56 protein-coding genes, 1 tRNA gene and 2 pseudogenes (2 of these 59 running past the window's edge) are annotated in these 57,384 nt (G+C 51.2%); 37 read left to right on the top strand and 22 right to left on the bottom strand.

Annotated elements, in window-relative coordinates; all coding sequences use genetic code 11:
• A protein-coding gene (herA, locus tag RT197_RS12675; RefSeq protein ID WP_247176595.1) for an anti-phage-associated helicase HerA crosses the window boundary here: on the bottom strand, positions 1-1,254 show its 5' portion. It extends 462 nt beyond the left edge of the window; the window shows 1,254 of its 1,716 coding nt (coding positions 1-1,254); its start codon is at positions 1,252-1,254; its stop codon lies beyond the left edge, outside the window.
• Positions 1,254-2,438: a DUF4297 family anti-phage-associated protein gene (locus RT197_RS12670; protein WP_247176594.1), complete on the bottom strand. Its 1,185-nt coding sequence runs from the start codon at positions 2,436-2,438 to the stop codon at positions 1,254-1,256. Before RT197_RS12670 ends, herA begins: the two co-directional genes overlap by 1 nt.
• A 407-nt stretch (positions 2,439-2,845) precedes the next feature.
• Between RT197_RS12670 and hxsD the strand changes: the two genes are divergently transcribed.
• From hxsD to RT197_RS12645, 5 genes are read left to right on the top strand one after another with little or no spacing between them, the layout of a single operon-like run.
• A complete protein-coding gene (hxsD, locus tag RT197_RS12665; RefSeq protein WP_136784042.1) occupies positions 2,846-3,118 on the top strand; it encodes a His-Xaa-Ser system protein HxsD in 273 nt (90 codons plus the stop codon).
• Positions 3,118-4,506 (top strand): His-Xaa-Ser system radical SAM maturase HxsB, encoded by a 1,389-nt coding sequence (hxsB, locus tag RT197_RS12660; protein WP_247176593.1) that lies wholly within the window; start codon positions 3,118-3,120, stop codon positions 4,504-4,506. Before hxsD ends, hxsB begins: the two co-directional genes overlap by 1 nt.
• The gene (hxsC, locus tag RT197_RS12655; RefSeq protein ID WP_312951131.1) at positions 4,499-5,611 is read left to right on the top strand and encodes a His-Xaa-Ser system radical SAM maturase HxsC; all 1,113 of its coding nucleotides are present in this window, start codon (positions 4,499-4,501) and stop codon (positions 5,609-5,611) included. The genes hxsB and hxsC overlap by 8 nt, the downstream gene beginning before the upstream one ends.
• A complete protein-coding gene (gene hxsA, locus RT197_RS12650) occupies positions 5,608-6,243 on the top strand; it encodes a His-Xaa-Ser repeat protein HxsA (protein ID WP_312951129.1) in 636 nt (211 codons plus the stop codon). Before hxsC ends, hxsA begins: the two co-directional genes overlap by 4 nt.
• 18 nt (positions 6,244-6,261) lie before the next feature.
• On the top strand, positions 6,262-7,869 hold the full coding sequence (locus RT197_RS12645) for a TIGR04141 family sporadically distributed protein (RefSeq protein WP_247176591.1): 1,608 nt from the start codon (positions 6,262-6,264) through the stop codon (positions 7,867-7,869).
• Positions 7,870-8,025: 156 nt separating this feature from the next.
• Here RT197_RS12645 and RT197_RS12640 read toward each other — a convergent pair.
• The 10 genes and pseudogenes from RT197_RS12640 to RT197_RS12595 all read right to left on the bottom strand — a co-directional run.
• Positions 8,026-8,411: pseudogene (locus RT197_RS12640) on the bottom strand (integrase); the annotation flags it as partial.
• Between the two features lie 152 nt (positions 8,412-8,563).
• Positions 8,564-9,010, bottom strand: coding sequence for a DUF943 family protein (locus RT197_RS12635; RefSeq protein WP_247176590.1), 447 nt, complete (start codon positions 9,008-9,010; stop codon positions 8,564-8,566).
• Entirely contained in the window at positions 8,997-9,806 is an 810-nt protein-coding gene (locus RT197_RS12630) for a DUF3289 family protein (RefSeq protein WP_247176589.1), read from the bottom strand. The genes RT197_RS12635 and RT197_RS12630 overlap by 14 nt, the downstream gene beginning before the upstream one ends.
• A gap of 154 nt (positions 9,807-9,960) precedes the next feature.
• Positions 9,961-10,200 (bottom strand): annotated as a pseudogene (locus RT197_RS12625) (integrase); the annotation flags it as partial.
• A 109-nt stretch (positions 10,201-10,309) separates the two neighbouring features.
• Positions 10,310-11,206: a ParB/RepB/Spo0J family partition protein gene (locus RT197_RS12620; protein WP_247176588.1), complete on the bottom strand. Its 897-nt coding sequence runs from the start codon at positions 11,204-11,206 to the stop codon at positions 10,310-10,312.
• A complete protein-coding gene (locus RT197_RS12615) occupies positions 11,203-12,099 on the bottom strand; it encodes a ParB/RepB/Spo0J family partition protein (RefSeq protein WP_247176587.1) in 897 nt (298 codons plus the stop codon). Before RT197_RS12615 ends, RT197_RS12620 begins: the two co-directional genes overlap by 4 nt.
• The gene (locus tag RT197_RS12610) at positions 12,089-13,645 is read right to left on the bottom strand and encodes a recombinase family protein (protein ID WP_312951126.1); all 1,557 of its coding nucleotides are present in this window, start codon (positions 13,643-13,645) and stop codon (positions 12,089-12,091) included. The genes RT197_RS12615 and RT197_RS12610 overlap by 11 nt, the downstream gene beginning before the upstream one ends.
• A 204-nt stretch (positions 13,646-13,849) precedes the next feature.
• Positions 13,850-15,100, bottom strand: a complete 1,251-nt coding sequence (locus RT197_RS12605) for an integrase arm-type DNA-binding domain-containing protein (protein WP_312951124.1) — start codon at positions 15,098-15,100, stop codon at positions 13,850-13,852.
• Positions 15,101-15,276: 176 nt separating this feature from the next.
• Positions 15,277-15,351: transfer RNA gene (locus RT197_RS12600), tRNA-Arg, on the bottom strand.
• Positions 15,352-15,426: 75 nt separating this feature from the next.
• On the bottom strand, positions 15,427-16,365 hold the full coding sequence (locus RT197_RS12595) for a formate/nitrite transporter family protein (protein ID WP_312951121.1): 939 nt from the start codon (positions 16,363-16,365) through the stop codon (positions 15,427-15,429).
• A 270-nt stretch (positions 16,366-16,635) separates the two neighbouring features.
• Here RT197_RS12595 and mlaA point away from each other — a divergent pair, with 270 nt between their 5' ends.
• Positions 16,636-17,388, top strand: a complete 753-nt coding sequence (mlaA, locus tag RT197_RS12590) for a phospholipid-binding lipoprotein MlaA (RefSeq protein WP_312951120.1) — start codon at positions 16,636-16,638, stop codon at positions 17,386-17,388.
• 91 nt (positions 17,389-17,479) lie between these two features.
• Here the strand turns inward: mlaA and fadL are convergent, their stop codons facing one another.
• Positions 17,480-18,841 (bottom strand): long-chain fatty acid transporter FadL, encoded by a 1,362-nt coding sequence (gene fadL, locus RT197_RS12585; protein WP_312951117.1) that lies wholly within the window; start codon positions 18,839-18,841, stop codon positions 17,480-17,482.
• A 370-nt stretch (positions 18,842-19,211) separates the two neighbouring features.
• Here fadL and RT197_RS12580 point away from each other — a divergent pair, with 370 nt between their 5' ends.
• From RT197_RS12580 to sixA, 4 genes are all read left to right on the top strand, one after another.
• Positions 19,212-19,496, top strand: coding sequence for a YfcZ/YiiS family protein (locus tag RT197_RS12580; protein ID WP_312951115.1), 285 nt, complete (start codon positions 19,212-19,214; stop codon positions 19,494-19,496).
• 160 nt (positions 19,497-19,656) lie between these two features.
• Positions 19,657-20,967, top strand: coding sequence for an acetyl-CoA C-acyltransferase FadI (gene fadI, locus RT197_RS12575; RefSeq protein ID WP_312951112.1), 1,311 nt, complete (start codon positions 19,657-19,659; stop codon positions 20,965-20,967).
• On the top strand, positions 20,967-23,123 hold the full coding sequence (fadJ, locus tag RT197_RS12570; protein WP_312951110.1) for a fatty acid oxidation complex subunit alpha FadJ: 2,157 nt from the start codon (positions 20,967-20,969) through the stop codon (positions 23,121-23,123). Before fadI ends, fadJ begins: the two co-directional genes overlap by 1 nt.
• 201 nt (positions 23,124-23,324) lie before the next feature.
• Complete coding sequence (gene sixA / locus RT197_RS12565) at positions 23,325-23,810, top strand: phosphohistidine phosphatase SixA (RefSeq protein ID WP_312951107.1); 486 nt, start codon at positions 23,325-23,327, stop codon at positions 23,808-23,810.
• Positions 23,811-23,847: 37 nt separating this feature from the next.
• Here sixA and smrB read toward each other — a convergent pair whose 3' ends face one another.
• Positions 23,848-24,399, bottom strand: coding sequence for an endonuclease SmrB (gene smrB, locus RT197_RS12560; RefSeq protein WP_312951105.1), 552 nt, complete (start codon positions 24,397-24,399; stop codon positions 23,848-23,850).
• A 166-nt stretch (positions 24,400-24,565) separates the two neighbouring features.
• On the opposite strand from smrB, the gene prmB reads away from it, so the two are divergent.
• The 6 genes from prmB to RT197_RS12530 are packed head-to-tail and all read left to right on the top strand — an operon-like array spanning position 24,566 to position 29,097.
• The gene (gene prmB / locus RT197_RS12555; protein ID WP_312951102.1) at positions 24,566-25,498 is read left to right on the top strand and encodes a 50S ribosomal protein L3 N(5)-glutamine methyltransferase; all 933 of its coding nucleotides are present in this window, start codon (positions 24,566-24,568) and stop codon (positions 25,496-25,498) included.
• 27 nt (positions 25,499-25,525) lie between these two features.
• Complete coding sequence (gene aroC, locus RT197_RS12550) at positions 25,526-26,611, top strand: chorismate synthase (RefSeq protein WP_312951101.1); 1,086 nt, start codon at positions 25,526-25,528, stop codon at positions 26,609-26,611.
• Positions 26,612-26,613: 2 nt separating this feature from the next.
• Positions 26,614-27,435 (top strand): penicillin-insensitive murein endopeptidase, encoded by an 822-nt coding sequence (gene mepA, locus RT197_RS12545; protein WP_312951098.1) that lies wholly within the window; start codon positions 26,614-26,616, stop codon positions 27,433-27,435.
• The gene (locus RT197_RS12540) at positions 27,435-28,244 is read left to right on the top strand and encodes a sulfite exporter TauE/SafE family protein (RefSeq protein WP_312951096.1); all 810 of its coding nucleotides are present in this window, start codon (positions 27,435-27,437) and stop codon (positions 28,242-28,244) included. The genes mepA and RT197_RS12540 overlap by 1 nt, the downstream gene beginning before the upstream one ends.
• Positions 28,244-28,789, top strand: a complete 546-nt coding sequence (locus RT197_RS12535; RefSeq protein WP_312951093.1) for an elongation factor P hydroxylase — start codon at positions 28,244-28,246, stop codon at positions 28,787-28,789. The genes RT197_RS12540 and RT197_RS12535 overlap by 1 nt, the downstream gene beginning before the upstream one ends.
• A gap of 29 nt (positions 28,790-28,818) precedes the next feature.
• Positions 28,819-29,097: a YfcL family protein gene (locus tag RT197_RS12530; RefSeq protein WP_312951091.1), complete on the top strand. Its 279-nt coding sequence runs from the start codon at positions 28,819-28,821 to the stop codon at positions 29,095-29,097.
• Positions 29,098-29,825: 728 nt separating this feature from the next.
• Here the strand turns inward: RT197_RS12530 and mnmC are convergent.
• Complete coding sequence (gene mnmC, locus RT197_RS12525) at positions 29,826-31,838, bottom strand: bifunctional tRNA (5-methylaminomethyl-2-thiouridine)(34)-methyltransferase MnmD/FAD-dependent 5-carboxymethylaminomethyl-2-thiouridine(34) oxidoreductase MnmC (RefSeq protein ID WP_312951089.1); 2,013 nt, start codon at positions 31,836-31,838, stop codon at positions 29,826-29,828.
• Between the two features lie 157 nt (positions 31,839-31,995).
• Between mnmC and fabB the strand changes: the two genes are divergently transcribed.
• The 3 genes from fabB (at position 31,996) to RT197_RS12515 (ending at position 34,777) form a co-directional block, all read left to right on the top strand.
• Positions 31,996-33,216 (top strand): beta-ketoacyl-ACP synthase I, encoded by a 1,221-nt coding sequence (gene fabB, locus RT197_RS12520; RefSeq protein WP_312951088.1) that lies wholly within the window; start codon positions 31,996-31,998, stop codon positions 33,214-33,216.
• Between the two features lie 54 nt (positions 33,217-33,270).
• On the top strand, positions 33,271-33,432 hold the full coding sequence (locus RT197_RS22005; RefSeq protein WP_409529693.1) for a type II CAAX prenyl endopeptidase Rce1 family protein: 162 nt from the start codon (positions 33,271-33,273) through the stop codon (positions 33,430-33,432).
• Between the two features lie 166 nt (positions 33,433-33,598).
• Positions 33,599-34,777: an MFS transporter gene (locus RT197_RS12515; protein ID WP_312951086.1), complete on the top strand. Its 1,179-nt coding sequence runs from the start codon at positions 33,599-33,601 to the stop codon at positions 34,775-34,777.
• 32 nt (positions 34,778-34,809) lie between these two features.
• On the opposite strand, the gene RT197_RS12510 is transcribed toward RT197_RS12515, so the two are convergent.
• Entirely contained in the window at positions 34,810-35,508 is a 699-nt protein-coding gene (locus RT197_RS12510; RefSeq protein ID WP_312951084.1) for a GntR family transcriptional regulator, read from the bottom strand.
• Between the two features lie 201 nt (positions 35,509-35,709).
• On the opposite strand from RT197_RS12510, the gene RT197_RS12505 reads away from it, so the two are divergent.
• Positions 35,710-37,032, top strand: coding sequence for a PTS sugar transporter subunit IIC (locus RT197_RS12505; RefSeq protein WP_312951082.1), 1,323 nt, complete (start codon positions 35,710-35,712; stop codon positions 37,030-37,032).
• Positions 37,033-37,063: 31 nt separating this feature from the next.
• On the opposite strand, the gene flk is transcribed toward RT197_RS12505, so the two are convergent.
• Positions 37,064-38,059 (bottom strand): flagella biosynthesis regulator Flk, encoded by a 996-nt coding sequence (gene flk, locus RT197_RS12500; RefSeq protein WP_312951079.1) that lies wholly within the window; start codon positions 38,057-38,059, stop codon positions 37,064-37,066.
• A 107-nt stretch (positions 38,060-38,166) separates the two neighbouring features.
• On the opposite strand from flk, the gene pdxB reads away from it, so the two are divergent.
• The 15 genes from pdxB (at position 38,167) to hisP (ending at position 52,709) form a co-directional block, all read left to right on the top strand.
• A complete protein-coding gene (pdxB, locus tag RT197_RS12495; RefSeq protein WP_312951076.1) occupies positions 38,167-39,303 on the top strand; it encodes a 4-phosphoerythronate dehydrogenase PdxB in 1,137 nt (378 codons plus the stop codon).
• 63 nt (positions 39,304-39,366) lie between these two features.
• Positions 39,367-40,377: an aspartate-semialdehyde dehydrogenase gene (locus RT197_RS12490; protein ID WP_312951073.1), complete on the top strand. Its 1,011-nt coding sequence runs from the start codon at positions 39,367-39,369 to the stop codon at positions 40,375-40,377.
• A 2-nt stretch (positions 40,378-40,379) separates the two neighbouring features.
• Positions 40,380-41,192: a tRNA pseudouridine(38-40) synthase TruA gene (gene truA, locus RT197_RS12485; protein ID WP_312951070.1), complete on the top strand. Its 813-nt coding sequence runs from the start codon at positions 40,380-40,382 to the stop codon at positions 41,190-41,192.
• 28 nt (positions 41,193-41,220) lie between these two features.
• Positions 41,221-41,880 carry a DedA family protein gene (locus RT197_RS12480; protein ID WP_312951067.1) on the top strand — a complete coding sequence of 220 codons (660 nt, stop codon included), beginning with the start codon at positions 41,221-41,223 and terminating at the stop codon, positions 41,878-41,880.
• A 143-nt stretch (positions 41,881-42,023) separates the two neighbouring features.
• Complete coding sequence (accD, locus tag RT197_RS12475; protein ID WP_312951064.1) at positions 42,024-42,938, top strand: acetyl-CoA carboxylase, carboxyltransferase subunit beta; 915 nt, start codon at positions 42,024-42,026, stop codon at positions 42,936-42,938.
• A 69-nt stretch (positions 42,939-43,007) separates the two neighbouring features.
• Entirely contained in the window at positions 43,008-44,276 is a 1,269-nt protein-coding gene (gene folC / locus RT197_RS12470; RefSeq protein ID WP_312951062.1) for a bifunctional tetrahydrofolate synthase/dihydrofolate synthase, read from the top strand.
• A complete protein-coding gene (dedD, locus tag RT197_RS12465; RefSeq protein ID WP_312951059.1) occupies positions 44,266-44,976 on the top strand; it encodes a cell division protein DedD in 711 nt (236 codons plus the stop codon). The genes folC and dedD overlap by 11 nt, the downstream gene beginning before the upstream one ends.
• A 707-nt stretch (positions 44,977-45,683) precedes the next feature.
• On the top strand, positions 45,684-46,172 hold the full coding sequence (cvpA, locus tag RT197_RS12460) for a colicin V production protein (protein WP_312951058.1): 489 nt from the start codon (positions 45,684-45,686) through the stop codon (positions 46,170-46,172).
• A 33-nt stretch (positions 46,173-46,205) separates the two neighbouring features.
• Positions 46,206-47,723, top strand: coding sequence for an amidophosphoribosyltransferase (gene purF, locus RT197_RS12455; protein ID WP_312951055.1), 1,518 nt, complete (start codon positions 46,206-46,208; stop codon positions 47,721-47,723).
• A gap of 93 nt (positions 47,724-47,816) precedes the next feature.
• Positions 47,817-48,407: a UbiX family flavin prenyltransferase gene (locus tag RT197_RS12450; protein ID WP_312951052.1), complete on the top strand. Its 591-nt coding sequence runs from the start codon at positions 47,817-47,819 to the stop codon at positions 48,405-48,407.
• Positions 48,408-48,654: 247 nt separating this feature from the next.
• Positions 48,655-49,437 carry a lysine/arginine/ornithine ABC transporter substrate-binding protein ArgT gene (gene argT, locus RT197_RS12445; RefSeq protein ID WP_312951051.1) on the top strand — a complete coding sequence of 261 codons (783 nt, stop codon included), beginning with the start codon at positions 48,655-48,657 and terminating at the stop codon, positions 49,435-49,437.
• 249 nt (positions 49,438-49,686) lie between these two features.
• On the top strand, positions 49,687-50,469 hold the full coding sequence (hisJ, locus tag RT197_RS12440; protein WP_312951048.1) for a histidine ABC transporter substrate-binding protein HisJ: 783 nt from the start codon (positions 49,687-49,689) through the stop codon (positions 50,467-50,469).
• A 59-nt stretch (positions 50,470-50,528) separates the two neighbouring features.
• The gene (locus RT197_RS12435; protein ID WP_312951046.1) at positions 50,529-51,215 is read left to right on the top strand and encodes a histidine ABC transporter permease HisQ; all 687 of its coding nucleotides are present in this window, start codon (positions 50,529-50,531) and stop codon (positions 51,213-51,215) included.
• Complete coding sequence (hisM, locus tag RT197_RS12430) at positions 51,212-51,928, top strand: histidine ABC transporter permease HisM (protein WP_312951044.1); 717 nt, start codon at positions 51,212-51,214, stop codon at positions 51,926-51,928. Before RT197_RS12435 ends, hisM begins: the two co-directional genes overlap by 4 nt.
• 7 nt (positions 51,929-51,935) lie before the next feature.
• Positions 51,936-52,709, top strand: coding sequence for a histidine ABC transporter ATP-binding protein HisP (hisP, locus tag RT197_RS12425; protein ID WP_312951042.1), 774 nt, complete (start codon positions 51,936-51,938; stop codon positions 52,707-52,709).
• Positions 52,710-52,719: 10 nt separating this feature from the next.
• On the opposite strand, the gene RT197_RS12420 is transcribed toward hisP, so the two are convergent.
• From RT197_RS12420 to yfcG, 4 genes are all read right to left on the bottom strand, one after another.
• A complete protein-coding gene (locus RT197_RS12420; protein WP_312951040.1) occupies positions 52,720-53,241 on the bottom strand; it encodes a GNAT family N-acetyltransferase in 522 nt (173 codons plus the stop codon).
• A gap of 69 nt (positions 53,242-53,310) precedes the next feature.
• A complete protein-coding gene (locus tag RT197_RS12415) occupies positions 53,311-54,213 on the bottom strand; it encodes a TIGR01777 family oxidoreductase (protein WP_312951038.1) in 903 nt (300 codons plus the stop codon).
• Between the two features lie 19 nt (positions 54,214-54,232).
• Positions 54,233-54,595: a dihydroneopterin triphosphate 2'-epimerase gene (gene folX / locus RT197_RS12410; RefSeq protein WP_312951241.1), complete on the bottom strand. Its 363-nt coding sequence runs from the start codon at positions 54,593-54,595 to the stop codon at positions 54,233-54,235.
• A 42-nt stretch (positions 54,596-54,637) separates the two neighbouring features.
• Positions 54,638-55,264: a GSH-dependent disulfide bond oxidoreductase gene (gene yfcG / locus RT197_RS12405; RefSeq protein ID WP_312951239.1), complete on the bottom strand. Its 627-nt coding sequence runs from the start codon at positions 55,262-55,264 to the stop codon at positions 54,638-54,640.
• Between the two features lie 136 nt (positions 55,265-55,400).
• Here yfcG and yfcE point away from each other — a divergent pair, with 136 nt between their 5' ends.
• Both yfcE and yfcD read left to right on the top strand, forming a co-directional pair.
• A complete protein-coding gene (yfcE, locus tag RT197_RS12400; protein ID WP_312951237.1) occupies positions 55,401-55,952 on the top strand; it encodes a phosphodiesterase in 552 nt (183 codons plus the stop codon).
• Positions 55,953-56,006: 54 nt separating this feature from the next.
• Entirely contained in the window at positions 56,007-56,552 is a 546-nt protein-coding gene (yfcD, locus tag RT197_RS12395) for an NUDIX hydrolase YfcD (protein ID WP_312951035.1), read from the top strand.
• Positions 56,553-56,602: 50 nt separating this feature from the next.
• Here yfcD and RT197_RS12390 read toward each other — a convergent pair whose 3' ends face one another.
• Positions 56,603-57,384, bottom strand: partial view of a LacI family DNA-binding transcriptional regulator gene (locus RT197_RS12390; RefSeq protein WP_312951032.1) — the 3' portion only. 238 nt of this gene lie beyond the right edge of the window; only the last 782 of its 1,020 coding nucleotides appear in the window; its start codon lies beyond the right edge, outside the window; it ends in the stop codon at positions 56,603-56,605.

Raw genomic sequence — 57,384 nt, 5'->3', positions numbered from 1 at the left:
GTCTTGTCCTTGACCTAATTTTCTTTTATGTTTTTTTGAATGATAGCCAAACTCGAAGATCAATCTCGAAATTAGTGATACACAAATACTAAGGACTTCAAATGGAACACCGCTGACATCAAGTATTGTAATATTTGATTTGTTTTTTCCATAACTTGTTAATGTCTCTAACGTTCCTTTAAATGTTGCTGATTTGCTTTCTTCGCCAAGAATGAAATCTAATCGTTTATCGAATATTTTACTTTGTAGCCTATCAACAAAATTTAGCAGTTTTCCATTCAGGGCACCGGCTGAACTTCCACCAGGGGTTAAATTCTCTTGGAACAACCTATGTGCAGTTTGATTGTCGAACTTGAAATCTCCTTCCTTATCTGTCCACACATGTTCATTGTCTTTATTTTTTCTTTCATTGTTTCTGTTGTTAATGTAGTTTATAACTTCATTTATATCGAAATAATATGGCGAGTGGAAGCTTATTATCTCCTTATCTGCTGGGACTCCTTGGAAATATTTCTTTTTATTTAAAGTTATAGCCTGACGGAAAACATTTCTTTGATTGTGATCATTTGCTTCTGTATCAAGAAAAAGTTCTTCTAACTCGTCGCCATTTAATAGCCAATATGGAAGAGTTAATGTATCCACATTTAATACATTTGAATAAGGGAATGCGTTTTCATATTCAGAATGTATATCAAAAATAATTATATGAGAATTGTTCAATCCTTTATAACCTTCTTGCTTTTCATCTACGGCTTTTTGAAGTATTTTGGCAACAGTGTGGGATTTACCTGAACCCGTTGAACCTACGATAGCGATATGTTTATTGAAAAATCTATTCCCATTCACAGGTACTGATACTTTGGTATTAAGCGATAAACTTGAAAAAGTAAAGCGATCTTTTATATCTATACTATCTGAGTATATGGATATTATTTCGTCTAATTTCGCTGGTTCCACTTTTTTAGGAGGGAGTGCAAGTGAATCTCCACCGCGATAGAATTTTCCATTTTTAACAAGACCTATTGGGCTTGCTTCTATCATATATTTCTGCTTTTGGCTTTCTTTAACTTCAATAGAAAAATTATCTATGATCGCCAAAAGAGCAACGTCTTGATTATCTGAAACCCTTAAATAAGATCCTACGCCTAATTTTTCTTCTGCGATCTTAAACTCTTCAAGATCGTCTACGGAAATTTTTAATTTATTTGGCGATACTGATACTACTTCTGCATTAATATCATTATTCCTGCTCATTACACTATCTCCTTTATGTCTGCAAAATCTTTAACTTGTATGTTTACCTGTGGTAGTTGGGATGGGATATCAAGGCAGTTTTCCGTATAAAACTGGTAAACTTCTTTTCTTATATTAATACTGTTCAGTGCTTCATTGAAATCATCTATGTCGTTGATAAATTGGAAGTGAATTTCTTTATTTGAAAAGCCTTCGACTAACATTTTTGGAGTAAATACACTTCCTTTAAAAGGGTACCCATCCGTGAAAATTAGATCTTCATTGAATAATTGATTCTTTAATTCGTATAACTTATCATCGCTGATGCCATGGACAAGTAAAAAAGGAGAATATGGCCGATCTGTTCTTTTAGATAAATTAGACCAATTTAATTGTATTTTATATATACAGTCTTTAACTGTTTTTATATCAGTCTTGTCTTGAAATTCCAAGATGAAAAAACGAGCATAAGGAGAGCTGTTTAAACTTCTGCTTATGAAAGATTCTTTTAGTTTTCTTAAATATTCTTTTCTTCCTTCATATTGATAAAACCATATGTTAAATAAGACTCTGGATTTGTTGATATTTTCAATAAAATCTGATTTTTTTATCCTTCGATCTTTTTTATTACAAGAGATATCATAAGTTTTTCTGAAAGCATTAGAATAAAAATAATGCTCTGCCTCATAATCTTCACATTGAAAATGGTTTTTTATTATTTGTATAGTTTGTTTTTTTTGATCAGTAAATGATTTTGCATTGATATTTATAACTAATCTATCCAAAAAGGCTTGTAGATCCTCTTCGGTAAGCCCATTTTCTATATGGTACTCATGTTTGATTTGTTTTTCAGTGTATGTGAGGAAGTTAGATTTGAAGAAGTCAACTTTTAATGGAAGTGTTAATTTGTTTTGTCCTGATTTATAGTGCCCGAATAGATAATAATTCGCCCCTTTTTCTTTATTGTCCTTAAAGTGTGACAACATTAGTCTTATGGGCTTTGATATGACGGAGTGGTTATAATCTGTACTCTCATAGTATTTGCATTGGATCGCAGTTAAGTGCCCATCGTTGTAGACATCAATATCTTCAATGCATTCTATATCAATCGAGTCATCCATTTGTGGTAACGAAAAAATTTCAATAATCGTTTTATCAACTTGATAACAATACCCACGAATTGTATCAACTGCACTTCTGTCCACTTTGTTATCCTTTTTGAGATAAGGTGTTAAAAGTTTATAAAAATATGCTGTGTTAATAACAATGCAATGATTGCATAGCTTCATGATTTTGCCACAAAGCTAATCCATTGACATGCAAAAAAAACCAAAAGCATTTGCTTAACATGCTAATTATTAAGGTGTAAATAATGCGGTAGCGGTAATAACTTTCAAATTCTTTGCCTGTTATCTCAAAAAGTAGCCTATGTGTAACCTATTGCTGCATCATGTGAGCACGCGATTCGATTAACTTCTAGTTGAACTGAATCTCAGAATTTTGACATACTCAGTAACATGTTTTGAAAAATGTTATAGCATTAATCTATAAGAAAAATCCCTAAATGGAATAAGTTTCTTTCCGTTATTATTTATTTTGGAAGGTAATGGCAATGTGGGAAAAGATATTACAAAAACATCTTTATTCTGAATGGGTTATCCGAAACACCCTATACTGGATGACTCCTGTAAGTCCATGGAAACTTGAAGAAAACACATCCTCGTGGATTATCTTCTTTGAGATAGGTGGTCCTGAATGTGAGTTTGAATTCGGAAGGCTGTTAAACGATTTTAGCCTCCGTGAGAAACTTCACCATCAAACTGGTCAATTGCGTGATGCCATTATCAGCAAGGTTCTCCGAAGCATAGATGACAGGCTTGCATAATGAAACACATGCCTTTTAACTTCGACAGGATGCCTGACGGCCGGATATTCATTAGTAACCTCGCTGGCTTTCATCATTTTTTAGGTGAGCAGGAATTTCTCGATCTGGTAAACGGTCATATCAGTCAAGAACAGTCCTCATCGCTTGAAAGCAAGCTTTTCATTTGCGGAGATGAATCTTCCTCCGTTACCCCTTATGCACTAAGTTCGGCTTTTGCCAAACGACTCATGAATGAACTGGCGGTCAGGCCAATCTTCATGATTGTACCTACTCTTCGTTGCGATCATACTTGCAAATATTGCCAGGTCAGCAGGGCATCGGTAACCGCTGATGGTTATGATCTCAACCCGAAACTGATACCGCAAATTGTCAGCACAATAAAGAAACTAGGTACACCTCCCTACAAGGTAGAAGTACAGGGCGGTGAACCACTTCTCAGGTTCGATCTTGTTCAGTCAATCTATCACGAGTGTGAGATTTCATTGGGTAGTGATGCTTTCGAAATGGTGATTGCTACAAGTCTGTCATTACTCGATGAAAGCATCTTCTCATGGGTTAAAGAGCGGAATATCACCTTCTCGGTCTCGCTTGATGGGAATGAAGCTGTCCATAACAAGAATCGCATCCTTACTGACTTTCAAGCTCATAACAAAGCAGTAACTGGTATTCGGAAAATCACAGAAGAACTTGGCGCAAACCGGGTAGCTACGGTTACCACAGTTACTAAGGAGCTGACTAAAGAGCCAGCTTCCATAGTAGATGCTCATTTGTCTCTGGGTCTTACAGACATGTTTATTAGGCCTGTTAGTCCTTATGGGTTTGCTCAGAAGCAGAGCTTCACTTTTTCAATGCCAGAGTATTTTGATTTTTATAAAGAGTTAATGCAGGAAGTGTTGCTACAGAATGAAAAGGGGGTACCTGTCATTGAGCACTCGGCTGCTATCCATCTCAAGCGAATTTTCAATACGGGCTTCAGTGGTTATGCAGATCTAAAATCGCCAAGCGGAGTCGTGTTGAACTGCATCCTGTTCAATTATGACGGTAAAGTCTACGGTAGTGATGAAAGTCGTATGCTTCAGAAAGTAAATCCGGAAGCAGATTTCAGTGCTGGAGAGTTTGCCTCACTCTCATTCAGTAGCAACGAATACTACCGTTCCGCTCTCTCATCCTCATTCAATTTTGCTATGCCGGGATGCGATACCTGTGCTTATCAGCCTTTCTGTGGGGCAGATCCTTGCCAGAACATTAGTGTTCATGGCGAACCTGTTGGTGACAAGAGTCGGTCAACTTTCTGTCAGTATCACAAAGGCATGTTCCGCTTCCTTCTGAATGAAATTTCTCAGGATGGGCCGATGGCAAAGATGCTTAAAGGGTGGACTTATGTCTGAGGTGCTGAGAAACGACATTTTCAGGTTTACGGCAGATCTGCCAGTTCAGCAAGGTTTCTATCGCCTGTGCAAATTTAAGCCCGAAAATCCTCAATTCTATCTGCCAAATTTACTGGTCAGTGAAACTCAACTTGATTCCAGACTTCCTGCATATTTTGCAAACTTCGTTGTGAGCACTGATCTTTTCAATTCCATAGAAGATGGTGATATAGGGATTGTTAACAATGGCAACATGATTAGGGTGATTTTGTCACGGAGAGCAAACCATAACACTGTCCTTGTAACTGAAAGGTGCAACAACCGTTGCCTTTTTTGTTCTCAGCCTCCTAAGACAGGAAACGATGACCGGCTTCTTAACCAGTCAGCACTTGCCATCGCCTCTTTCTCCCTGAATGGTGTAGTAGGAGTGAGTGGGGGAGAACCTCTGCTGTATGGCGAAGCTTTCCTGCAATTTCTGGACTTCATAATCGAAAACTCACCTGAGACAGCTTTGCATGTTTTGACCAATGGACGAAAGTTTGCAGATGTCAGTTTTACTCAACAGATGAAAGAGCGAAGCGAAAAGCTCAAAATAACTTTCGGTATTCCGCTTTATTCTTCAAGGTCGTCAGTTCATGACTATCTGGTTGGAAGCGAAGGGGCATTTGATGAGACAGTTATGGGGCTTATCAATGCCGGTAATTCAGGGATCAACATTGAGTTAAGAATCATTCCGACACTGGCTAACTATATGGAACTGGACAAAATCATAGAGTTCGCTGGTCGCGTGTTTTCCAATATCAACCAGATTTCTCTTATGGGGTTAGAATCTATCGGCTGGGCACGTAAAAACTGGTCATCAATCTTCATTGAGCATGATAGCTATAGTGAGAAAATTCTCTCTGCCATAGGAACAGCACAAAGGTCAGGCATCACCCTAACAATCTTCAATTACCCATTGTGCCATCTTCCTGAAAGAGCTTGGGGATTTGCTACTCAGTCAATTTCTGACTGGAAAAATTACTACCCCAAAGAATGTGATGAATGTACTCAGAAGTCTTCCTGTGCTGGTTATTTCAGTTCATCAAAAGGCCGTTTTCATCAACCACCGAGACCAATTTTATGAAAAAATTTAATTTCGCTGCTCTGCTTCCGGGATTTTTAGCACTCAATAATTCTGTATGGGCAAGTGATTCCTCCACTGGTGCAAGTGATTTGCCCGGTATGACTCTTAATGAGCATGATTTAGTTATAGCTCCACTTAACATGGAAGTACCTTTCTACATTGCAGGGCATCGTAGTCATAGCTCCCATCGAAGCCATAGTTCTCATAGATCTTCGTCTGGTGGTGGGTACTATGGTGGAAGCACTCCTTATTATCCTAAAACATATAGTTCACCAAGCTCATCAGGCTCATCCACTTCAGGTACAAATTCGTCATCGTCTTCTTCATCTGTTCGTTCGCTTCGCTCTAATGACACCGATGCCTCTACGACCACAAACTCTGCTGGAATGAATGGAACTACTCGTGCAAGTAGTGGGCTGGCTTCTGATACTGAGAAGCGTAAGCGTTTGATCATGCGAGTGCAGTTCGCATTACTGGATAAAGGGTTTTATAACGGCAATATAGACGGAAGTATGGGGCCTGCGACACGAACTGCTATCAAAAATTACAGAGTTGCATATGGGCTTCCTACTCCAGTAAGAGAAACATTAGATGCTCAGTTATTGAACTCTTTGAATATACTGGCTCGTTAAAATATTAGGTAAAATAGAATGAAGATAAAACTCTCTATTTATAAAACAAAAAGGTTTAGCGATGATATTGATCAGGTTTTGAATTTGGAAAGGGTCAAAAGACCTGTTGAATTCGAGATGGAGGATGCACGAGCATATCTATATGTAAAGGAGTACATGGACCCAAAACCTCCTGAATGGACCACCTTTTTTATGGGCCAAAATCCTGTCATAGAACCTGATTTCTTCGGTATGAATAGTAGCACAGGAGCAGTATTAGTTATTGAAGCTAACAATTCCAGATATCTTATTCCCTTTGGAACCGGTCATCACTTAATCAATGATGGCAGCATTGTCAAAGGATTTGGGCTTAAAACAACTCTTAATAGTATAGAACATAAAAAAATTCGCAGCTTAGATAAAGGCAGTCACAACGAAACGAACCTGTTAACTCGCAGTCAGAGCAGTAAAGAAGTCGATATATACAACCTAAAAATAGATTCTGAGATGGATATTCTCACAACTCTCACAGGCACTTCGACAGAAGATATTTTAGGAAGTAAAATTACTGGCAAAGATGCGTTTGTGATCATGCCGGATATTGAATTGAAGGCTATTCCAGCACTGTTGACCAAAATAGACTCTATTTACTTATTACCTCTTCCTGAAGAATTCGAATGGGTTAACAATGTCAAGGAGGCTGATGAACAAGAAGTTGAGATATTGGATTCGCTTTTGATTGATCGGATAAAGGAAAAAGACTTCAATGATTTATGGCTTGGAGAGCCAGAAATAGTAGACTGGGAAAATCAAATAGGCTATTGCTTTGATAAGAGACAAAGGTTCATTCATGAAACCTTATCAATATACCATGTTTGTGATTATTTTGATGGTAAGAAAACTGAAGTAACTGTTGATGAACTCAAAAAAAGTTACCTGCATGTTTTGAATGCCGATTTTGAATCGATAAAAAAATGGTCTTTATATAGGTGCCTCTATGCCGAGATAAAAGAAGGTGATCAGAACTATATTCTTCGAGACTCTATATGGTATGTTGCAGATAGGAATTTTGTATCGACTATTGATGATGAAATGAAAAAAATAATTCATTATGAGGAGTCGGATAAATTCCCTGTATATTCATATAAACGAGAGGAGGATTATAATAAAAAACTTTGCCACGATGATCATTCCTTTACACACATGGATCAGAAATTCATTCATCATGGTGGTGGTAAAAGTAAGATTGAATTTTGTGATCTTATCAGAGGTCAATCAGATTTTATCCATGTAAAATATTATACTGGTTCGCAAAGTATGAGCCATCTTTTTTCACAAGGATTTATAGGTTCTGAACTTTTTATAAGTGACTCTGAATTTCGAGGCAAACTTAATGAGAAACTACCTGCTCATATAAAATTAGCCGATCATATAAATAGACCAGATGCTAAAAAATATAAACTAGTTTTCGCCATAGCTTCTAATAAAAATCTTCCCGAAGATTTACCTTTGTTTTCTAAAATAAACTTAAAAAATTTCCACAAGAGTATTACCAATTTTGGGTATGAGGTCAGGATCTGCAAAATTGCTGTGGACCCAGATATTTATAAAAAGAAGCTATGTAAACCACAAAAGAACAAGCTTTAAATAAATTTTTCAATGCCAGAGACGTTTGCCAGTTCATGCAGAAAATCGCTTTTGTAAGTTACAGCCCATGTATCTTGGTTTAGAACAAAGTGGTGTCAAAAAAGGTTTATGTCTTGGTGGATAAGGGGCTGGGAGATTTAACCCCTTATAGAGTTGTTATGCCGCAATAGCTTTAAATTTTTGAGCAATGACATAATCACTCCACCACTGCATGAGAATCACTCGTTCTGCCAGATATTCTGCTCGATTGTAAGCTGCAATTATTTCATCTTTTTTCGAGTGAGCAAGGGCCGCTTCTAAGACATCAGTCCTGAACTTACCCGACTCCTCTGTGGCCGTTCGTGCAATAGATCTCATTCCATGGGCTACAAGCTCACCTCCGAAGCCCATACGGATTATGGCCGCATTAGCTGTTGTTCATGCATATGGTTAAGAGGTACCTTTATGCTAAAACACCTGTTCGCCACGTCCACTGATGATTCTTCAGGTTTCGTAACTACTTTGCTTGGTGGAATTTTATGTGGTTCTTTCATTTTCATAAAGTAAACTGAGAAGCCTACATAACTAATTAATTACCTTGGATGCTGCCAAAGGAATGTATAGCATTACCAATACTTTTGTTTTTTGTCAGATAAACTTCTTTTTCCATCATAAATTAGGATTTTATCAAAATTATAATATGTTAGAGTGTTAATCATTCTAATTCCACTTTGCCATCACTTTTCTGGACATAAGTTTTACCATCTATGTTAATGAATTGTTTTCCATTAAGGTGGCCCCTGACAATTATCGCTATACTGTTATACACACATTTTTCATGCTTTTCATTAGTATCATCAAAGCAGGTATAATCATCGACAGAGCCGTCCCTTGTCCCTTTAGGTAATTTTTCATATCCATTAAAGTTCATGATGGTAACTGTGAAATTATACGGTGTATTGATAACCCGATATTTTTCCTGCAACAATTCTTTGTTTTTCATCCACCATTTCAATTTGCCTTCTATTGTCATTGGTAGATGTTCTACAAAAACGGCACCATTATCAACTCTGACTATTTTTGTTGGTCTGAAAGCGGTCCATATGCAATATGCAATGATTAAAACAATTACAATCGCTGCAGTCCTTTTATATTTGAACATTGGTTTCTCCTGTCAATGTTATCGTAGCTTCAAAATTAGTGAAAAATGGCTTTTGAGCTAAATGCTTTGCTCGCTGAAGGACAAACCATATCCTAAAAAAAGCAATCGAATTGAATTTAGCTTTCAATATATCTTCTCTGTCTAATCCAAAATGATCCTGTGCCCTGTATTTTACAACCGCAGTATATTTATTTCCTTCAAGAGTGAGGCTCTCAATGGAAATTTCTGTACTGTTCACGTCATGAACGGTAATACCCATTCCATTAACCCAATCTTTCCATCTTGTGTATTTGGGTAAATAGCTTTTATATAAATCATTAGTGAAATTTTCTTTTGTCAGTTTCGATTTGCTAAAATCAAACTGCTCGATAGCTCTTTTAATTATGGGTAAAGTACTGTTCGGGGAATTATCGGCTAGGATTAAATTTCTGTACGCATTATTCATTGCGGGATTTTGATAATCTCTTCCATTATTCCGTTGCATATGATTAAAAAGATCTTTGATTAAACCCTGGTATGGTCCCTGGAAAGAAAATACATACGATTGAGATCTTAACTCATCATATAACATTGCAATGGCTTTTTCTCTGCTTGCTGGCGGTATTGAATTCAGATAGGGGTGTTTATAGGAAGGGGCAAAAGTCGTCCAGTCAATGAACGTTGATACTTGTCCGAGATGGTAATATTTTTTTAGTGTATCAACATCAATATCGCCGCTTTGCATATCATCGGCGTTTCTGTCATTGAATCTTTTTTTTGTGGTGAAGATTACCAATTTTCCGTCGATTGCATTCATTCGAAATAAATCCCTTTCAGCCAAATGTACAATCACTATACAGCTATACTTCAACCATGCAATTAGGAATTTTCTTAACCTTGATCTGAATGAGGAAGTAGTTTGGACACTACATGAAGAGGAAACCTGTGTAGTTGTACCCCACATTATGCAGTTACACAGTAGCGGTAATAGCCTTCAAACTTTGAGTTTGCACATACTTACTCCACCACTGCTTGAAAACGACTTATTCTGCGAGATACTCTGCACAATTATTGGTGGCTATTATTTCATCCTTCTTTGAGTGCGCAAGAGCCGCTTCGAAGACATTTTCTCAGAACTTACAAGATTCTTTTGTTGCCGTTCTTGCAAGATCTCTCCTACTATAAGCTACAAGTTCATATCCTAACCCCATTCAAATGATAACGGCTTTTACTTCCTCCTTGTGCTACTACCTGAGAGAAACCTTTTTTCTTGGATAAATATGCTTCTTAAGATTGTTTTTTAGTTACATAAATCTTAACCTAAGACGGGTTGTTTTCACTAAAAGTTTTATCATCCAAAGAGTTTATGCTTGAAATTCTTTTTAATTCATTTAGATAATCAATCTCATTTTCTAAAAACCAATGAAGCACCTTAGGATTGCCAAGTAATTTATTAATATATGACTGAATTATAACGAATTTCAACATGTTTGAGCCATACTCGCTTTGTAGTTTTTTAGTCTCTTCTGATGTAGTTGCCATTTCCTGTTCAAGACGAAATATGTTTTTTCTGATGTCTCGTTTATATGAAACATTTTTCCCTTTATTGACTATCAACGATGCTGGTGTTGCATCTAATATGCTCATGGCAAATTTTTTACTATAATTATCAAAATTAATCATTGTACCGACTGCTTCAATTTGGCGAACTGGTTTCATCTTCCTTAAAACATCAAATGTCGCTTTGGGAATTGGCTTGTCAGAAAGTTTTGATATTACACTTGGATCTATGCCGTTCATAACATTAGCCTTATCCTTTATAGCCTCAACTGATATACCCAAAGCAGCACTCAACTTTTCCATTGATACTTTAGCAAGTGACTTAATTATCATTCTATGTTCTTCAACAACATTAATATGATTCACTTGTTTGTTAGGAGTGAAAGCATCATTAATACTTGAAAGTATGCAAGGGGCTTTTTCTATGCCTAGGTCTTTTAGAGCCTCAACTCTTAAATGACCATCAAGTATCTTAGTGACATCATTTTCTTTATCATAAAACACTATTATTGGTTCAATAATGCCTAAACTTTCAATAGACGTAACTATTTGATGATATTTATGGCTACGCTTCACATTTTCAAGCAATTCCTTAGAAGGCGTTAGCTTGTTAGTATCTAAATAAATGAAATTATCACCAAATCGTAACTTAATCATTGTGATACCTCTTTAATTAATGGGTTTATGATTTGAGATGGTAGTTCTGAGAGGTTTTCTTGCTCAAGTAGGCTTTGAAAGCTTTTATTCATCATTATGATATTAAAAATTTCTTTTACTATTAACAGATTATTATTTACAAACTTAGAGTGTTTACAAATAGTTTTATGTTCAGCGATGCTATTCTCATATAGTAAGATTAATTCTTCTGCAGACATTTTCTTTACAGGCTTGTGATAAAAAAAACCGCCTGATTTTGTTCCTTTATTGCCAGTTTCTCGCTGATTTAATATATGTTTTATTTTTATAATATCCCGACTTTTTATTATCTTTTTATCATATGCTTCAGTAAGAAGATTTTGTGCTTCTTCAGTTTCACATCTTGCGAATTCAATTGCAAGATACAATGGTAAATTACCTCTTTCAACAGCAGATAGAAGTTTATGCTCTCCCTTATCAAGAAGCATGTTTATACTATTTACCCAGTTCGAAGAATAGCCAGTAATCTCACTGATTTCAGAATCGGATAGCCCCCTGATTTTCATATCTTTTATAATCTGAAGTAACTCATTAGAACGTGGTCTCCTCCTTGCAATATTTTCAACTAAACTCATAACATAAGCATCTTCCTCTGAAACATCTCTTACAATTGCGGGGATTGTTGTTTCACCCAATGCAACGAGGGCTTCTATTCTTCCTTGACCGCAAATCAAAGCATATTTGAAATCATTTTCATGAATCGCTCTCACACTAATCGGCTTGCTTAAGCCTCTTTTTTTTATACTTTCTTTTATTTCATCATGCACTCCTTTATTCCTAGTCCGTGGATTAAGTATTTTTATTTTCTTAATTTCAATGTGGATTATTGGAACTTCATTAGTTTTAGGCTGCATATAGATCCCTCAATGTGATACGATTAATAATTTGTAGAAACTTGTCTAAGTTATCAAATCTATATAGTTCTAATCGGAGATTGTTTTTTTCCGACATTACCATTTTACTAAATTCGTTATCAATTTTTGGTAAAATATAGAAATCACGAGGTGATTCATTTTGTGAATCCATTCGTATAACGATAGTTATGTCTGCTTTTAATGAATTATCAAATCTCACTTTCCATCTTAGCTTTCCAGATTTCATATGATTGCATTTCGTTATAATTACAGAAATCATTATCTCTTCATTAATATATAATATTGGTGCAAATTTTTGTGAGTCTACATAACAGTTTTTTTGCTCAATACTATTTTTGAAATCTTCAATTACATCAGAATAGAATGCTCTTAGTGCTTCATTTATTTGTAGATAACTGTAATCATGCTCTGGCTTATAGCCAATTAAAGTATATGCTCTTAAAAGGCCACCAAAGCGGGTTCTATAAACAGATGATGAAGGACCTGTATCGTCTTCATCAATAATAAATCCTGATAGTTTCCCATTAGTTTTTAATTTTTGCTTAAGCTTTTCTAAAAGCTCTTCATTTGATAAATGTATTGACCTAAGCTGGATTATTTCCTGTGCTTTATTAAATTTTTTCTTTGAAATAACAGGCTTAAATGCTTTATCGCATCTAACCCATTCATGTTTAGGGTTTTTAATGGATTTACTTTTAAGTTTGGATGAGGTTTTATTATATATATTATTGCCTATATACTTTTCATTAGTCAATATTTGGTGTATTTTCCCACGTGTCCAGTATGAACCGTTTTCTGCTGATATATTTTGCTCATTTAATTTTTCAGCAATGATAAACTCTGGCACATGATGATCTATAAAAAGATCATAGATTTTGTTTACAATTTGTATTTCACTTTTAGGACCAGGGATTAATATAACCCTATCTGTTTGGATGCTCTTTCTTTTTCTAAAATGCAAGATTTCTTTAGCTGTGTTATTTTCATCTACTAAAAGTCTTCTAAGTCCATAACCTGCCATGCCTCCCTGATGGTAACCACGCTTTATTAAATTTACTTGCCCTATAAAAACCTTCTCGGATAGATTTCTGCTATGATAGGCTGCACTTGATCTTTTTATATTCAATATGACGGATGATTCTAAGGGAAAATCCTTAGTAGGTATAGGTTCAGAGCAATATATAAGATCTACACCATTTCTCTCAAAGAGAAATGAGTAATAAGCAGCTTCATCACTATTTTGAAAACGACCAAAACGACTGACATCATAAAATAATACAGCTTGTATATTTATTTTTTTCTGTTCTACATCACTAAGTAGCTGCTGCAAAGAATGCCTCCCTACGATGCTCACCCCGCTCTTACCGGCGTCATCATATGTATAAGCGATCTCCATATTATTCTTTTCAGCATAATCTTTTATGTATTCAGACTGATTATGTAAAGAATACTGCTGATGGTCAGTTGACATCCTTAAGTACTGTGCAACTCTAACCTTATGATTTTTATCATTTTCGCCAGTCATGCACTAAACCTCATGGATGATCTTATGTAATGTAGTGAATAAAATTGATCATTTTTTAATCAATTACAACTGTTTTTATCGGTAGTTGGAGGGGATTTAGTGAAAGTTTGACGGTCTGTGACAATCCAGAAAGGATTTGAGTTGTTTAGCTGATGTGACTGATAGCCTTAGTAACGTTTTCTAAGGCTATCCGGTTGTAAGTGGCTATGCCTGGACTGCATAAGTAAATGGTGTAATAGCTTCTGCTTTACATGCATCAAGATAGTTAGCCCACCATTGGAGCATCAACTTTCGCTCTTCAAGATGTTCTGCTTTATGAATGTAAGCTGCCCGAACGGAGTTCCGTTCCTGGTGACTCATTTGCTTTTCCACAGCATCTCTTGACCACAGCCCTGACTCAATAAGGGCACTACATGCCATTGTCCTGAATCCATGTCCACACACTTCTTTTTTTGTATCGTAGCCCATTGTCCGAAGAGCTTTGTTAACGGTGTTCTCACTTATGGGTTTGTCATCACGACTAAATCCCACGAACATTAGCTCATTTTCTCCACTTATCGCATGGAGCTTTTTAAGCAATACTACTGCCTGCTTGCTGAGTGGCACCAGATGAGGAGTTTTCATTTTTGAGCCCCTACCTGAGTACTTAACTCCTTCCAGTTCTTGTCTTTCAGCAGGGATTGTCCATAAGGCGTTCCTGAAATTCACCTCAGACCAACGAGCGAATCTCAGTTCACTTGACCGGATAAAAGTCAGTAGAGTTAATTGAACTGCTATTTGGGTGATTCCTTTACCTTTATAGGTATCAATCCGTTCCAAAAGCTCAGGGAGTTGTTCGGGAGGAAGGGCAGGGCGGTGATTGCTCTTGGCAGTGGTTACAGCACCTGTGAGGTCGTAAGCTGGGTTTTGGTCAATCAAAGCATTGTGAACTGCATACCGCATGATTGCTGTGATTCTTTGCTGTAAGCGAGCCGCAAGTTCCAGATGCCCAGTGGCTTCTGCTTTTTTCAGGGGAACTAATAAATCACGGGTTTTGAGTTCAGTAATGTTTCGCTTACCGATTACAGGAAAGACATGGGTGATCAAGCTACTCAAAACCGTTTTTCGATGGCTGTCTGACCATGTCCTGTTGCTTGAGTGCCAGTCTCTGGCAACAGTTTCAAAAATGAGTAAGCCTTTCTCTTCAATCTTTTTTGTTTTTCGCTTTTCGCCAGGATCAACATTATTGGCAATGAGTTGTCTTGCTTCTTCTCGTCTGCGACGAGCTTCTGATAAAGATACTTCAGGATAAACACCAAGAGCCAACATTTTTTGCTTACCAGAAAAGCGATATTGAAGCCTCCAGTATTTTGAACCCGAAGGCTGAACGAGGAGATGCATACCATTCCCATCAGTCAGCTTGATGGGCTTGTCACCAGGTTTCGCATTTCTAACTTTCACATCAGTTAGTGCCATTGTGACCTCCTGATGATGGTATCTGCATTATCGAACTTACAATACCAACCGTTATACCAACAAAACAAGCTAGATGTCCGTATATCACAACAGGCCGTGATAGACCACGAGTAGATGGAATCTTATTGAAATTGTTAATAAAAATAGACTTCGGTATACTTCGATAGACAGGATTCTGGTGTCCCCTGCAGGAATCGAACCTGCAACTAGCCCTTAGGAGGGGCTCGTTATATCCATTTAACTAAGGGGACAAGGCGGCAAGAGTATAACGGGATTTCGTTACTGCGTTAAGCATCTTGCCGCCTGACTGCTTAAAGAGTCGCCATTCAGCCGCGTTTCGTTTCTTTTGGCTGCTCCTTTTGCTCGTTGGCTTCCGCCTTCGCCGCCGCTTTACGGGCGTTAATCATATCGTTACGGATTTGCGCATGGCTGAGCAGGGCGAATATAAAAGTGCCGCCGCAGATGTTACCGGCGAGGGTTGGCAGGGCGAAGGGCCACAAGAAATCATGCCAGGGTATCGTGCCGTTGAACACCAGATACAGCACTTCGACCGTTCCCACCACAATGTGAGTGGTGTCAGCGAGGGCGATAAGCCAGGTCATCAGAATGATCACCACAATCTTTGCAGAACCGGCAGACGGGAACATCCAGACCATCGTGGCAATGATCCAGCCGGAAATAATGGCGTTTGAAAACATCTCAAACGGCGTGTTTTTCATAATATCCATGCCGATTTTGACGAAGGCGTCACGGGTTGGCTCATCAAAAACCGGCATATATTCAAACGCCCAGGCGGCAATGCCGGTGCCGATTAAGTTTCCGAGTAGCACCACACCCCACAGCCGCAACAGCAGGCCGATGTTACGCCCGGTCGGGTTTTGCATAATCGGCAATACGGCGGTGACGGTGTTTTCGGTAAACAGCTGCTGACGCGCCATAATGACAATCACGAAGCCGAAGGTGTAACCGAGGTTCTCCAGTAAAAAACCGCCGGGAACACCCTCAAGCTGGACGTGAAAGATGCCTTTCGCCAGCAGCGATGCTCCCATGGAAAGCCCGGCGGCAATGGCTGACCATAGCAGCGCCATCGCATCGCGCTCCAGCTCTTTTTCACCGTCCTGACGAATGTGCTCGTGGATCGCCATCGCCCGCGAGGGCAGGCGGTCCTCATTGACTTCAATTTCTTTGCCCTGCGACTTCTCATCGCTGTCAACCGCGCGTTCTTCGCTTTCTTCACCAATTTTTTCTTCTGCTAACTTGTCCATTTATGTCACCTGCTGCGAATTTATGATTTAAGCGTAGCGGCTTTTAGGCAGACGTGAGGGAGCAGAAAAGACCGATTTTTTTGCTCTTGCAGCATAAAGAGTGATAACAATGTTTCTGAGTATGTTTAAAATTGACGGCGCAACCAGGTTACTCAATACAGGCTATGCTGAATGCAGGCTGACAGCGTAGACATCGTGTAACGTGTTGATACAATCCTCGACACGCATCAGATGGCACTAGCGATAGCCATATATTACAGGGAGACATCTATGAATTTTCGGCTGTCGGCGCTTGCAGTGGGCGCTACTTTACTGGTGGGCTGCGCAAGCTCCGGGGACCAACAGGGACGCTCGGACCCATTCGAAGGGTTCAACCGCACAATGTACAACTTCAACTTTAACGTTGTCGATCCGTACGTTCTGCGCCCGGTGGCGGTGGCGTGGCGTGATTACGTTCCCCAGCCTGCACGTACCGGCCTCGGTAACTTCACTGGCAACCTCGAAGAACCGGCCACGATGGTCAACTTTTTCATTCAGGGCGATCCCTATCAGGGAATGGTGCATTTTACGCGCTTTTTCCTGAACACCCTGCTGGGGATGGGCGGCTTTATCGACGTTGCGGGTATGGCAAACCCGAAACTGCAACGGGTTGAACCGCATCGCTTCGGCAGCACGCTTGGTCATTATGATGTTGGTTACGGTCCGTATTTACAGCTTCCGTTCTATGGCAGCTTTACGCTGCGTGAAGACGTCGGCGATATGGCGGACACCACTTATCCTATCCTCTCCTGGCTGACCTGGCCGATGTCGCTTGGGAAATGGGCGGTTGAAGGCGTAGAAACCCGCGCACAGCTGCTGGATTCTGACGGTCTGCTGCGTCAGTCTTCCGATCCGTACATCCTGGTGCGCGAGGCGTACTTCCAGCGTCATGACTTCATCGCCAACGGCGGTCAACTGAAGCCGGAAGAAAACCCGAACGCGCAGGCCATCCAGGGCGATCTGAAAGATATCGATTCAGAATAAGCAAAGTGCCGCAAACCCATGGGGTTTGCGGCACCGTTTTCAGGATGGCATTACGTAATTCGCCCGGCATCTCTGCGCCGGGCGACAATCATCAGAACGCGTAGTTAAAGTTCGCGCCGTACAGCCAGGCTTTACCTGCGGATTTAAACTCGTACGGACCTTCGCTAAATTTAACATGCTGACCGTGCATATAAGACACGCCGAGGTCGACGGAAGCATCTTTATTAAACGCGTAGGTCGTACCGGCGCTCAGCCACAGACGATCCTGGTCTGGAATGGAGATAGAGCGTTTATCTGCCGGAACCGGGCTGTCATCAAAGGCGATACCGGAGCGGAACGTCCAGCTATCGTCCATATAATAGGTCGTCCCGAGGGCGATACGGTAAGAATCTTTAAAGCCTTCCTCTTTATAGAAGAGGGTGCCACGGTCGCTGTTGGTCGCTTTCAGCTCTTCAAACTGGCTCCAGCTGGTGTAGGCCAGGCTGTAGTGAACGGCCCATTTTGGTGCCACGCGATTATAACCTGACACTTCCCACATTTCCGGCAGATGCAGACTCAGCGAGCCGTCAATGGTTGAGCCGTTGGTGCCGTAAGGCAGGCCGAGGCCGAGGGCGGCGTTAACCGGATTCAGCGTCGTTGGCAGGCTGCTCTTATAATCGCCGTCGAAATCAACCTTGATCTCCGAACGGTAGGTCAGCGCGTAGCGGTTGTCTTTATCCACTTCATACAGAAGACCGGCGTTCCAGCCGAAGCCCCACTCATCGCCTTTCAGGCGGGCAATCTGCGTGTCGCGGCTGATGCCACCGGCCTGAGCGCCAATCGCGGCGGCCTGTTGTGGAGAAAGACGTCCGGCACGCACCAGCGCCGGAATATTCGCGCCGATAATCTGCGGCAAATCGCCCGCGTAGCGTTCCAGTTTGGCGCGCGCGTATACCGCGTCAAAGCCAAGTCCAAAGCTCCAGTGATTATCAAGACGATACGCGCCGCTCAGATTCAGGTTCAGCGTTTCCAGATCGGTCGTCCCGCCCATTGAGCCCGCGGCGAAGCTGTCGTTGAATTCGGTTGCCAGACCGTAGTTAGAGGTAACGGACGCGCCCCAACCAAATTGATCGTTAATCGGTGCGACAAAATGCAGGTTAGGCACCCATGCGGTCGGCGCAATGTTATCCTGGCTGGCATCGTTACCGATCGCCGAGCGCCCGGACACATTCACATCCGGGTCAACGAAAATAGCGCCGCCGGAAAAGGTCGGGCGGTCAAACATGGTAATCAAAGCGGGGTTACGGCTGACGTTACCGGCGTCATCCGCGATGGCACCTTCGCCAGAATAGGCGCGGCCAAGGCCAGAAGAAGAAAATTCATTTAGCTGGAAGCCTGCGGACCAGGCCTGGGTTGAAACGATTGCCATTGCCACTGCGAGAGCAGATTTGGTGAACCGGGTTTTCTGGCTCATGACCATAACCTCATTGAGTTATTTTTTATTTAAAAAAGTTACATGGTGTAACGAGGTGCGAAGTGTAGGGTCTGTTGTACGTCAGAGAAAGCAGACCAGTGACGAGAGTATAGGTCTGACCAGATAGTATGTTGCAAGTATGTTTCTAAGTTTTTTCGAATGTGATCTAAGAAACGCGATCTGGCTGGCAAAATTGCCCTGTTTATAGGCTGCAAATGAACGGTGAATTTGTTTTAGATCATTTTTAACTGTGATTTTTATCACTATTTCCGCTGCGAGAAATTAACGACTGGAGACGCTACGACCCAGAGCGTAAAATAAGCGGTATATCGTTAAGGCACCCTGGGTGCGTCTACAGAGGAAATCTACAATGAGTAAATGCAGTGCTGATGAAACCCCGGTTTGCTGCTGTATGGATGTTGGCACCATTATGGACAACACCGATTGCACCGCCTCTTACAGCCGCGTATTCGCCAATCGCGCACAGGCAGAAGAAACGCTGGCGGCACTGACCGCAAAAGCGCGCGGCGTTGAATCTGAGCCGTGTGAGATCACCTCGACCTTCAGCGACGTTGCCGACGGCGTAAAACTGGATATCGACTTTGTGTTTGCCTGCGAAGCCGAAACGCTGATCTTCCAGCTCGGCCTGCGCTAAGACCTCCTCTCAACGCCTCCTTCTGTGGAGGCGTTTTCTTTTCTATCCGTGTGTTTTGGCTCCCACTTTTCTTCTCCCCCGCTTGGCGAAATGTAAAAAAATGGTTAAGACTATGTTCAGGTCAGACCACTTAATTATTTTTTGTTAACAGGGGAGCGTTATGAGTCAGGCATTACCGCTTATCACCCGCCAGGGCGATCGCATTGCCATTGTTACCGGGCTGCGCACGCCCTTTGTCCGCCAGGCAACCGCCTTTCACGGCGTGCCCGCTATCGATCTGGGAAAAATGGTGGTAGGAGAGATGCTGGCTCGCAGCGAAATTCCGCCGGAAGTGATCGAGCAACTGGTCTTCGGTCAGGTGGTACAAATGCCGGAAGCGCCCAACATCGCCCGCGAAATCGTGCTCGGCACCGGCATGAATGTGCATACCGATGCCTATAGCGTCAGCCGCGCCTGCGCCACCAGTTTTCAGGCGGTGGCGAACGTGGCGGAAAGCCTGATGGCGGGGACTATCCGCGCCGGGATCGCCGGGGGAGCGGATTCTTCCTCCGTATTGCCGATTGGCGTCAGTAAAACGCTGGCGCGCACGCTGGTGGACGCCAATAAAGCCCGCACCATGGGGCAACGCCTGAAGCTGTTCTCCCGCCTGCGTCTGCGCGATCTGCTGCCTGTTCCGCCTGCGGTCGCGGAATATTCAACCGGTCTGCGAATGGGCGATACCGCCGAGCAAATGGCGAAAACCTGGGGCATCACCCGTGAGGAGCAGGACGCGCTGGCGCACCGTTCGCATCAACTCGCTGCAAAAGCGTGGGCCGAAGGCAAACTCGATGACGAAGTGATGACCGCGTATGCGCCGCCGTATCGCGATCCGATTGAGCGCGACAATAACATTCGCACCAACTCCACGCTTGCCGACTACGCAAAGCTACGTCCGGCGTTCGATCGCCAGCACGGGACGGTCACGGCGGCGAACAGTACGCCGCTGACCGACGGCGCGGCGGCGGTGATCCTGATGACCGAATCGCGGGCCAAAGAACTGGGGCTGGTGCCGCTTGGCTACCTGCGCAGCTATGCCTTTACCGCTATCGACGTATGGCAGGATATGCTGCTTGGTCCCGCCTGGTCTACGCCGCTGGCGCTGGAGCGGGCCGGGCTGACGCTGGCCGATCTGACGCTGCTGGACATGCACGAAGCGTTCGCCTCACAAACACTCACTAACCTAAAACTGCTGGCCAGCGACCGCTTCGCCCGTGAGGTGCTGGGACGCTCGCAGGCCACAGGCGAGGTGGATGACAGTAAATTCAACGTGCTGGGCGGCTCGATTGCCTACGGGCATCCTTTCGCCGCAACCGGCGCGAGAATGATCACCCAGACGCTGCACGAACTGCATCGGCGCGGTGGTGGTTTTGGTTTAGTGACCGCCTGCGCAGCGGGCGGTCTTGGCGCGGCAATGGTTCTGGAGGCCGAATAATGGAGACGACATCTGCTTTTACCCTTAACGTGCGGCCGGACAATATTGCCGTTATTACCATCGATGTCCCCGGCGAAAAGATGAACACCCTGAAAGCGGAATTTGGCCATCAGGTTCGCGCTATTCTCAAACAAATCCGTGATAACAAAGCTTTATCTGGCGTCGTTTTCATCTCCGCAAAAGAGGATAACTTTATTGCCGGTGCCGATATCAACATGATCGGCGATTGTAAAACGGCGCAGGAGGCGGAAACCCTGGCGCGTCAGGGTCAGCAGATTATGGCGGATATTCGCGCGCTACCGATTACGGTTATCGCGGCCATTAACGGCGCCTGTCTGGGCGGCGGTCTGGAACTGGCGCTGGCCTGCCACGGACGGATCTGTACTGACGATCCGAAGACGGTGCTCGGCCTGCCGGAAATGCAACTCGGCCTGCTTCCCGGCTCCGGCGGGACCCAGCGTCTGCCAAGACTTATTGGTGTCAGCACTGCGCTGGAGATGATCCTCACTGGCAAGCAGTTACGCCCGCGTCAGGCGCTGAAAGTCGGGCTGGTGGATGAAGTCGTTCCCGCCTCTATTCTGCTGGAGGCTGCCGTTGCGCTGGCGAAAAAAGGACGGCCCACGGACCGGCGTCTGCCGGTGCGCGAGCGCATTCTCGCCGGTCCGCTGGGGCGCAGCGTACTGTTTCGCATGGTGGGCAAAAAAACGGCGCACAAAACGCAGGGCAATTACCCGGCAACTGAGCGTATTTTGCAGGTCGTTGAAACCGGTTTAAGTCAGGGTAGCAGCAGCGGTTATGCGGCAGAAGCGCGCGCCTTTGGCGAGCTGGCGATGACGCCGCAGTCCGCCGCACTGCGTAATATTTTCTTTGCCAGCACCGAGCTGAAAAAAGATCCGGGCGCGCGGGCAGAAGCGGGTCCGCTGCGCTCGGTCGGCATTCTGGGCGGCGGGCTGATGGGCGGAGGCATTGCGTATGTCACCGCCAGCAAAGGCAAACTGCCGGTGCGCATTAAAGATATCAAGGCGCAGGGGATTAACCACGCGCTGAAATACTCCTGGGATTTGCTCGACCAGAAAGTGCGTCGTCGCCATATTAAAGCGGCGGAGCGCAACAGCCAGATGGCGCTAATCTCCGGGGCGACGGATTATCGTGGCTTTAGCCATCGTGATGTGGTGATTGAAGCCGTGTTTGAAGACCTCACGCTAAAGCAAAAAATGGTGGCGGAAGTGGAAGCACACTGCGCGCCGGAAACCATTTTTGCCTCTAATACCTCTTCTCTGCCCATTGGTGATATTGCCGCGCAGGCCGCGCGTCCGGGGCAGGTCATTGGTCTGCACTTTTTTAGTCCGGTCGAAAAAATGCCGCTGGTGGAAGTGATCCCGCACGCGGGCACCTCAGAACAGACTGTCGCCACGACGGTGAAGCTGGCAAAAAAGCAGGGCAAAACGCCGATTGTGGTCGCGGATAAAGCCGGGTTTTACGTTAACCGCATTCTCGCGCCCTACATTAATGAGGCGATGCGCATTCTGACTGAAGGGGCGAAAATTGAGTATATCGATCGTGCGCTGGTGAAATTCGGCTTCCCGGTCGGCCCCATTCAGCTTCTTGACGAGGTTGGCATTGATACCGGCACCAAAATTATTCCGGTTCTGGAGGCGGCTTACGGAGAACGTTTTAGCCCGCCTGCAAATATCATTAATGCAATTTTGAATGACGATCGCAAAGGCAGAAAAAATGGTCGTGGTTTCTATCTTTATGGAAAAAAAGGGCGTAAAAGCAAAAAGCAGCCCGATCCGGCGATCTATCCGTTGATTGGTATCGGTGGTCAAACTAACACCCTCTCACCGCAGCAGGTGAGCGAAAGATGCGTCATGATGATGTTAAATGAGGCTGCGCGCTGCCACGCGGAAGGTATTATTCGCAGTGCGCGAGACGGTGATATCGGTGCGGTGTTTGGCATCGGCTTCCCCCCATTTTTAGGGGGGCCATTCCGCTATATGGATACGCTCGGAGCCGGTGAAGTGGTGGCGATTTTGCAACGGCTTGCCGCGCAGTATGGCCCACGCTTTACACCATGCGAGGCGTTGCTGCATATGGCCGAGCAGCGCCAGACGTTCTGGTCGCGTACTGATACTGACCCGGAAAATGAGGGTTAATGAAGGGTGTGATAACGCTGTTGCGGGTCTTTTGGTTATTTTGTAAACACTGATTGACTATACTTACATCATTAAGGTAAAACACAGCGTTTCATTGAGCAAACGGATGAGGCACAATGCCCGGCCACCGCGTTTTCCGCATGAACATGATTTCCTCTGCGGTCTGACGACGGTGCTTCTGGTTAACAAAAGCGGTGCAATATGCAAGTTTTTATCATGCGTCACGGCGACGCAGCCCTTGAGGCTAGCAGTGACTCGGTTCGTCCTTTAACCCATTGTGGTTGTGATGAATCCCGTCTGATGGCAACCTGGCTGAAAGGTCAAAAAGTGAATATTGAGCGCGTTCTGGTCAGCCCTTATCTGCGCGCTGAACAAACGCTGGATGTGGTGGGTGAGTGTATGCATCTGCCCACAAACGTTGATGTCCTGCCGGAACTGACACCCGGCGGCGATGTGGGACAGGTCGGCGCGTATCTTCAGGTTCTGGCCGAAAAAGGAACGCAGTCTGTACTGGTGGTTTCTCACCTGCCGCTGGTCGGCTATCTGGTGGCGGAACTGTGCCCCGGTGAAACGCCGCCGATGTTCTCGACCTCGGCGATTGCCAGCGTCACGCTGGATGGCGAAGGCAAAGGTACCTTCAACTGGCAGATGAACCCCTGCAATCTGAAAATGCCAAAAGCGATTTAATCCGCTAACGGGAAGCATCGTTGCTTCCCGCCTCTCTTCAGGGCAGCTCTGGCGGCTGCCACTCTTCAACTTCAATCAATACCAGCAGCGCGGCATCTCCGCCGTACTCTTTTGACGCCTGATGGAAAGCCATCACATGCGGATGCTGCGCCAGCCACAGCGGCGTTTGCTGCTTAAGAATATGTTTGCCATGGCCGTGCATCACACAGGCGCAAAAAACATGCTCACGGCGGCAGGCGGCAATCAACGCGCCCAGTTCCTGCTTGGCCTGAAGCTGGGTCAGACCGTGTAAATCCAGGAACAGTTCCGGCGAATAATCGCCGCGCCGCAGCTTTTTCAGCTCGAAATGGCTGACGTCTTCACGCACGTATTTCACCGGCCCGCTGGTATTGAGCAGCGGCTGAAACTCATCGGAAAAAAAGTGGCTGGCGTCAGCCTGTTCCTGAATCAGCCGTTTCACCGGCACTTCCGAGATTTTCTTGCGCAAAGGGCGGTGAACAATGGTGTCCTGCTTAATCTGACGCGTGCCGGTCATCAACTGACGAAACAGCGCCTTATCCTCCCCGGTGAGTGATTCTTTCTTTTTCATGGGTCATTCTCATTAAGGCTTTTCGTCAGTTTACCCGACTCACCGGGCATCTGTTCAGCGAAAACGCATTTTTTCCCCGTTTCGCCCGCGCGTGAATGCTGATTTATGGCCCTCTTCGTGGCAAACTAGCCGCCGAATTTAATGCGAGCATGGCCTGGAGAGAACGATGGATAAAATTTTTGTTGATGAAGCGGTGAATGAGCTGCAAACCATTCAGGACATGCTCCGCTGGTCGGTGAGCCGTTTCAGCGCGGCCAATATCTGGTACGGGCACGGCACCGACAACCCGTGGGACGAAGCGGTGCAACTGGTGTTGCCGACGCTGTGGCTACCGTTGGATATCCCGGAAGACATGCGCAGCGCCCGCCTGACCTCCAGTGAAAAACATCGCATCGTTGAACGAGTGATCCGCCGCGTGAACGAGCGCATCCCGGTGGCTTATCTGACCAACAAAGCCTGGTTCTGCGGTCACGAATTCTACGTTGACGAACGCGTTCTGGTGCCGCGTTCGCCGATTGGCGAACTGATCAACAACCACTTTTCCGGGCTGATTAACCACGCTCCGCAGCATATTCTGGACATGTGTACCGGCAGCAGCTGCATCGCCGTCGCCTGTGCATATGCGTTCCCGGAAGCGGAAGTTGACGCGGTGGATATTTCCCCGGAAGCGCTGGCGGTAGCCGAGCACAATATCGAAGAACACGGTTTAATCCATCAGGTCACGCCGATCCGCTCCGATCTGTTCCGCGACCTGCCGAAAGTACAGTACGATCTGATCGTCACCAATCCGCCGTATGTTGACGCGGAAGATATGTCCGACCTGCCGAACGAGTATCGCCACGAACCTGAACTGGGCCTGGCCTCCGGCAGCGATGGCCTGAAGCTGACCCGCCGCATTCTTGCCTGCGCACCGGACTATCTGGCCGACGACGGCATTCTGATTTGTGAAGTCGGGAACAGCATGGTACATCTGATGGAACAATATCCTGATGTGCCGTTCACCTGGCTGGAATTCGACAACGGCGGTGACGGTGTCTTTATGCTGACCAAATCCCAACTGGTAGCAGCGCGGGAATACTTCAGCATTTACAAAGACTAATAACACAACAACGACAACGGAGCCGTGATGGCAGGAAACAGTATTGGACAACTTTTTCGCGTAACCACCTTCGGTGAGTCGCACGGGCTGGCGCTGGGCTGCATCGTTGACGGCGTGCCGCCGGGTATTCCGCTCACCGAAGCCGATCTGCAACACGATCTGGATCGCCGTCGTCCGGGCACCTCGCGCTACACCACCCAGCGCCGGGAGCCGGACCAGGTAAAAATCCTCTCCGGCGTGTTTGAAGGCGTGACGACCGGGACCAGCATCGGGCTGCTGATTGAAAATACCGATCAGCGCTCGCAGGATTACGGCGCGATTAAAGATCTGTTCCGTCCAGGTCATGCGGATTACACCTACGAGCAAAAATATGGCCTGCGCGATTATCGCGGCGGCGGTCGCTCTTCAGCACGTGAAACCGCCATGCGCGTGGCGGCGGGTGCCATCGCTAAAAAATACCTGGCGCAGAAACTGGGCATCACTGTTCGTGGCTGCCTGACCCAGATGGGCGACATCCCGCTGGCGATTGCCGACTGGGAACAGGTCGAGCAAAACCCGTTCTTTTGCGCCGACCCGGATAAAATCGAGGCGCTGGACGAACTGATGCGCGCCCTGAAAAAAGAAGGCGACTCCATCGGGGCGAAAGTGACCGTCATCGCCGACGGCGTGCCGCCGGGGCTGGGCGAGCCGGTTTTTGACCGTCTGGATGCCGACATCGCCCACGCGCTGATGAGCATCAATGCCGTAAAAGGCGTGGAAATCGGCGACGGTTTCGACGTGGTTGCCCTGCGCGGCAGTCAGAATCGTGATGAGATCACCCGGCAGGGCTTCCAGAGCAACCACGCGGGCGGCATCCTCGGCGGGATCAGCAGCGGTCAGCAGATCGTCGCGAATATCGCGCTGAAACCCACGTCGAGCATCACCGTGCCGGGGCGCACGCTGAACCGCGCGGGCGAAGAAACCGACATGATCACCAAAGGCCGCCACGATCCTTGCGTTGGCATCCGCGCGGTGCCGATTGCCGAAGCGATGCTGGCGATTGTGCTGATGGATCACTTTATGCGTCAGCGCGCACAAAATGCCGATGTGACGACAACGCTTCCACGCTGGTAAAAATGAAAAAAATGCTTATCGCGCTGCTGGCGCTGGTTGCCAGCAGCACCGCTCTGGCGGCAACGCCGTGGCAAAAAATCACCCAGCCGATCCCCGGTAACGCGCAGTCCATTGGCGCGTTTGCCAACGGCTGTATTATCGGCGCGCAGGGCCTGCCGCTCCAGTCTGATCATTATCAGGTGATGCGTACCGATCAGCGGCGCTATTTTGGTCATCCCGATCTGCTGCTGTTTATTCAGCGGCTGAGCAGCCAGGTGCATAACCTGGGGCTGGGCACGGTGCTGATTGGCGATATGGGAATGCCAGCGGGCGGCCGCTTCAACGGCGGTCATGCCAGCCACCAGTCCGGGCTGGATGTCGATATCTTCCTGCAACTGCCTGAGACGCGCTGGACCTCCGCGCAACTGCTGAAGCCGCAGGCGCTGGATCTGGTGTCCCGCGACGGCAAGCACGTTGTATCGTCGCTATGGCAACCGAAAATCAGCAGCCTGATCAAGCTGGCGGCGAAAGATAACGACGTCACGCGCATTTTTGTCAATCCGGCGATCAAGCAGCAGCTTTGCCTGGATGCGGGAACTGACCGCGACTGGCTGAACAAAGTCCGGCCGTGGTTCCAGCATCGCGCACATATGCATGTGCGCCTGCGCTGCCCGGCGGACAGCCTCGAATGTCAGGATCAGGAGCCGCCGCCGCCGGGCGATGGCTGCGGAGCCGAACTGCAAAGCTGGTTTGAGCCAGCAAAACCTGGGACGAAATCCCCTGCGAAGAAGGAGCCGCCGCTGCATCCTTCCTGTCAGGCGCTACTGGATGAGCATGTACTTTAATGGAAACGTTTAATCAGCTTTTTATGATGTCGCCGCTGCTGCTGGCGGTGATGTTTTGCGTGGCGTTGCTGGCCGGATTTATCGATTCGCTGGCGGGCGGCGGAGGGCTGTTAACGGTACCCGCGCTGCTGGCGGCGGGCATGACGCCCGCCCAGGCGCTGGCGACCAATAAACTACAGGCCTGCGGCGGTTCACTTTCGTCCTCAATCTACTTCATCCGTCGCAAAGTGGTGAAGCTGAGCGATCAGAAAATGAACATTCTGATGACCTTTATTGGCTCGACCAGCGGTGCGCTGCTGGTGCAGTTTGTGAAATCCGATCTGCTGCGGCAAATCCTGCCGGTGCTGGTGATCTGCATCGGCCTCTATTTTTTATTGATGCCGAAGCTGGGCGAAGAAGATCGTCAGCGTCGGCTGTACGGCCTTCCATTCGCGCTGGTGGCGGGCGGCTGCGTTGGCTTTTACGATGGCTTTTTTGGCCCCGGCGCAGGATCGTTTTACGCGCTGGCCTTCGTTACCCTTTGCGGGTACAACCTTGCAAAATCTACCGCTCACGCCAAAGTGCTGAATGCCACCTCTAATATCGGCGGCCTGCTGCTATTTATTCTCGGCGGCAAAGTGATTTGGGCGACGGGTTTTGTGATGCTTATCGGGCAATTTATCGGTGCCCGTATCGGCTCCAGGCTGGTGCTCAGCAAAGGGCAGACGCTGATCCGCCCGATGATTGTCATCGTTTCTGCGGTAATGAGCGCCAAACTTCTTTATGACAGCCACGGACCGGAGATCCTCCACTGGTTGGGGATGAACTAATGAACAGTACACATAATTACGAACAGCTTATTGAGATTTTTAACGGCTGCTTCGCCGATGATTTTAATACCCGTCTGATTAAAGGCGACGACGAACCGATCTATCTTCCTGCTGATGACAGCGTGCCGTTTCACCGGATCGTCTTCGCGCACGGTTACTACGCCAGCGCGCTGCACGAGATTTCACACTGGTGCATCGCCGGTAAAGCGCGCCGCGAACAGGTCGATTTCGGTTACTGGTACTGCCCCGACGGACGCGATGCGGTCACCCAGAGCCAGTTTGAAGATGTCGAAGTGAAACCGCAGGCGTTTGACTGGCTGTTTTGCGTGGCGGCGGGTTATCCGTTTAACGTTAGCTGTGACAATCTGGAAGGTGACTTCGAGCCGGACCGCATTGTTTTCCAGCGCCGCGTTCACGCCCAGGTGATGACGTACCTGAAGGAAGGGATCCCGGAACGTCCGGCACGTTTTATTAAAGCATTACAACATTACTATCATACGCCGCCGCTGGCGGCAGAACAGTTCCCGTGGCCTGAAGACCTGTAATAGCGCCACTTAAGACAAGAGGAAAGAAGATGATCGCGGAGTTTGAATCACGCATCCTGGCATTAATTGATGACATGGTAGATACGGCCGGTGATGACGAGTTGTTTGCCAGCGGTTATCTGCGCGGACACCTGACGCTGGCAATCGCGGAACTGGAAGCGGGGGACGATCATTCCCCGGAAGCCGTTTACGCCCAGGTCGGCAACAGCCTGCAAAAGGCTATTCACGCCGGTGAACTCTCGCCGCGCGATCAGTCTCTGGTGCTGGGGATGTGGGATACGTTGTATCAGCGGGCGAAATTTAAGTAACGGGTTTTCCCTTTTGGTGAGCAAAGGGGACAATAGTACGACTTAAGTGGCTGCGGGAGAGCGGTTTCCCCCTCTCCCTGACCCTCTCCCCGGGGGAGAGGGTGAAAACCGACGCCGGACGTCACCCTGTGCTCGGTCAGATCCCTCTCCCTGTGGGAGAGGGAACCGTTCGGTGGAAACGTTTCGCGCCATATCCTGCCGCGAACCCTGTCTTGTTCCCTGTGGGGGAGGGCCGGCATCGTACCGGCAATTCCCCCTCACCCCAGCCCTCTCCCCGGGGGAGAGGGTGAAAACCGACGCCGGACGTCACCCTGCGCTCGGTCAGCTCCCTCTTCCTGTGGGAGGGGGTGAAAACCGACACTGGACGTCACCCTGCGCTCGGTCAGCTCTCTTTTCCTGTGGGAGAGGGTGAAAACCGACACCGGACGTCACCCTGCGCTCGGTCAGCTCCCTCTTCCCAGGGGAGAGGGTGAAAACCGACACCGGACGTCACCCTGCGCTCGGTCAGCTCCCTCTTCCTGTGGGAGAGGGGGAAAACCGACACTGGACATCACCCTGCGCTCGGTCAGCTCCCTCTCCCTGTGGGAGAGGGTGAAAACCGACACCGGACTTTACCCTGCGCTCGGTCAGCTCCCTCTCCCTGTGGGAGAGGGGGAAAACCGACACTGGACGTCACCCTGCGCTCGGTCAGCTCCCTCTCCCTGTGGGAGAGGGCCGGGGTGAGGGCATCAGTGTTGTACCGTCTTAACCTGTTTTCCCTTCAGCAGTTTCCGTACCCATAGCCGATTCGGATTCAGCGCGGCCAGCGTTTTTCCATCCAGCGGGAGCGGCTCTTCGCTCATCTGTGACGCCAGAATTTCCGCCGCCAGCGGGGCGCTGCACAGCCCGCGCGACCCCAGTGCGCCGAGCATAAACAAATCCTCATATACCGGCGCACTAACGGCGTGCTCACGATCGTCCGCCAGTCCCGCGTACTCTTTCATCGTCGCCGCATAATCCGGCACCTGACCCACCATTGGCAGGTGATCGCGGGTGGCGCAGCGCACGCCGCAGCGAGCCTCGCCAGCGCTGATATCCACCTCACGTGCCCACCCGGCGTCCGGGAAGCAGTCAATCAGCCGCTGGCGATTTTGCTGCTGATCTTCCTCGCGGTAGCGCATCTCCTCCTGCCCGCGATGATAGCTGGCACCAATGCAATGCTGTTGATTATGCGGATTCTGCGGCGTGAGATAGCCGTCATAGCACAGTACCTGGCGCAGGCGCGACAGCGACGGCGTGGTGGGAATATGGCTGACCTGCCCGCCCACGGCATACAGCGGCAGCGCGTCGGTCTGAAAGAACTGATTAACCTTATGACCGTTAGCCAGTACCACCACTTCATGCTGCGCCGTTTGCCCGTCTGCAAACGTGAGCCGCCAGCCGCCATCGGTTTTATCGAGCGAAACCACCTGCTGCTGCCAGACGGTACGCAGCCCGCGCTCTGCGGCCAGCGCCAGCGCACCCGCCGTCAGTTGCGCCGGACACAGCCAGCCGCCCAGAGGATACTGAACGCCCCCGCAGCCGGTCCCGACGCCCGTCGTTGCGGCGACAGCCTGCGCGTCCACGCTGAGGGCGATTTCCTGGGGCAGGCCGAGCGCCAGCATCTGGGCGATCTTCTGCTCGCTTTTCGCATCCCAGCCGGTTTGCGTGACGCCGCACCAGTCATGATCGAAGGTGACGGGAAGCGCGTCATACACCCGGCGGGCAAAGGTAAATGCCGCCGGAAAGAAGTGCGCCAGCGCCGGATCGTGCGCGCTAAGTAAGGGGTACAGCGCTCCCTGACGATTGCCGGAAGCCCCTTCTGCGGGCCGCGCGTCTTCACAATAGAGCGTCACCCGCCAGCCGCGATCCAGCAGCGCCAGCGAAAGCAGGGCGCTGGCAATGCCGCCGCCGATAAGCGCCACTTCCCGCTTTGCCGTCCCGCTGCGCGCAAACCACGGCGCTTTAACCGCGCGGGCGGGAGGTGTTTCCATTACGCCGGTCAGCATCTCGCGCTTGCGACCAAAGCCCTTGCGCTTGCTCATCGTAAAACCTGCGTCCTGTAAACCACGGCGCACAAATCCGGCGGAAGTGAAGGTCGCCAGCGTGCCGCCGGGACGCGCCAGCCGCGCCATCGCCGCAAACAGCGCTGGCGTCCACATATCCGGGTTTTTGGCAGGCGCAAAACCGTCCAGAAACCATGCGTCCACCTGCTGTGCCAGCGAATCATCAAGTTCATCCGTCAGTTCGTTGATATCGCCAAACCACAAATCCAGCGTGATCTGGCCTTCATCCAGAATCAGCCGGTGACAGCCCGCAAACGGCAGCGGCCACTGCGCCTGCAACTGTTGCGCCCACGGAGCCAGCTCCGGCCAGTGCTGATGCGCCAGCTGCAAATCCTCAGCCCGCAAGGGGAATTTTTCAAAACTGATGAAGTGCAGGCGCTGTAGCCTCGCCTGCGGATGCGCCAGACGAAACGCCGTGAATGCCTGCCACAGCGTCAGGAAATTAAGCCCGGTGCCGAAGCCGCTCTCTGCCACCACAAAATGCGCGCGCGGATGATCCGCAAAGCGTTCCGCGAGCTGATTGCCGCCAAGGAAAACGTAGCGCGTTTCTTCCAGCCCGTTATCGTTCGAGAAATAGACGTCATCAAAATCTCGAGAAACAGGTGTACCCTCATTGTTAAATTCAAGGTTGGCGGGCTGTATGGCGTTATGTTTCACGTAAGTTACTCGTCTGACTAGTGATGGCACGATCTTAGCGATGAGTGCGGGCAGGAGCAAATTTCCGTACAAATTGGCTGATCGGACTTGTTCGGCGTACAAGTGTACGCTATTGTGCGACTCAATATTTAAATAGTGGACTTAACAGAGGTATTGAATGAAACGTGCAGTGATTACTGGCCTGGGCATCGTTTCCAGCATTGGTAATAACCAGCAGGAAGTCCTGGCATCTCTGCGTGAAGGACGTTCAGGGATCACTTTCTCTCAGGAGCTGAAGGATTCCGGGATGCGTAGCCACGTCTGGGGCAACGTAAAACTGGATACCACTGGCCTCATCGACCGTAAAGTCGTGCGCTTTATGAGCGATGCCTCGATTTATGCATTCCTCTCTATGGAGCAGGCTGTTGCTGATGCTGGCCTCTCTGCAGACGTTTACCAGAACAACCCGCGCGTTGGCCTGATTGCAGGCTCCGGCGGCGGTTCTCCACGTTTTCAGGTCTTCGGTGCAGATGCCATGCGCGGTCCGCGCGGTCTGAAAGCCGTAGGCCCGTATGTTGTCACCAAAGCGATGGCGTCCGGCGTTTCTGCCTGCCTCGCCACGCCGTTCAAAATCCACGGCGTAAACTACTCAATCAGCTCCGCCTGTGCCACTTCCGCGCACTGTATCGGTAACGCGGTAGAGCAAATCCAGCTTGGCAAACAGGACATCGTGTTTGCGGGCGGCGGCGAAGAGCTGTGCTGGGAAATGTCCTGTGAGTTTGATGCGATGGGCGCGCTGTCCACCAAATACAACGACACTCCGGAAAAAGCTTCCCGGACCTATGACACCAACCGCGACGGTTTCGTGATCGCAGGCGGCGGCGGTATGGTTGTGGTTGAAGAGCTTGAACACGCGCTGGCGCGCGGTGCGCATATCTATGCGGAAGTGGTGGGCTACGGCGCGACTTCTGACGGTGCCGATATGGTTGCCCCGTCAGGCGAAGGCGCAGTGCGCTGCATGAAGATGGCGATGCAGGATCTGGATGCCCCGGTTGATTACCTCAACTCCCACGGCACCTCAACGCCGGTTGGCGACGTTAAAGAGCTGGCGGCTATCCGCGAAGTGTTTGGCGACCATTCTCCGGCGATCTCCGCCACTAAAGCGATGACCGGCCACTCTCTGGGCGCGGCTGGCGTGCAGGAAGCCATCTACTCGCTGCTGATGCTGGAGCACGGCTTTATCGCGCCGAGCATCAACATTGATGAGCTGGACGAGCAGGCTGCTGGTCTGAACATCGTGACCGAGCCGACCGAACGCGAACTGACAACCGTGATGTCCAACAGCTTCGGCTTTGGCGGCACCAACGCCACGCTGGTGATGCGTAAGCTGAAAGCGTAAGCGAAAAAGCGCGGGCAAAAAAATGAAACTGGTCACTTTACGTGGCCAGTTTTTTTGCATTCCAGACAGGCCGCTTCAACGCTGATTTATCTTTTCAGTTTCTCGGCGATTTTGTGCATTGCCAGGATTTACACCCGTGGCCTGATAGTGCCGATGGCGCTCCATGCGTCTAATAATCTGTTATCGGCATTAGCGCTGCTGAGTGTACAGACCTGACGCCGATAAGATTGACAACCAGCGGTCAGGGCAGGCAGAATTCCGCTCCAACATTATCACATGGATAATGCGTAAGCGTTTAACGTCATCCAACGCACCTTAATCCTGCGCATCGGGTGAAGGGGGCGTGGCTTTTCCCCGCCTTACTTCGCAAATGGAGTAATGCATGTCTTCTGTAGCACACAATTCGGGTTCTTCTTCCGGGAACACCTCACTGTTTCGCATCGCCTTCGCGGTTTTTCTGACCTACATGACGGTCGGCCTGCCGCTACCGGTGATCCCGCTGTTTGTTCATCAGGAGCTGGGGTACAGCAACGCGATGGTCGGGCTGGCGGTCGGTATTCAGTTCCTGGCGACCGTCTTAACCCGTGGCTATGCCGGGCGGCTGGCCGATCAGTACGGTGCCAAACGTTCCGTTATGCAGGGAATGTTTGCCTGCGCCCTGGCCGGAGGTGCCTGGCTGCTTGCAGCGCTGTTACCCGTTCCGGCGTCGGCAAAATTTGCCCTGCTGATTGTCGGGAGGCTGATCCTCGGTTTTGGTGAAAGCCAGCTGCTGACCGGCACGCTGACCTGGGGAATGGGGCTGGTTGGCCCTGCGCGCTCCGGCAAAGTGATGTCGTGGAACGGAATGGCTATCTTTGGCGCGCTGGCGGTGGGTGCGCCGCTGGGGCTGTTTATTCACGACCGCTACGGCTTTGCAATCCTCGCGATTGTCACCATGCTGCTGCCGCTGCTGGCCTGGGCCTGCAACGGTACGGTGCGGAAGGTTCCGGCCCATGCGGGAGAGCGTCCGTCGCTGTGGAGCGTGGTGGGTCTGATCTGGCAGCCGGGATTGGGGCTGGCGTTGCAGGGCGTTGGCTTTGCGGTGATCGGCACCTTCGTTTCGCTCTATTTTGTCAGCCGTGGCTGGCCGATGGCGGGTTTTACCTTAACCGCGTTCGGCGGTGCGTTTGTGCTGGTGCGCATCCTGTTTGGCTGGATGCCGGATCGCTTTGGCGGCGTAAAAGTGGCGATTTGCTCTCTGCTGGTGGAAGCGCTGGGTCTGATATTCCTGTGGCAGGCACCGGTAGCGTGGATTGCCCTGTTGGGCGCGGCGCTTACCGGCGCGGGATGCTCGCTGATCTTCCCGGCGCTCGGCGTTGAGGTGGTCAAACGCGTGCCGCCGCAGGTGCGCGGTACGGCGCTGGGCGGCTATGCCGCGTTTCAGGATATCGCGATGGGCGTTTCCGGGCCGCTGGCGGGCATGCTGGCGACCAGCTTTGGTTATCCCTCAGTATTCCTGGCCGGGGCGCTATCGGCCATCGCGGGCATCGCGGTGACGCTGGCGTCGTTCCGCAAACGTTAAGTTTGTTCCCCCGCGCGAGCGGGGGAAATCCACTAACGCGGAAAAAAATACTTCACCTGAAATTCAAAACTGTTGGAGTAAAGAAGAGAGTAATCAATCGGCTGCTGGTTAGCATCAATCGCCTGGGTTTGAATTTGCAGGATCGGATCTTTAGGGCTGATGCGCAATATTTCCGCCAGCTCCGGCCCCGGCAGCATGGGGGAAAACGTCTCGAACGTGCCGATGATAGCGATCCCGCACTCCTTTTCAATATACGAAAACTTCGAGTTCCGCATATGGGCAATGGTCAGGCTGGGGAAGCGGTTGACCGACAGCCAGGTTTCCTCCACCTGCATCACCACTTTATCGATCCGCCGCAGACGCTTGATATAATAAACCGGGTCGTCCGGGGTAATATTCAGGCCGCTGGCAACCTGCAATGAGGCTGGCTGCATTTCAAATTTTAATATCTGGCTGCTGGCCGTTTTTCCGGCGTTGTGCGCTATTTCGCTAAAACTATTCATATTATGAATATGCGCAACGAATCTTTTCTCTTTTATATAGGTTCCCGAGCCGTGCCTGCGCTCGATAATTCCCTCTTCTTCCAGCTGGCTGAGCGCTTTACGCAGGGTATTACGCGAAACATTAAGATCGATTGCCAGTTGTTTTTCTGCGGGCAGGGCATCACCTACGCTATAACAGTGATGATTAATTTTATTTTTTATTACGCTGACCACGTTTTTGTAAATCACTTTTGCACCTCTGTAAGTTCCATTTAAACAAAAGGTTAACTATTTATTATTTTGATGAATGCTTAAGTTGTTCATTATTAAGCGTTAAGTTGAACCTGTATTGTGGCTTTTTAATGTGATCAACATAACAAAACGCCATCCCTGCGCTACATAAAGTGGGCATTCTTTGCTGGAAATAAAGCTGGAAAATAAGGAGTTATAATGTCTGTGATGCGTTCTTTTGAACGAGGGATGGAAAAGGTACTTGTCCCGGTAGCGATAAAACTTAATTCGCAACGGCACGTCTCGGCGATTCGCGATGCCTTTATTCTGTCATTCCCTATCGTTATGGCCAGTTCCATTATCGTATTAATTAATTTTGCCATCCTCTCCCCGGATGGTTTTGTTGCTTCATTGCTGCATTTAAAAGCGATTTTCCCTAATCTGGAAAAAGCGCAGGCTATTTTTACGCCGGTCATGAATGGCTCGGTAAATATTATGTCGATTCTGATCGCCTTTCTGGTGGGCAGAAATATGGCGAAAAGCTTTCATGAGGATGATTTGCTGTGCGGCCTGACGGCGATTGGCGCGTTTTTCGTTGTCTATACCCCTTACCAGGAAATCGGCGGACAGGCGTACATGACCACCAAATACCTCGGTCCGCAGGGGCTGTTTGTGGCGGTGATTGTCGCGCTGCTTTCCAGCGAACTCTTCTGCCGCTTAGCGAAGAACCCGAAAATTACCATTACCATGCCGGACGCCGTGCCACCGGCAGTCGCGCGGTCGTTTAAGGTGCTGATCCCCATTATTGTGGTGATGATGCTGTTTTCGATTCTTAATTACCTGCTGTTAATGCTGTCCCCGGAAGGGCTGAACGATCTTATTTATAAGCTCATCCAGGCCCCGCTGAAAAATATGGGCACCAACATTTTTGCGGTCATCATTCTGGGTATTGTTTCTAATCTGCTGTGGTTTTTGGGCATCCACGGGCCAAATACCATTGCGGCGATCCGCGAGTCGATTTTTTCTGAAGCGAATCTGGAAAACCTCTCCTGGGCCGCGCAGCACGGCGAGACCTGGGGGGCACCGTACCCGATCACCTGGGGCGGCATTAACGATGCCTTTGCTAACTACGGCGGTTCCGGTATGACCTTAGGGTTACTGCTGGCCATTTTTATTGCTTCGCGACGTTCGGATTATCGCGATCTGGCGAAAATGTCTTTTGTGCCGGGGCTGTTTAATATTAATGAGCCGGTGATGTTCGGGCTGCCGATTGTCCTTAACCCGATCTTTATTATTCCGTTTATTCTGGTGCCGATGGTCAGTTCGCTGATTGGTTACGTTTTTATTACCACAGGAATTATTCCACCTGTCGCCTACGCCGTGCCGTGGACCACGCCCGGTCCGCTGATCGCCTTCTTCGGCACGGGCGGTAACTGGCTGGCATTAATGGTGGGGCTGCTGTGTCTGGCGTCAGCCACGCTGATTTATCTGCCGTTTGTGATTGCGGCAAATAAAGTGAATGCCGTGCAGCAGGCAGAGTAAATCGCTGCGCCCCGGCTCACGGGGCGCGGAATTAAAGCACCATCCACACAATCAGGAAGGCAACAATAAGCGCAATCAGCATCAGGCCCGGCCGGGCCGACAGCATTTTGACGGTGTCATACAGCGGCGCAAAGGGACGATGAACAGGCTGCGGATCGCGCATTTCCGGCGCGCGTTCTGCCCGGCGAATAAACACCTGATTGAGTAAATCCTGAACCTGCGCCGTGGTCAGTATTGACTGCGGCGTGGCCTGCCAGGTTTGCTGGAGGTAATCCTGCAACTGATCCCACTCCTGCGGCTCCAGCGGCTGCTTAAGCGCCGCCTGCAAGGTGTGCAGCGTCGGTGCGGTCTGGGTACTGAGCGTCTGACGCGCCTGAAGCCAGGTCACCAGATGGGTAAAGTGCTTCGCCGGGATCAACTCGCCGCTTTTCACTCCCGAAAGTTCCAGCATCGATTGCCAGATAAGCTTCCCGGATTCGCCGGTGGCCGCCGTCAGCTTCGTCACCAGCTGATTTAAGGTATTGTGTTCAGCCGGAAGCAGATGGCGGTCGGTAGCCGGACGCTGCTGCGGCTGCGGGATCGACAGCTCGTTATTTTGCAGCAGCGTCAGTACATTCTTAAGCTGATCGGGAGAAAGCTGGCTGAGCGCCGTCTGCCCGTACTGCTGGCGAATAAAATCGCTCACCGCCTGGCGATTGTTGCCGACGTTCAGCAACTCCGTCAGTTGCGCCAGGGTCTGGCGATTGCTGTAGCTCTGCTGGGCGGAATCCAGCCGCTGGGTGAGGTTTTGCTCGGCGGCGGGAAAATGACGCGACAGCAGCGGCATCTCATTTTTCAGTCCCAGATCGTGCTTCATACCCGCCCACACTTCAGCGCTTTGCTGGCGGGTGAGGGCGACCAGGCGCGTGATCAAACGCTCCAGCACGGTACGTTGCTGGGTTGAGAGCGGCTGCTCTGCGGCGACTGACGTCGTGGCGGGACCGTCACCCGGAGGGCGCGCGGGCATACCTGAGATGGGTTGCGTCATCATAAATCCTTAAGGTCGTAATGCTGAACCAGGTTTGCAAGTATGCCTGGCGGCGCGATTATGGCACACTTGCCGGACGATCTCTCGTTTCAGGCAGGTACTTTATCGTGAAAATCCTCGTTGATGAAAATATGCCCTATGCGCGTGAACTGTTCAGCCGTCTGGGCGAGGTACAGGCGGTGCCGGGGCGTCCCATTCCACTGGCGGCGCTGGCTGGCGCGGACGCGCTCATGGTGCGCTCGGTGACTAAAGTCAATGAAGCATTGCTGGCAGGGCAGGGGATTAAATTCGTCGGCACCGCCACCGCAGGCACCGATCATGTTGACGAGGCGTGGCTGGCGCAGGCAGGTATCGGTTTTTCCGCCGCGCCCGGCTGCAACGCCATTGCGGTGGTGGAGTACGTTTTCTCGTCGCTGCTGATGCTGGCCGAGCGCGACGGCTTCACCCTGACCGAGCGCACGGTGGGCATTGTGGGCGTGGGTAATGTCGGCCGTCGCCTGGCGGAGCGTCTGGAGGCGTTCGGCGTGCGCACCCTGCTGTGCGATCCCCCGCGTGCCGATAGCGGTGACGAGGGCGATTTCCGCCCGCTGGAAGAGCTGGTGCGGGAAGCCGATATCTTAACTTTCCATACGCCTCTCTATAAAGATGGCCCGTATAAAACGTGGCATCTCGCCGACGATGCGCTGATCCGCCGTCTGAAGCCTGGCACTATTCTGATTAATGCCTGTCGGGGACCGGTAGTCGATAACGTCGCGCTGTTAGCCCGGCTGAAAGACAACCAGCCGCTAAGCGTGATACTCGACGTATGGGAGCCGGAGCCGGACCTGCTGACCGAGCTGCTGGATCGCGTTGACATTGGCACGCCGCACATCGCGGGCTATACCCTTGAAGGCAAAGCGCGCGGCACCACCCAGGTTTTCGAGGCGTTCAGCGAGTTTATCGGTCAGCGTCAGCAGGTGGCGCTGGCAACGCTGCTGCCCGCGCCGGAGTTTGGCCGCATTACGCTACACGGGCCGGTCGATCAGGCAACGCTAAAAAGACTGGTGCATTTGGTGTATGATGTGCGCCGCGACGATGCGCCGCTGCGAAAAGTCGCTGGCGTACCGGGTGAATTCGACAAGCTGCGTAAAAACTACTCTGAGCGCCGCGAGTGGTCTTCCTTATACGTACAGTGTGATGATGCCGACGCGGCAGACCTGTTGCACAAGCTCGGTTTCAACGCCGTTCATCACCCCATTCGTTAATTCTGTTTTTTAGCTCCCTGCCCACCGGGGCGGGGAGTATCGCTATTTCTGGAGTCAACCACCATGTCTGAAGGCTGGAATATTGCCGTACTGGGCGCTACGGGCACCGTAGGCGAAGCCCTGCTTGAAACCCTTGCTGAACGTGAATTCCCGGTCGGGGAACTGTATGCCCTGGCGCGCAGTGAAAGCGCGGGGGAGGCCCTGCGCTACGGGGGTAAAACCGTGCGCGTTCAGGACGCCGCGGAGTTTGACTGGACGCAGGTTCAACTGGCTTTCTTCACTGCGGGCAGCGACGCGGCGGCGACCTACGCGGAAGAAGCGGCCAATGCCGGGTGTCTGGTCATTGATACCAGCGGTCTGTTTGCGCTGGAGCCGGACGTCCCGCTGGTGGTGCCGGAGGTCAATCCCTTCGTGCTGGCCGATTACCGCAACCGCAATATTATTGCCGTCCCCGATAGCCTCACCAGCCAGTTGCTGGTAGCGCTTAAGCCGCTGATTGATGTCGGTGGACTGTCGCGCATCGCCGTTACCAGCCTGCTTTCTGCCTCCGCGCAGGGCAAAAAGGCCGTCGATGCGCTGGCCGGGCAGAGTGCGAAACTGCTCAACGGGATGCCTGTTGATGAAGACGATTTCTTTGGCCGCCAGCTAGCGTTTAACCTGCTGCCGCTGCTGCCGGACCGCGAAGGCAACGTGCGTGAAGAGCGCATCATTGTCGATCAGGTCCGCAAAATTTTGCAGGATGACGGTTTAATGGTCTCTGCAAGCTGCGTGCGTTCATCGGTCTTTTACGGCCATGCGCAACTGGTCAGCTTTGAAGCCATGCGCCCACTGGCGGCAGAAGAAGCGCGTGATGCCTTCTCCCTTGGCGAAGATACGGTGTTGTCTGAAGAGGGGGCATTCCCGACCCCGGTCGGCGACGCATCCGGCAGTGCGCATCTGTCCATCGGCTGCGTGCGTAATGATTACGGTATGCCGGAGCAGATCCAGTTCTGGTCCGTCGCCGATAACGTTCGCTTTGGCGGCGCGCTGATGGCGGTGAAAATTGCGGAGAAACTGGTGCAGGAGTACCTGTAATCATGGCGGATGTTCAGCAGCAGCCGGTAATAAAAATTGCGCTCGGCATTGAATATGACGGTAGCAAATATTACGGCTGGCAGCGCCAGAATGAAGTGCGCAGCGTGCAGGAGAAACTGGAAAAAGCGCTTTCGCAGGTGGCTAACGAGCCGATCAACGTCTTCTGTGCCGGGCGGACCGACGCAGGCGTTCACGGCACCGGTCAGGTCGTCCATTTTGAAACGCGTGCCGTGCGTAAAGATGCGGCCTGGACGCTGGGCGTAAATGCGAATTTACCTGGTGACATTGCCGTGCGCTGGGTTAAACATGTGCCGGATGATTTTCATGCGCGTTTCAGTGCCACGGCACGCCGTTACCGCTATGTCATTTATAATCACCGCCTGCGTCCGGCGGTATTAAGCCAGGGCGTGACGCACTATCATCAGCCGCTGGATGCCGCGCGAATGCACCGTGCGGCCCAGTCGCTGCTGGGGGAGAACGACTTCACCTCGTTCCGCGCGGTGCAGTGCCAGTCGCGCACGCCGTGGCGCAACGTGATGCATATTCACGTGGAGCGTTACGGCGCGTATGTGGTGGTGGATATCAAAGCAAATGCCTTTGTACATCATATGGTAAGGAATATTGTCGGTAGCCTGATGGAAGTAGGTGCCCAAAACCAGCCAGAGAGCTGGATAGCAGAACTGCTTGCTGCAAAAGACAGGACGCTTGCGGCAGCGACGGCAAAAGCGGAAGGGCTGTATCTGGTCGCGGTAGATTACCCGGATCATTTCGACCTGCCGGTGATGCCGATGGGCCCGCTCTTTTTAGCGGACTAATTGTGATTGCATAAAGGCATTTAACAATATGGATCTGATTTACTTTCTGGTCGATTTCATTCTGCATATTGATGTACATCTGGCGGAGCTGGTTGCCGAGTACGGCATCTGGGTTTACGCGATCCTGTTTTTGATTCTGTTTTGCGAAACCGGTCTGGTGGTAACGCCGTTTCTGCCAGGGGATTCGCTGCTGTTCGTGGCCGGGGCGCTGTCCGCGTTGCCGACTAACGATCTGAACGTCCATCTGATGGTGGTACTGATGATTGTGGCTGCGGTGCTGGGCGATGCGGTCAACTACACGATTGGCCGGTTGTTCGGCGATAAGCTGTTCAGTAACCCGAACTCAAAAATTTTCCGTCGCAGTTATCTCGACAAAACCCACGCGTTCTACAATAAGCACGGGGGTAAAACGATTATTCTGGCGCGTTTTGTGCCGATCGTTCGCACCTTTGCGCCATTCGTGGCGGGGATGGGGCATATGTCCTATCGTCATTTCGCCGCGTACAACGTGGCGGGCGCGCTGCTGTGGGTGATCCTCTTTACCTATGCAGGCTACCTGTTTGGCGATTTGCCTGTGGTACAGGAAAACCTTAAGTTACTGATCGTGGCGATCATTGTGCTGTCGATCCTGCCCGGCGTGGTAGAAATTATCCGCCATAAACGCGCAGCATCGAAGCAGGCAAAATGACGTCTTAACGGCGGTTCGACCACTTTTTTATCCCAACTTGCGAACCGTTATGTTTTAATGTGCAACATTCATGGTCAGGCGGGGCCAGATTCGCCCCGTCGGACAAAACTGGCATCGACCAGGTTCAGGCAGAAAGGTTATCAATGAGCTGGATTGAACGAATTAAAAGCAATATCACCCCCACCCGTAAGGCCAGTATCCCTGAAGGGGTGTGGACGAAATGCGACAGCTGTGGTCAGGTACTTTACCGTGCCGAGCTGGAGCGCAATCTTGAAGTATGTCCGAAATGCGACCACCACATGCGAATGTCAGCGCGTAATCGCCTGCATAGCCTGCTGGATGAAGGTTCGCTGGTAGAGCTTGGAAGCGAGCTTGAGCCAAAAGACATTCTGAAGTTCAAAGATTCCAAAAAGTATAAAGACCGTCTGGCGTCAGCGCAGAAAGAAACTGACGAAAAAGACGCGCTGGTGGTGATGAAAGGCACGCTTTACGACATGCCGATCGTTGCTGCCGCCTTTGAATTTGCCTTTATGGGCGGTTCAATGGGGTCGGTTGTTGGTGCGCGCTTCGTGCGTGCAGTCGAGCAGGCGCTCGAGGACAACTGTCCGCTGGTGTGTTTCTCCGCTTCCGGCGGCGCGCGTATGCAGGAAGCGCTGATGTCGCTGATGCAGATGGCGAAAACCTCTGCGGCGCTTGCAAAAATGCAGGAGCGCGGTCTGCCGTACATTTCCGTGCTAACCGACCCGACAATGGGCGGCGTTTCGGCAAGTTTTGCGATGCTGGGCGATCTCAACATCGCCGAGCCAAAAGCGCTGATTGGCTTTGCTGGCCCGCGCGTTATCGAACAGACCGTGCGTGAAAAACTGCCGGCTGGCTTCCAGCGCAGCGAATTCCTGATTGAAAAAGGGGCGATTGATATGATCGTCCGCCGCCCGGAAATGCGCCTGAAGCTGGCCAGCATTCTGGCGAAGCTGATGAACCTTCCGGCACCTGACCCGGATGCCCCGCGTGAAGACGTGGTGGTACCGCCGGTACCGGATCAGGAAATCGAGGCCTGATATGCACAGGGGCAGGGCCAGACGGCGCTGCCCTTTTGCTTTTCTTCACCGTTAAACGTTGCGGGCATCATGGAAAAAGAACTTATCCCTCACGCCACGTCGCCCCTGGCTACGTGGCTTTCTTATCTGGAAAATCTGCACGCGAAGACCATCGATCTGGGGCTTGAGCGCGTAAGCCAGGTGGCTGCCCGCCTGGATGTACTGAAGCCCGCCCCGTTTGTGTTCACCGTAGCAGGGACTAACGGCAAAGGAACCACCTGCCGGACGCTGGAATCCATCCTGACGGCGGCGGGTTACAAAACCGGCGTCTACAGTTCGCCGCACCTGGTCCGCTACACCGAGCGGGTGCGCGTTCAGGGCGCAGAACTGCCGGAAGCGGCGCATACGGCTTCGTTTGCCGCCATTGAAGCCGCGCGGGGCGACATCTCTCTGACCTATTTTGAATACGGCACTCTGTCGGCGCTGTGGCTGTTTAAACAGGCTGCGCTGGACGTGGTGATCCTTGAGGTCGGGCTGGGCGGACGGCTGGATGCCACCAATATGGTGGATGCTGACGTTTCCGTCGTCACCAGCATTGCCCTCGATCATACCGACTGGCTGGGGCCGGATCGCGAAAGCATCGGGCGCGAAAAAGCCGGTATCTTCCGTGCGGGCAAACCGGCGATCGTCGGCGAGCCGGAAATGCCGCAGTCGATAGCGGACGTCGCGCAAGAGAAGGGCGCAGTGCTGCTGCGCCGCGATGCCGACTGGCGTTATGAGGTGAGCGGGCAGGGCTGGCGTTTTGTCGATGCCAGGGGTGAACTGAACAACTTACCGTTACCGCAGGTGCCGCAGCCTAACGCCGCCACCGCGCTGGCCGCGCTGCGCGCCAGTCAACTTGCGGTCAGCGAGCAGGCGGTCCGTGACGGCATCGCCGGAGCGATTTTGCCGGGACGTTTTCAGATAGTCAGTGAATCACCGCGTTTGATCCTCGACGTCGCCCACAATCCACACGCGGCGGCGTACCTGGCGGGACGTCTCAAAACGCTACCAAAAACCGGGCGCGTTCTGGCGGTCATTGGTATGCTGCATGATAAAGATATCGCAGGCACGCTGGCCTGTCTTAGCGACGTAGTTGACCGCTGGTACTGCGCACCGCTGGAAGGGCCGCGCGGCGCAACGGCAGAGCAGTTGCTGGCGCATTTACCTGACGGCGCAATGTATGTCACAGTAGCGCAGGCATGGCACGCCGCAATGGCGGATGCGAAGCCAGAAGACACCGTGCTGGTGTGTGGATCGTTCCACACGGTAGCGCACGTAATGGAAGAAATGGAGGCGGGGGGATTCGGTGGCGAGTAAGTTTCAGAACCGTTTAGTCGGCACGATTGTCCTGGTTGCACTGGGCGTCATTGTCCTGCCTGGGCTGCTTGACGGCCAGAAAAAGCATTATCAGGATGAGTTCGCCGCCATTCCGCTGGTGCCGAAACCCGGCGACCGCGACGAGCCGGATATGTTGCCAGCGGCAACCCAGGCGCTACCCGCCCAGCCGCCGGAAGGTGCAGCGGAAGAGGTGAGAGCAGGCGATGCGGCGGCACCGACATTAGATCCATCTCGCCTTGCGGCGAACAGCGGTGCGGATATCGATCAGATCCCGGTAGCACCTGAACCGCCAAAACCTAAACCCGTAGATAAACCGCAGACCAAACCGCAGCGGGACAAAACCAGCGAGCAGTTAGCGGCGGCGGCTGAAGCGCCTCCGCCGACAAAACCTGCGCCGCAGGAAAAACCGGCTGCTGAAGAGAAACCTGCGCCGACCGGCAAGGCATATGTTGTCCAGCTCGGTGCGCTGAAAAATGCTGACAAGGTGAGTGAGATCGTCAGCAAATTGCGTGGGGCGGGGTATCGGGTTTATACATCGCCTTCCACGCCGGTTCAGGGTAAAATCACCCGCATTCTGGTGGGGCCAGACGCGTCGAAGGATAAGCTGAAAAGTTCGCTGGGCGAGCTGAATCAGATTTCCGGGTTGAACGGTGTGGTGATGAACTACGGCGTCAACTAACGCCCTCTCCCTAACCCTCTCCCGCAGGAGAGGGGACGGTCCGGGGGATACGTTTGAGCGCCTTTCTCCTTAACAGGGAAAAGGCTGTCTTTCTCCCTCTCCCGCAGGGAGAGGGGACGGTCCGGGGGATAAGTTTGAGCGCCTTTCTCCTTAACAGGGAAAAGGCTGTCTTTCTCCCTCTCCCTCAGGGAGAGGGTCGGGGAGAGGGGGAGCGTTAATCCTCTTTCCCTCAATAAAGGGAGCGGAGCCGTGAACGCCCTCTCCCTAACCCTCTCCCGCAGGGAGAGGGGACGGTCCGGGGGATAAGTTTAAGCACCTTTCTCCACAACAGGCAAAAGGCCGCTTTTCTCCCGCAGGAGAGGGGATCGTCCGGGGGATAAGTTTAAGCGCCTTTCCCCACAACAGGGAAAAGGTCGCTTTTCCCCCTCTCCCTCAGGGAGAGGGTCGGGGTGAGGGGGAGCCGTCCGGTACAGCGCCAACGTCCCGGCGCTTTCTGGCGAGCCGGGACTGTCCGGCACAGCCCCCACCTTTCGGCGCTTTTCCCCCTCGCCAGCAGAGGGCGGAATGGCCCAAACCGGCGATGGCGTTGAATGTTTTTTCAGCGCCATTTTTATTTGTGCAGGGAACGGAAATCCCTACGCAAACGTTTTCTTTTTCTGTTAGAATGCGCCCCAACTGGATGGCAGGGCGTAAATCGTGAGACAAAAATGGTCTGGATTGATTACGCTATTATCGCGGTAATTGGTTTTTCCTGTCTGGTTAGCCTGATCCGTGGTTTTGTTCGTGAAGCGTTGTCGCTGGTGACATGGGGTTGTGCTTTCTTTGTTGCCAGTCATTACTACACTTATCTGTCAGTCTGGTTTACGGGCTTTGAAGACGAACTGGTTCGAAATGGGATTGCTATCGCGATACTGTTTATCGCGACGCTTATCGTTGGCGCTATCGTGAACTACGTGATAGGTCAACTGGTGGAGAAAACCGGCCTGTCGGGTACGGACAGGGTGTTGGGGATCTGCTTCGGCGCTCTGCGTGGCGCGCTGATCGTCGCTGCCATTCTGTTCTTTCTGGACACCTTCACCAGCATGTCGAAAAGCGAAGACTGGCAAAAATCCCAGCTCATTCCGCAATTCAGTTTCATCATCAGATGGTTCTTTGATTATCTGCAAAGCTCGTCAAGTTTCTTGCCCAGGGCATAAGTCCTGAGATGTGGCTTAACGAGGAAAAGACGTATGTGCGGTATTGTCGGTATCGCCGGTGTTATGCCGGTCAACCAGTCTATTTATGACGCGTTAACGGTGCTTCAGCATCGTGGCCAGGATGCCGCAGGCATCATTACCATTGATGCGAATAACGGCTTTCGGTTACGTAAAGCCAACGGCCTGGTCAGCGATGTGTTCGAAGCGCGTCACATGCAGCGTATGCAGGGCAATATGGGTATCGGTCACGTCCGCTACCCAACCGCTGGCAGTTCCAGCGCCTCAGAAGCGCAGCCTTTCTACGTTAACTCACCGTATGGTATTACGCTTGCTCACAACGGCAACCTGACCAACGCTCACGAACTGCGTAAAAAGCTGTTCGAGGAGAAGCGCCGCCATATCAACACCACTTCTGATTCCGAAGTTCTGCTTAACGTTTTTGCCAGCGAGCTGGATAACTTCCGCCACTACCCGCTGGAAGCCGACAACATTTTTGCCGCCATTGCCGCGACCAACCGCCTGATCCGTGGCGCGTATGCCTGCGTGGCGATGATTATCGGCCACGGGATGGTCGCCTTCCGCGATCCGAACGGCATTCGCCCGCTGGTGCTGGGCAAGCGCGCGATCGGCGACGGGCGCATTGAATACATGGTGGCTTCGGAAAGCGTGGCGCTCGATACGCTGGGCTTTGAATTCCTGCGCGACGTTGCGCCGGGCGAAGCCATTTACATCACCGAAAAAGGCCAGCTCTTCACCCGCCAGTGTGCTGACAACCCGGTCAGCAATCCGTGCCTGTTTGAATACGTTTACTTTGCCCGCCCGGATTCGTTTATCGACAAAATTTCCGTTTACAGCGCCCGCGTGAACATGGGCACCAGGCTCGGTGAGAAAATCGCCCGCGAGTGGGAAGATCTGGACATCGACGTGGTGATCCCGATCCCGGAAACCTCCTGCGATATCGCGCTGGAAATCGCCCGAATTCTGGACAAACCTTACCGCCAGGGCTTCGTAAAAAATCGCTACGTCGGCCGCACATTTATTATGCCGGGCCAGCAGCTGCGCCGTAAATCAGTGCGCCGCAAGCTCAACGCTAACCGCGCCGAGTTCCGCGATAAAAACGTGCTGCTGGTTGACGATTCCATCGTGCGCGGCACCACTTCCGAGCAAATTATCGAGATGGCGCGTGAAGCCGGGGCGAAGAAAGTTTATCTGGCCTCTGCCGCACCGGAAATTCGCTTCCCGAACGTCTACGGTATTGATATGCCGAGCGCCAACGAACTGATCGCCCACGGGCGTGAAGTGGATGAAATCCGCCAAATCATTGGCGCTGATGGCCTGATTTTCCAGGATCTGAACGATCTGATCGATGCGGTCCGCGCAGAGAACCCGGAAATTCAGCAGTTCGAATGCTCGGTATTTAACGGTATTTACGTTACTAAAGATGTCGATCAGCAGTATCTCGACTATCTCGATTCCCTGCGCAATGACGATTCCAAAGCGGTACAGCGTCAGAACGAAGTGGAAAATTTAGAGATGCACAACGAAGGATGATCCCGGCGCTACGTTTCTGATACAGGGGCGTGGCGGTTGCAACTGTTACCCGGATCCGGCAAAGTCTGCGCATGACGAATTAAGGACATGTTCATGAAAAGAGTCATTGTCGGCATTTCGGGGGCCAGCGGCACGATTTACGGCGTGCGGTTATTAGAGATTTTACGTGACGTTCCCGATGTAGAAACGCATCTGGTGATGAGCCTGGCCGCGCGCCAGACGCTGGCGCTGGAAACGGATCTTTCCCTGCGCGAAGTTCAGGCGCTGGCGGACGTCGTTCACGATGCGCGCGATATCGCCGCCAGTATCTCCTCCGGGTCGTTTAAAACGGCGGGTATGGTGATCCTGCCGTGCTCGATCAAAACCTTGTCCGGCATTGTGAACAGCTACACCGACGGCCTGCTGACGCGTGCCGCCGACGTGGTGCTGAAAGAGCGCCGCCCGCTGGTACTGTGCGTGCGCGAAACGCCGCTGCATCTGGGGCATCTGCGCCTGATGACCCAGGCGGCAGAGCTGGGCGCGGTGATCATGCCGCCCGTTCCGGCGTTTTATCACCGTCCGCAATCCATTGATGATGTCATCAACCAGACGGTAAACCGGGTGCTCGATCAGCTTGATATCGAACTGCCCGAAGACCTCTTCACCCGCTGGGCAGGAAGCGCACCCGCAGAGCGCGAACGTTAAAAACATGCCCTGTTTCAGGGCATTTTTGTAACCGCGATCATATCCCCGACATTTTCCTGTCATTTTCCCTTTCTGCTGCTGCGGTTCGTCTGTCAGACCTGCTATCTTCACTTTATGATAATTTGCAACGTTTTATTAACACATTTCACCGTTCCCGCTTCCGGCGCTGAAATGGCATAAAACCTGCAAGGTTTATCCGCAGCACAACACCACGACATAATAAAATCACCACATCTGAGGGGAATGTATGAAGAAGTCGGTCCTGGCTCTGTCTTTATTGATCGGTTTAAGCAGCGCCGCCAGCGTCAATGCCGCGCTACCGCAGACGGTGCGTATTGGTACAGATGCCACCTATGCACCTTTTTCATCAAAAGATGCGAAAGGGCAGTTTGTGGGTTTTGATATCGATTTGGGTAATGAGATGTGCAAGCGTATTCAGGTGAAATGTACCTGGGTTGGCAGCGATTTTGACGCCCTGATCCCGTCGCTGAAGGCGAAAAAGATCGACGCAATTATCTCTTCTCTCTCCATCACCGAGAAGCGCCAGCAGGAAATCGCTTTCTCTGACAAATTATACGCTGCCGACTCGCGCCTGATTGCCGCGAAAGGCTCGCCGATCCAGCCAACGCTGGAGTCGCTGAAAGGGAAACACGTCGGGGTCCTGCAAGGCTCTACCCAGGAAGCCTACGGTAACGATCACTGGCGCAGCAAAGGCGTGGATGTTATTGCCTATGCCAACCAGGATCTGATCTATTCCGACCTTGCAGCGGGACGCCTTGACGCTGCGTTGCAGGATGAAGTCGCCGCCAGCGAAGGGTTCCTCAAACAGCCTGCCGGGAAAGATTTTGCCTTTGCCGGTGCCTCGGTTAAAGACAAGAAATTCTTCGGCGACGGCACCGGCGTGGGCCTGCGCAAAGATGACACCGAACTGAAAGCTGCCTTTGACAAAGCGCTGAAAGATGTGCGCGCCGACGGCACCTACGACAAACTGGCGAAAAAATATTTCGATTTCAATGTGTACGGTGATTAAGCCAGAACAGACGAAATCGTCAATGCTCCCGCCAGTGTCTGGCGTGGGGCATTGATGGGATTTATGCATCGCGATGGTGCAGTACCTGCACCATCCTTGCGCACAAATGCATAGTTAAGCGTTTCTGATGCGAAAAAATCGCATTTTGGGTGCAGAATATTTTGCCTTGCCGCCCCGAATAATGGCACGATACCTGCACCTTATTTTCACCATAAATCCCATTAGAATGACCGTTTGTTGAGGATAATTATGAAAAAGTTGGTCTTGTCCCTTTCTCTGGTTCTGGCGGCTTCCAGTTTCTCTGGCGCATTCGCAGCAATCCCGCAAAAGTTACGTATTGGCACCGATCCCACCTATGCCCCTTTTGAATCGAAAAATTCACAGGGTGAGTTAATTGGTTTTGATATCGACCTGGCGAAAGAACTGTGCACGCGGATTAAAACCCAGTGTACCTTCGTCGAAAACCCGCTGGATGCGCTGATCCCGTCGCTGAAAGCAAAGAAAATTGACGCCATTATGTCGTCGCTGTCGATTACCGAAAAACGCCAGCAGGAAATTGCTTTCACCGACAAGCTCTATGCCGCAGATTCCCGACTGGTGGTGAAAAAAGGCTCCGGCGTCGTTCCTGACCTCGACAAGCTGAAAGGAAAGCGCGTTGGCGTATTGCAGGGCACGACGCAGGAAACCTACGGAAATCAGCACTGGGCACCGAAGGGCGTTGAAATCGTCTCCTATCAGGGCCAGGACAATATCTACGCCGACCTTACCGCGGGTCGTATTGATGCCGCTTTCCAGGATGAAGTCGCCGCCAGCGAAGGATTCCTCAAGCAGTCCATCGGCAAGGACTATGAATTTGGCGGTCCTTCGATTAAAGATGAAAAACTGTTTGGCGTCGGCACCGGAATGGGACTGCGCAAAGAGGATAACGAGTTGCGCGAGGCGCTGAATAACGCCTTTGCCGAGATGCGCGCGGACGGAACTTACGAAAAGCTGGCGAAAAAGTATTTCGATTTTGATGTTTACGGCGGCTAAGTCGCCGCTCCGGTCTCCTCTTTTCGGGAGGAGGCCCGTATCTGGACAGGACGAGCTGAATGCTGCACGGGTTTTCTCACGTTATTTTACAGGGCGCGCTGGTGACGCTGGAGCTGGCGTTAAGCGCCGTGGTGCTGTCAGTCGCCATTGGCCTGATCGGTGCTGGCGCAAAGCTTTCTAACAGCCGTCCGCTGGCGCTGATTTTCGAAGGCTACACCACGCTTATTCGCGGCGTGCCGGATCTGGTACTGATGCTGCTGATTTTTTACGGCCTGCAAATTGTGCTTAACAGCATCACTGATGCGCTGGGGATGGCGCAGTTTGATATCGACCCGATGGTCGCCGGGATCATCACGCTTGGCTTTATCTACGGAGCCTACTTTACCGAAACCTTTCGCGGCGCGTTTATGGCGGTGCCGGGAGGCCATATCGAAGCGGCAAAGGCGTTTGGCTTTACCGGTGGTCAGGTTTTCCGCCGCATTCTGTTTCCGGCGATGATGCGCTACGCGTTGCCCGGTATTGGCAATAACTGGCAGGTGATCCTCAAAGCGACGGCGTTGGTTTCGCTGCTGGGGCTGGAGGATGTGGTTAAGGCGACGCAGCTGGCGGGAAAAAGTACCTGGCAGCCGTTTTACTTTGCCATCGTCTGCGGTCTGATCTATCTGGTATTTACGACGGTCTCTAATGGTGTGCTGCTGCTGCTCGAACGCCGCTACTCCGTGGGTGTGAAGAGGGCTGACCTGTGATCGAGATTATTCAGGAATACTGGCAGTCGCTGCTGTGGACCGACGGCTACCGGATGACCGGCGTGGCTATTACGCTGTGGCTGCTGATCTCCTCGGTGGTGATGGGCGGCGTGCTGGCGGTGTTTCTCGCCATTGGCCGCGTCTCAAACAATAAATTTATCCGCTTTCCCATCTGGCTGTTCACCTACATATTTCGCGGCACGCCGCTGTACGTCCAGCTTCTGGTGTTCTATTCCGGGATGTACACGCTGGAAGTGGTGAAGGGCACCGAACTGCTGAACGCCTTTTTCCGCAGCGGCCTGAACTGTACGGTGCTGGCGCTGACCCTGAACACCTGCGCTTATACTACCGAAATTTTCGCCGGAGCGATCCGTTCGGTGCCGCACGGCGAGATTGAAGCGGCGCGCGCCTACGGCTTTTCGTCCTTTAAAATGTACCGCAGCATCATTCTGCCTTCCGCACTGCGGATTGCGCTGCCAGCGTACAGCAATGAGGTGATCTTAATGCTGCATTCAACCGCGCTGGCGTTTACCGCCACGGTGCCGGATTTGCTGAAGATCGCCCGCGATATCAATTCGGCAACCTATCAGCCATTTACCGCGTTTGGCATTGCGGCGGTGCTGTATTTAATCATCTCTTATGTGCTGATCAGTTTATTCCGCAAGGCGGAAAAGCGCTGGTTGCAGCATGTAAAACCTTCCTCGACGCACTGAGAATACGATGTCTGAAAATAAATTAAACGTTATCGATCTGCACAAGCGCTACGGCGAGCATGAGGTGCTGAAAGGGGTGTCGCTGACGGCCAATGCCGGGGACGTGATTTCGATTATCGGATCGTCGGGATCGGGTAAAAGTACCTTTCTGCGCTGCATTAACTTTCTCGAAAAACCGAGTGAAGGCACCATCACCGTCAACGGGCAGAATATCACTCTGGTGCGTGATAAAGACGGGCAGCTTAAGGTGGCGGATAAAAATCAGCTACGCCTGCTGCGCACCCGGCTGACGATGGTCTTCCAGCACTTCAACTTGTGGAGTCACATGACCGTGCTGGAGAACGTGATGGAAGCGCCGATTCAGGTGCTTGGGCTTAGCAAACAGGCGTCCCGCGAGCGCGCGCAGAAATACCTGGCGAAAGTGGGTATTGATGAGCGGGCGCAGGGCAAATATCCGGTGCATCTGTCCGGCGGGCAGCAGCAGCGCGTTTCTATCGCCCGTGCTTTAGCCATGGAACCGGAAGTGCTGCTGTTTGATGAGCCGACCTCTGCGCTTGACCCGGAGCTGGTTGGCGAAGTACTGCGTATCATGCAGCAACTGGCCGAAGAAGGAAAAACGATGGTGGTGGTGACGCATGAAATGGGCTTTGCGCGCCACGTTTCATCGCACGTCATTTTCCTGCATCAGGGCAAAATTGAGGAACAGGGTGAACCGGAGCAAATGTTTGGCAATCCGCAAAGTCCGCGCCTGCAACAGTTTTTGAAGGGATCGCTGAAATAAACGCGGGGGGTTAACTCCCCGCGACAAACGCCGCTTTCGTCAGGCGAAACGACCAGTCGTCATAATATTCATCGTTCAGCAGAAACGCTTTCTCCAGGGACTCAACCCGCCTGAAGCGGGCTTTTTCCAGCACTCTCACCGAGCCGGTATTCTCCGCCAGCACCCACGCATTCAGCGCTTCTACCGGCGTCTGATAAAAAGCGTACTCACACAGCGCCCGCAGCGCTTCGCTGGCGATCCCACGTCCCTGAAACGCAGGCAGTATGGAATAGCCGATGTCCGCCTCGCCGGGATGCGCCTGACTGACCCGCAGGCCGATATCGCCAAGCGGCGTCTCGTCCCCGTGCGCACGGATCACAAAGGCATTCTTTTCCTTCAGCCGCTGTTCAAAGATGCGACGCGTATCGGCTTCATTGGCAATATTCGCCATATAGCGCATGACGTCGCTGTTCTGGCGCAGTGTGCGAAAGAATGACCAGTCGGTTTCCTGAAAAGAAGAAAGAGTAAAGCGGGGCGTCAATAGCGTAAGCATAAATATCATCAGTCCGGTGAAGCAGGCGGGATACCTTATCACCGGACGAGAAGCAAAATCATCCTGCTATTAACGCCGGGTGCCTACTAAATCCTGGAGGGCTTCGTCCAGGTCGTACCAGCGGAAGGCGAAACCGGCGGCCTCCAGTCGCTTCGGCAGGGCGCGCTGACCGCCGAGCACCAGCACCGAGGATTCGCCCATCATCAGCCGGACAATCGGCGCGGGGGCGCGCATCAACGCCGGGCGATGCAGGGCGTGGCCGAGCGCGTGGGCAAACTGTTCATTGCGCACCGGATACGGCGACACCATGTTAAATGGCCCGCGCAAATCGTTGTCCAGCAGCCAGAGAATGCCGTTAAGCATATCGTCGATGTGGATCCATGCCAGATACTGACGGCCATTGCCAATCGGCCCACCGAGGCCGAGGCGAAACAGCGGCAGCAGTTTTGCCAGCATCCCGCCATCCGGTGTCAGCACCGCGCCGGTACGCAGCAGGCAAATGCGGGTTTTATCGCTTTGCGCACCGCAGGCAATCTGCTCCCAGCGGGCGCAAAGCTTATGGGTAAACTCGTTGTGCGGCGGCTCTTCTTCATTAACCACTACTTCACCGAGATCGCCATAGTAGCCGATGGCAGAGCCGGAGATGAGTACGGCGGGCGGCGTTTCGCTGGCATTGATCAGATCCACCAGCCGCTGGGTTAACTGCCAGCGGCTCTGGCACAGGCGCTGTTTTTGCGCCTCCGTCCAGCGTTTGTCGGCAATCGGCTCTCCGGCAAGATTAATCACCGCGTCGATGCCATCCAGCGTGCTGTGTCCGTCCAGCCCTTTCCACAGCGTGACCCGGTCATTGAAGGTCTGGCGCGCTTTCTGAGTATTGCGGGTGACCAGCGTTATCGTATGCCCCAGCTCCAGCAGGCGTGGAATAAGGTGACGACCAATCAGGCCAGTACCGCCGGTGAGCAGAATATGCATATCCCCTCCGTGATGGCGCTTAGCGCTGCCAGCTCATGGTCATCGAGACCGAGTCGGCATAGCGCAGCGCATGAAGTTTATCGATCTCCACTTCAGCATAGGTTACCCACGGATGCTCACAGGCGAGATTGAGCACATCCTGAGTTAATTTTTCCAGCAGCGAGAAACGATGATTTTCAACGTGCTGAATAATGCTTTTGGTGAGCGTGCGATAGTTCAGCGCGTCCTGAATGTCCTCGCTGGCGCGCGCATGCTCCGCCGGATAATGAATGACGACGTTAATGACAATATCCTGACGGTTAGCGATCTCTTCTTCTTTGATTCCAATAAACGTACGCAGGCGCAGGTTTTTAATCCGAATAATAGCGTCTGATAGCGGCATTGTTGTTTTCTCCGTGGCTTCCAGAACATCCATCATACCCAACTACGGCTGCGCCAGCTGCAACGCTTTTTCGGTGGCCGGGCGATGAAGAATGCGCTGATACCAGTTGTTGACCGCCGGGTAATTATTTAAATCAATCCGCTGGCGCTGGCTGGCATGAACCCACGGCCAGCAGGCGATATCGGCGATGCTGTAGTGCTCGCCGCCAAGCCAGGGCGCACTGCCCAGCCGTTTGTTAAGGACGTTATACAGGCGCTGCGTCTCCACCTGATAACGTTCAATGGCATAAGGGATGGGCTGCGGGGCAAAATGGTTAAAGTGATGATTTTGTCCCAGCATTGGACCAAAACCGCTCATCTGCCAGAACAGCCACTGGAGCGTGGTATGACGTTCGCGCAGTTCGCCGCTGAGCAACTGACCGGATTTTTCGGCGAGGTAAAGCAGGATCTCCCCCGACTCAAACAGGCTTAACGGCGCGCCACCGTCAACGGGATGACGATCGACGATCGCCGGGATTTTATTATTCGGTGAGATGGCGAGAAAATCGGGGCGAAACTGATCGCCTTTACTGATGTTGATCCGAATCAACTGGTAGTCGATCCCGGTTTCTTCCAGAAAGAGGGTGATCTTATGACCGTTGGGGGTCGGGGCATAGTAGAGATCAATCATCATTACTCCCTTTGTGCGGATTTTCTCAGGTCTGCTGAAAGTATAGGTGCTTCCTGCGCGGGCGGTTTTTCGGCGAGGCGGGAAAGCAAAAAATCCCGTATCATCGCACTGATATATTTTTAAGGAGATGACGGTGATGAAACTGATGTTCGCGTCGGATATTCATGGCTCGCTACCGGCCACTGAACGGGTGCTGTCGATTTTCGTACAGAGCGGGGCGCGCTGGCTGGTGGTACTGGGCGACGTTCTTAACCACGGGCCGCGCAATGCGTTGCCGGAAGGGTACGCGCCTGCGCAGGTGGCGGAGCGTCTTAATGCGCACGCCGCGCGGATTATCGCAGTGCGCGGTAACTGCGACAGCGAAGTGGACCAGATGCTGCTGGATTTCCCGCTGATGGCCCCCTGGCAGCAGATCCTGACCGCTGACCAGCGCCTGTTTTTAACCCACGGGCATCTGTACGGACCGGATAACCGCCCGCCGCTGCTGCCCGGCGACGTGCTGGTTTCAGGGCATACGCATCTGCCAGTGGCGGAAAAACGTGACGGCATCTACCATTTTAATCCTGGCTCGGTCAGTATTCCCAAAGGAGGGAATGAAGCCAGCTATGGCATGTTCGAACACGGCGTATTGCGTGTTATCGCACTCAATGATCAACGGGTTATTGCACAGATAGCGATTAATCCGTAATTTACCCGTCAACCATAAACGCGCCTGTAGAGCGCTTGTAAAAGAAGGTTTCAGATGGTGGAGCAGAGTCATTTGGCAGGTATGGAGTGGGTGGACATTGTCAACGAGGACAATGAAGTCATCGCGCAGGCAACCCGCGCCCAGATGCGCGCGCAGTGCCTGCGTCATCGCGCAACCTATATTGTCGTCCACGATGGTATGGGGAAAATTCTGGTGCAGCGCCGTACTGAAAGCAAAGATTTTATGCCCGGTATGCTGGATGCCACCGCTGGCGGCGTTGTGCAGGCCGATGAAGCCATGCTGGAAGCCGCCCGCCGTGAGGCGGAGGAAGAGCTGGGCATCGCTGGCGTGCCGTTCGCCGAGCACGGACAGTTTTACTTTGAAGATGAGCACTGCCGCGTCTGGGGTGGGCTGTTCAGCTGTGTCTCACACGGTCCGTTTGCGCTTCAGGAAGAAGAAGTCAGTGAAGTCAGCTGGATGGAACCTGCCGAGATTACCGCCCGCTGCGACGAATTCACCCCGGATTCTCTCAAGGCGCTGGCGCTGTGGATGACCCGCAACGCCAGTAATGAGGCCACCAGGCTGGAAGCGGCCGAGTAAATTCGTTAGCCCCGGCGCGCGGGAAGCGTCGGGATCGCTAAACGATCGGACTAGCAGCTTTCACGCAGGCAAAGCTTCGAGGCAATCGGAGCTTTGCTTTTCCAGGTCTCATCATTCAGACGCGCCAGCAGCGCGCGGCCTGCTTCAATCCCGATTTGCCGGTGCGGCACGGCAATCGTCGTCAGCGGCGGCTGGCAAACCCGACTCACATCGCTGTCACCAAACCCGACAATCGCTAAATCATCCGGCACTTTGATGCGCCTGCGCTGGCATTCATACAGCGCGCCGCAGGCCAGTTCATCCGACACGCACACCAGCGCATCCAGCTCCGGCCAGGCGAGAATGAACTCCGGTAGCTGCGCGGCACCGGTCGAAAAGGTGGGCGGCGCGGCGGCGTTAATCACCCGGTTTGGCGACATGTGATGACGCAGCATCGCTTTATACCAGCCCTGAAGATGCTGCTGGAAAATCCACTGTTCCTGATTGGCGCACAGCAGGCCGATATTCTGATAGCCGCGCTGGATCAGGGTTTGCGTCAGTTCAAACATCGCCGCAACGTTATCAATACCGATATTCATATCGACCGGATCGGCGCTGACCGCGCCAATTTCCATTACCGGCATCGGGGAATTTTTCAGCCACTGGCGCACGGTTTCGCTGTGCTCGACGCTGAGCAAAATGGCGGCTGCGAGATTGGACGCAAGCAGCGTTTCCAGCAGCTTTTCTTCCTGCTCCAGCCGGTGCTGCGACTCTGCCAGCATGATTTGATACCCGGCAGGCTGAAGCACCTGTTGCAGCCCGGCGAACATTTCCGAACAGCCGGACTCGGCGA

Source organism: Superficieibacter sp., assembly GCF_032071645.1.
Lineage (GTDB): Bacteria > Pseudomonadota > Gammaproteobacteria > Enterobacterales > Enterobacteriaceae > Superficieibacter.
Note: the sequence above shows the minus strand (reverse complement) of the source record. Positions and strands in the feature narration are given on the sequence as shown.

Excerpts from the sequence above, each read along its gene's own strand:
- hxsC (WP_312951131.1), top strand. The coding sequence starts at position 4,499 with ATGTCTGAGGTGCTGAGAAACGACATTTTCAGGTTTACGGCAGATCTG.
- RT197_RS12480 (WP_312951067.1), top strand. The coding sequence starts at position 41,221 with ATGGATCTGATTTACTTTCTGGTCGATTTCATTCTGCATATTGATGTA.
- folC (WP_312951062.1), top strand. The coding sequence starts at position 43,008 with ATGGAAAAAGAACTTATCCCTCACGCCACGTCGCCCCTGGCTACGTGG.
- yfcE (WP_312951237.1), top strand. The coding sequence starts at position 55,401 with ATGAAACTGATGTTCGCGTCGGATATTCATGGCTCGCTACCGGCCACT.
- RT197_RS12490 (WP_312951073.1), top strand. The coding sequence starts at position 39,367 with ATGTCTGAAGGCTGGAATATTGCCGTACTGGGCGCTACGGGCACCGTA.
- RT197_RS12630 (WP_247176589.1), bottom strand. The coding sequence starts at position 9,806 with ATGAATGCAATCGACGGAAAATTGGTAATCTTCACCACAAAAAAAAGA.
- fadL (WP_312951117.1), bottom strand. The coding sequence starts at position 18,841 with ATGAGCCAGAAAACCCGGTTCACCAAATCTGCTCTCGCAGTGGCAATG.
- mlaA (WP_312951120.1), top strand. The coding sequence starts at position 16,636 with ATGAATTTTCGGCTGTCGGCGCTTGCAGTGGGCGCTACTTTACTGGTG.
- hxsA (WP_312951129.1), top strand. The coding sequence starts at position 5,608 with ATGAAAAAATTTAATTTCGCTGCTCTGCTTCCGGGATTTTTAGCACTC.
- yfcG (WP_312951239.1), bottom strand. The coding sequence starts at position 55,264 with ATGATTGATCTCTACTATGCCCCGACCCCCAACGGTCATAAGATCACC.
- RT197_RS12415 (WP_312951038.1), bottom strand. The coding sequence starts at position 54,213 with ATGCATATTCTGCTCACCGGCGGTACTGGCCTGATTGGTCGTCACCTT.
- flk (WP_312951079.1), bottom strand. The coding sequence starts at position 38,059 with ATGACGCAACCCATCTCAGGTATGCCCGCGCGCCCTCCGGGTGACGGT.
- cvpA (WP_312951058.1), top strand. The coding sequence starts at position 45,684 with ATGGTCTGGATTGATTACGCTATTATCGCGGTAATTGGTTTTTCCTGT.
- mepA (WP_312951098.1), top strand. The coding sequence starts at position 26,614 with ATGAAAAAAATGCTTATCGCGCTGCTGGCGCTGGTTGCCAGCAGCACC.
- accD (WP_312951064.1), top strand. The coding sequence starts at position 42,024 with ATGAGCTGGATTGAACGAATTAAAAGCAATATCACCCCCACCCGTAAG.
- RT197_RS12535 (WP_312951093.1), top strand. The coding sequence starts at position 28,244 with ATGAACAGTACACATAATTACGAACAGCTTATTGAGATTTTTAACGGC.
- sixA (WP_312951107.1), top strand. The coding sequence starts at position 23,325 with ATGCAAGTTTTTATCATGCGTCACGGCGACGCAGCCCTTGAGGCTAGC.
- hisP (WP_312951042.1), top strand. The coding sequence starts at position 51,936 with ATGTCTGAAAATAAATTAAACGTTATCGATCTGCACAAGCGCTACGGC.
- prmB (WP_312951102.1), top strand. The coding sequence starts at position 24,566 with ATGGATAAAATTTTTGTTGATGAAGCGGTGAATGAGCTGCAAACCATT.
- RT197_RS12635 (WP_247176590.1), bottom strand. The coding sequence starts at position 9,010 with ATGTTCAAATATAAAAGGACTGCAGCGATTGTAATTGTTTTAATCATT.
- RT197_RS12580 (WP_312951115.1), top strand. The coding sequence starts at position 19,212 with ATGAGTAAATGCAGTGCTGATGAAACCCCGGTTTGCTGCTGTATGGAT.
- smrB (WP_312951105.1), bottom strand. The coding sequence starts at position 24,399 with ATGAAAAAGAAAGAATCACTCACCGGGGAGGATAAGGCGCTGTTTCGT.
- purF (WP_312951055.1), top strand. The coding sequence starts at position 46,206 with ATGTGCGGTATTGTCGGTATCGCCGGTGTTATGCCGGTCAACCAGTCT.
- fabB (WP_312951088.1), top strand. The coding sequence starts at position 31,996 with ATGAAACGTGCAGTGATTACTGGCCTGGGCATCGTTTCCAGCATTGGT.
- RT197_RS12645 (WP_247176591.1), top strand. The coding sequence starts at position 6,262 with ATGAAGATAAAACTCTCTATTTATAAAACAAAAAGGTTTAGCGATGAT.
- RT197_RS12450 (WP_312951052.1), top strand. The coding sequence starts at position 47,817 with ATGAAAAGAGTCATTGTCGGCATTTCGGGGGCCAGCGGCACGATTTAC.
- folX (WP_312951241.1), bottom strand. The coding sequence starts at position 54,595 with ATGCCGCTATCAGACGCTATTATTCGGATTAAAAACCTGCGCCTGCGT.
- RT197_RS12530 (WP_312951091.1), top strand. The coding sequence starts at position 28,819 with ATGATCGCGGAGTTTGAATCACGCATCCTGGCATTAATTGATGACATG.
- truA (WP_312951070.1), top strand. The coding sequence starts at position 40,380 with ATGGCGGATGTTCAGCAGCAGCCGGTAATAAAAATTGCGCTCGGCATT.
- RT197_RS12515 (WP_312951086.1), top strand. The coding sequence starts at position 33,599 with ATGTCTTCTGTAGCACACAATTCGGGTTCTTCTTCCGGGAACACCTCA.
- yfcD (WP_312951035.1), top strand. The coding sequence starts at position 56,007 with ATGGTGGAGCAGAGTCATTTGGCAGGTATGGAGTGGGTGGACATTGTC.
- RT197_RS12540 (WP_312951096.1), top strand. The coding sequence starts at position 27,435 with ATGGAAACGTTTAATCAGCTTTTTATGATGTCGCCGCTGCTGCTGGCG.
- fadJ (WP_312951110.1), top strand. The coding sequence starts at position 20,967 with ATGGAGACGACATCTGCTTTTACCCTTAACGTGCGGCCGGACAATATT.
- RT197_RS12620 (WP_247176588.1), bottom strand. The coding sequence starts at position 11,206 with ATGATTAAGTTACGATTTGGTGATAATTTCATTTATTTAGATACTAAC.
- RT197_RS12595 (WP_312951121.1), bottom strand. The coding sequence starts at position 16,365 with ATGGACAAGTTAGCAGAAGAAAAAATTGGTGAAGAAAGCGAAGAACGC.
- RT197_RS12420 (WP_312951040.1), bottom strand. The coding sequence starts at position 53,241 with ATGCTTACGCTATTGACGCCCCGCTTTACTCTTTCTTCTTTTCAGGAA.
- aroC (WP_312951101.1), top strand. The coding sequence starts at position 25,526 with ATGGCAGGAAACAGTATTGGACAACTTTTTCGCGTAACCACCTTCGGT.
- hxsD (WP_136784042.1), top strand. The coding sequence starts at position 2,846 with ATGTGGGAAAAGATATTACAAAAACATCTTTATTCTGAATGGGTTATC.
- fadI (WP_312951112.1), top strand. The coding sequence starts at position 19,657 with ATGAGTCAGGCATTACCGCTTATCACCCGCCAGGGCGATCGCATTGCC.
- hxsB (WP_247176593.1), top strand. The coding sequence starts at position 3,118 with ATGAAACACATGCCTTTTAACTTCGACAGGATGCCTGACGGCCGGATA.
- RT197_RS12435 (WP_312951046.1), top strand. The coding sequence starts at position 50,529 with ATGCTGCACGGGTTTTCTCACGTTATTTTACAGGGCGCGCTGGTGACG.
- RT197_RS12615 (WP_247176587.1), bottom strand. The coding sequence starts at position 12,099 with ATGCAGCCTAAAACTAATGAAGTTCCAATAATCCACATTGAAATTAAG.
- argT (WP_312951051.1), top strand. The coding sequence starts at position 48,655 with ATGAAGAAGTCGGTCCTGGCTCTGTCTTTATTGATCGGTTTAAGCAGC.
- RT197_RS12605 (WP_312951124.1), bottom strand. The coding sequence starts at position 15,100 with ATGGCACTAACTGATGTGAAAGTTAGAAATGCGAAACCTGGTGACAAG.
- RT197_RS12505 (WP_312951082.1), top strand. The coding sequence starts at position 35,710 with ATGTCTGTGATGCGTTCTTTTGAACGAGGGATGGAAAAGGTACTTGTC.
- hisJ (WP_312951048.1), top strand. The coding sequence starts at position 49,687 with ATGAAAAAGTTGGTCTTGTCCCTTTCTCTGGTTCTGGCGGCTTCCAGT.
- RT197_RS12610 (WP_312951126.1), bottom strand. The coding sequence starts at position 13,645 with ATGACTGGCGAAAATGATAAAAATCATAAGGTTAGAGTTGCACAGTAC.